Genomic DNA, 56,387 nt, shown 5'->3' on the forward strand with positions numbered 1-56,387 from the left:
AACTACCTGATTCAAGCAAGCTACGATGTCGTGGAATGAGTACGGGACGACGTTGGGGCCGGTATCTCCACCGAGACCATAGAAGAGAGCCGCAAAGTCGTTAAGTGACTTCTTCCCGTTCGACTTGTTGCGGAGAGTCACATCGACATCGAGCCATATCAAATTCCCTTCGCTATAGAAATCGAAGCCGCCCAGACGCCAGTTGTCGTAACTGGAATCCTCACTGCTCCAGAGCTGGTAGGCCATCGTGTCAACGTCGTCAAGATCCCTCCACCGCATACCTGGACGACGATCGTAGTAGGCAGCTCTCGATGCCAGAGCATCCAAATATTCTTCCTTGCTCGCGCTGCCTGTTCTTACGGTCATCACGTTGGAAAGATAATCCGTCAGCCCCTCGTATACCCACATTCCGCTCGTAATCACAGGAGTTTGAAAGTTGGGTGTGGCGAGTCCTTCGGGGCGCCGATATTTGCCATTCCAGCTATGGAGAAAATCGTGGATCGTGTAATTCGCGAAAAGCTTCTGTCTTTTCTCGTTACGGAAAAAATTGGCCCGACGACGATTGTCCAGGGATTGCAGGTGATCGATCGCAGCACCCGAGATGTTGTTCGAAAGCGTTATGAGAAAGCGATATTCGTCATAGTGATGGCTACGAAATAGTAGCCCGGTCTGGCGAATCGTCTGGCTCAATTCATCAATTCGCGCTTGAGGGACTTCGAGATCTTCCGGGTGATCCGCTACTATGTCGAGGTAGTGCTTGGGTGAAACTTCGGGGGCAAGTGCGATTTCTCGGAAGTAGCGTCCCGCAATCATCGGGGAATCTACCAGTTGTTCGAGCGATACGGGCTGAAAGTTTACGACCGAACTAGTCGGCTCCATTGCGCTCGCCAGAGTCTTAAGCGAGGTGGCCGTATGCCAACCGTTTGGCAAGACGACTGTCGGCGTGACGGTGAAATTGGTGACTTGCGTATCGCGTCCGCTGTAGGGGTAAAGGACGACAGTGTTCCAGTCCAACACCGCGAGGTTTGCATCTGAAGATGCGAGGGTGCCCCCACCCTTGTCCGATGTAATGAAGTCGAATCTGACTTCGATGGAGCGGACTCCATTCGGTATGGTCACATGGTAGAGATATAGGTCGAGGGGATCACGCTTCCAGGAGAGAGCCTCGCCCGCAGCTCCACTGCCATCAAAGGTTCTAATGAATAGGCCGACCTGCTGCGTGAGGGGAGCGGGCTCATGCTCGTTGCGTATCCATTCTGGAAAAGCGAGAGTCAATGGACCGTTTTGTACGGGAACAATTTCGGTCGCATGAAGCAACTTCCGAGGAGCGTCGCGCAGGTCCACAGAAAGACTTAGCGGCAATTGGGCCCACGACTGGCAGGCGATCACCACGAGCAATGATAGAAACAACGACCTAAGACGCACAAGAAACATGAAACTCCTCACGAGTGAATTGGTCTGCTGACAACATCGGTCAATCTACCTTCTTCCACAAGGTGTCACTGTCTTCATACCGCACGACAAAGCCGTTCACTTTACCTGCCGCGTCTCGCAGAAAGACCTTGCGCACGCGAGGAATACCCGGCGAAAACAGTATGTCGCGTGTCTCAGCCCTCAGTTCAGTTTCTGGGCCATCTGGACGCTTTGCGAGAATATGATCACCGTCTCGGCGAATCGTGTAGGTGACTGAATCTGAATGATAGGTGCCCGCAAGCTCGTCAATTTGGGCTTGTGAGAGCTGGATAGATGGCGGGTCGGAAGGTACATTTGTGATGTGGAGTACGCGTAGCTTCCAGGCGCCGTTCAAACGCTGCCATGTCTCTGTGAAGATGTACCGGACCTTGCTCTCGTCTGTATCTTCGTGGAGAACGACAGCCGTATCACCCGCGCGAGTCAGCGTGTAAGTCTGTATTTGTAGTGGCTTAGAGGTCATTGGCACTAACTGCCGAAGAAAGACGTCTAGGTATGTAACGCCACCTTCCTCGTCGAGATAAAAGAAATCAGGTGCCGCAAATGTCTGCCACGCTGCGCGATTCGCCGTATGAACTGCCTTGAGCAAAATCTCATCACTCTTACGCAGTTGTGTTGCCAGATGTTGGTCAGGTCCGATCGTCTGTGAGGCATGTGAGCTTGAGGGTACAAATGAAACAGTCGCGGACACAATGGCAAGCAGGGACGAGCGAAGCGAGGACATATTAAATACCTTTACACCAAATGAAACGCCCGAGCCGTTACACATGCTCACCACAGCTAAGAGCCAAGCGCTGTCTTGTAGGCTCCTTCGAGTCCATCGGTCATGCGTAACATCATCCTCAGGTGCGCGAGCAATGCCTGAGCCTGTATCTCGGCGGTTCGGGCTTCTGCTGGAGACATCGCCTGAATTCCCTCCCCATGCCCGACATAGGAAGAAAGCGACATCATCGACTCCATCGTGGACGTTTGGAGTTGCGCCAATCGTGCCTGCTCGAAATAGGCTGCAGCGAATCGCTCGACCGTGGCGTAGTCAACTGTTCCAATCGCCCCAGTCACTGAGGCTGTCTGCCAGTTGGCGTTCGTGAGAGATAGCACGGCTAAGCCGATCTTGACCTTCGAGCCGTCCACTGCGTGTCCGGCTTGTCTTTGTTCGAGAAGCACGACCGTGCCGGAGATGTTTTCTATCTCCGTCGGAATGGCGGCTCTCATTTCCTCCACTCCTTCATTGTTTTCTCGAAGCTCTTGTCGTATGCCCTCTTCGGCTGCGACGCGCATGTGTCTTTGGCGCGTCACCATCGCACCGCCGATGAGTCCTGCGATCAGAAGCGCCACAATCGCCACTAGGAATATTGGCGGCTTCAAGTTGTGCATTGTCGTCCCTTTCATGTCGTTTGACGTGCTGTTCAGCCGGAAATGATCGGAAGCTGGCAAGAGGAGGGTTTTAGCAGGACTGATGGTGCCGCTAGTGGTGTGCTTGGAAAAAGCAAAAGGTGCCGAGTGTGTTCTTCATATCGACCACCTATTTGCGCGCAAGCGGCGTCTCAACCCATACGAGGCAACGACGAACGCCAGGACCAGAATTGGATCAAATTTCTCAAAGATACTTCCACCACCATTTAGCTGTGAGTAGAACGCCAGCAAGAGATTGATCACGAGACCGGCATAAACCCACTCAGTCAATCGAGGTACATTGGGAATTAGAACGCCCACGCCACCAAGGATATGGGTAACGCCCAGCAGAGGGATGATATAGAGCGGATATCCGAGCTGCTGATGGGCATCCCTCCATTCGCCAGGATCGTGAATTAGATATAACCTTCCGAAATACAACCAGCTGAAGGCGACAAGGCCGGTTGTTACCATCGCGGCTATTCGAATTGCTCGACCTGCCTGCACAGATTTATCTTTTGTTTGTTCGGCTCTCATAGTGAAAGGATCCTCGTCTTCTGGTGGGATGTGTTGGCCTTTCGACAGCGCGGAACCGGACCATCAGGCTTCCGGTTCCGCCCGTTGACGTGGGTGCCGCAGTTTTCCAAGAAACCGGGCTGATTTAGTTTGCTCGGGCTTACGCCTTGGCGGCGTTCTGTGCAGTTGTGAACACATCGCGTGCGGACGTCTTACCTGCTACGTGCTCGCTACCCGTGACTCCAAGGTCCATCGATCCCGCGTTAACGCCCTCGTACAGTTCTTCGGCAGCCCCTGTGTGGCCCTTCGGAACGCCAAACTGCTGGAACGCATCCGCCCAGGCGGCACGTGGGAGCGCGAAGGCTTTTACGTCAAGTTTCAGGACTTCACCCAACTGTGCGGCCACCTCATCCGCACTTACCATCGAACCGAGTTCGATGACGCGCTGCCCTGACCACGCCGGCCCCGTGAGAAGCGTTGCCACCTCTGCGCCGATGTCGTCTGACGCAACCATGGTCGATTTCCGGTCAGTCGGATTGTAGAAGACCGGTAGTGTTCCGCCCTGGGCGGCCTGCAAGCCGAAAAGAAAGTTTTCGAAGAAGCCGCCTGCGCGCACGAATGCGACCGGAGAGGTCAGGTTGCGAAAACTCTGCTCCAAAAGTGCTAAGCCCGTGATCATCCCCAACCCGCTTTTTCTATCTGCGCCCATCGACGAGAGTGCTACCACCCGCGGGGGTACTGCGTTCGTCAGCGCCTCGACGTAGTTCGCTATCACGCCCTTTGCTTCTTTGAAATCAGGCGAGGGTGCCCATACAGCCGGCAGCATCACAAACGCGCCCGCAACACCTTTGAGCGCCGTCGCTATGGCTGTCCCATCGTTCCAGTCTCCCTCTACCAACTCCACGCCTTGGTCTGCCCACCTAGCCGCCTTTGCACGATCGCGCACAAGTGCTCGTACCTGTTTTCCTTGCTCCAGCAGATGACGCGCGGTGGCGCCGCCCACTTTTCCTGTAATGCCCATGACTAAATACATGATTATGTTCTCCTTGTTTGTTGTTGAAGCGATATGGGGCCGTATCTTGCAGCCCCGTTTTTGCGTCGCGGGGCATCTCTTAGGTTCAAACGTGAACTCAAGAGACATCCCGTGCTACGCGTGGTCTGCGACGAGAAATGTCTGGTTCTTTTCCATGGACATGGTCAACTTCTCGAAGTCGGCCTGGGTGAGTTGAGCAGGCAAGAAGTCTGCCCTGCCATCCGGATGTACCGCATCCTTCATCATTCGTTCATGGTGATACGTTGAGACACTCAGCACGCGACACGGACGCTCACTCTTATTGAAGAATGAGTGAGGCGCATTGGGTTGCACCATCAGACTCTCTCCGGCTTCACACGTATTCCACTCAGTGATACCTTGGTTGTTCCAATACGCGATCGACAGATCGCCTTCGAGCACGTAGAAAAACTCTGCAAATGGGTGCCTATGAAGTGGAATACCCATGCCCGGCACAACCGTCATCTCAAAAATGGAAAAGGTGTAGCCCGTGTTTTCTCCCAGTGCCCTCCACAGCAACTGCATTGGCCCGATGTCCAGCGTCGGACCGCCTGTTTTGTTGTTCTTAATAACGTTGTGATGAATGACTTCTTCAAGCGGTGTGGGGAAGTGTGGCATAAGGCAATCCTTTCGTAAACGAAGTTGGCGATCTGGGCTAGATACAGACCTGGTGAGTTGCGCAGCTGGGCACCCCGCTAGTCCCGTGAGTTTCCACAGTGATCTGGCGCATCCTTACAGGGACGATCGCATCGCCTCGATGAGAGAGGTAGTTGATCCTCGCCGAAGTCTTGCTATGTGGTCGTGACCGTCACGGCCCGTCGCACATATTGGTGACTCTCCAGTTGCTGCACCATAAAGGCTGCCAGATCGGCCCGCCCGATTTTGTGAGCCTTCTCGCCGCCCTCCGTGCTCAGCACCCTGGCAATGCCGGTCTTCACATGGTCGGTCAACATCGGCGGCCGCACGAGCGTCCAGTCCAGGTTGCTGCCTTCGATCTTGGCCTCCATGCCCGCCTTGTCTACCAGCAGACCCTTCAAAAACGTCCGCATCAGTACGTGCTCGTTGAAGAAGCCGGCGTTCTTGACGCTCTCTCCCGCACCCACCACTGAAATCTTCAGTAGCCGACGCACGCCATTGCGCCGCATCGCGTCCACAATATTGTGTGCGGCTTTCGTTTCCATCGTCGTCACTTTCCAAGGCGTCTTGCCGCCCAACGCGTCGATGACCGCATCCTGTCCGGCAACTGCAACGTCGACAGCAGCCGCGTCCAGCACGTCTCCCGCAACAACTCTGACGTTCTCCTTCTTGTACTGCGAAGTACCTCGCACGAAAGCCGTCACCTTATGCCCGGCCGCAAGCGCCTCATTTACCAGCGCCTCGCCGCTCTTGCCCGCTGCTCCAATCACTAGAACTTTCATCGCATTCTCCTTTTGCCGCGTATATGGCCGCCAATCCAAAGACGCGACCTAAGGATTAGAAGCGGATGATAACCGTTGGTTGCAAATTAATCACTGGTGGAAAAGCGCTGTAATTCACCCCCGCACACTCGTACACAGAACAACCGGAGATCATCCAGGAAACTCTCCGGGCCGCTTTTGTGGCGGAATTCTCACGCTTGTGCTTCAGTCTCTTGACCATCCGCCGAAAGCCAGTGTCACTTCCGAGTGTTCTGTCGGAACGACGACAGGATCGATCCAAGATGGCGGGCACTTGGGGGGGATGAGCTTCGAAAAGCTCGCTTCAATTCATCAGCAGACCAACATTCTTAGTCAAGACTCCGCTGGAATGGGAACTCACTTCAGATCAGTACCGGATTGCGACGGGAAGTGTGGTCGTTACGTTATGAACCGGAAAGACCGACGGATCGAACGGGGGAGGTCCCAGCTTTCCACGCGTACCATTCGATATGCCGTAGCCTTCCAACGGTATCCCAGGAAATCGTGTGTCGAACTTTCCGTTCTCGTTCTCATCGTGCCAAGTGCTCACCGCATATGTGCCGAACGGGATTGCGGTGAACACCGCACTTGCGGAGCAGTTGACGATGGGCACCTCTATGGCTCGCAAATGCTTTTCTGTCGTCCGTGGGGAATCCATCTTTCTTGTTCCAGAGCCTAATACAAACCTGTCCGTTAGCGTTTTTCAACCCAGTGACTTGAATGGTCAGTGTTGAGGTCTGTTGGGCGTGGAGTTGTTGCGGGGTCAAGCTGGCGGAAACCAACAGTGCAAGAGGAAGAATTGAAATTACGTGAGTTCGGTTGAGTCGCATCGATTATTCCCCCTTGTTGTTCGCTCTGCGATTTGGTTTGGCATTCATCGGCTCGTCCCTCCGTGTGAGTCCTTGACCAGAGTGTCTCGGGCGGTTTTGAACCGAAGCTGTCTCAGCTTCTTGCCACGTTATCCATCGGTTATATGAGAACCAGTGGTTAGAAGTCAACGATTGGACGAAAATTTCGCTCAAATGGAGTTAGGCTATTCAAATGACAACCACATCACCAAGTCGCAGGCTAGAGCGTAAGGAAAGACTTCGAGGCGAAATCCTTGCGGCTGCAGGCAGGATGTTTGCCGATCGCGGCTACGAGGCCGTGACGCTTCGGGAGATCGCTAAAGAGATCGGCTATACGCATGCCGTGATTTATCAGCATTTCCCCGACAAATGGCACATTCTTGCTGAGTTGAGCCGCGAGACGATCGAGCTGATGATTCAGAACTTCGACGCGACTGCCGCTAAACATCCCGCACCGAAGGAACGCCTTTTTGCAACGTCACGCGGCTTGATTCAATTCTGCATTGACCATCCACAGGAGTTCCGCAACGTCTGGTTCGGGCCTGAGAACAGAAACGGCGTCCGTGCTGGACAATATATCGACAACCTCGGTGCGCCGTTGTTCGCGCGCTTTGTGCAGCTCTTTTTCGATGTTGCCAAGAGTGAAAAATTGCCAAATAGGGATGACATCGTGATAGCCCACACTTGGTGGTTTACGATCTTTGGCCTCGCCACACTCTTTGTTATCCAGGGAGTTGTGCCTGGATTGTCTGACCAGACTCTCGTGACCGAGCAAACAATCGCAACGCTTTGGGCGGGCCTCCAGACTGTTCCGCGATTGCCGAAAAGTGCAATCTCTAAACGATCCAGCCGCTCCGGTGCAACAAAGCAATAACAGCTTCTGTCCACATAGGAGTCGTTGGAGGTATGCCCGCGGCCTATCAAGACGCATTCCCTTTACCAAAGCCGTACTCCTTCCTGGTCGCAAGAGAAAGCAGTAGGGGCCACTACACCAAACGTCAAAAATCGTACGCTAGTGCGCCGGGAGATCGGCAAGGAGTAGCAGGTGAGAGTCCTGTGCAGTGAAGGAATAGCAAACCACACTGGCCCCGAGTCATGCGTTGTGCATCGCGAGGTGCAGGGCGAAGCGTTGACAGGGGAGTCTGTAGGCCAGCCATTGAGCCGCGAAAGCTTTAAATTAGTTCAGGGTGCCGACGCCGTTAGCGTGGTGGAAGGCAATACGGACGGGCACGTTATTGCGAGTGCCTGGACGGCCCTGCGTGGTCTTAGACCCTGGCATGCAGAGACGCTCTTTGCTCGGGAACCGGGAGATCTCCAGCCCGACCGCTCCGGTTGTCTCGGAGTGGTCCGCATCGGGAAGACGAGGAGTCGAAGCCGATGACGCACGGGCCGGAGAAGTCAGACCTTTCCATAGTAGCGACGAAGCTGGCGAACAAGGCCGGACAACCGGTGGCGGAGTCAGTGGAGCGAAGGGAAAGGGCCGAGGGAAACACGGGAGAGCAACACATGCGCCGGACTCAGAGCCGGGAAAGTGTGTCCCAGGGGCTTGACCGTGTACGGAAAGCAGCGCAGCAAAAGAAGAAGGAACGGTTCACCGCTTTGCTCCACTATGTGACGATCGATCGACTGACGGATGCCTTTTCCAGCCTCAAGAGGGAAGCGGCTCCGGGAGTGGATGGAGTGACATGGCAGAGCTACAAGCAGAACCTGGAAGCGAACCTGACGGGATTACACGAGCGAGTGCATCAAGGCAAGTATCGGGCGCTCCCCTCACGGCGGCGATATATTCCGAAACCCGATGGGCGGCAACGCCCACTGGGGATCGCCGCACTGGAGGACAAGATCGTTCAACGCGCTGTGGTGCAAGTGCTCAACGCAATCTGCGAGGAAGACTTCCTGGGATTTTCGTACGGGTTCCGGCCCGGACGCGGACAGCACGATGCGCTGGATGCGTTGGCAGTCGGGATAACCTCGACGAAGGTGAACTGGATCGTGGACGCCGATATCGCTGGCTTCTTCGATGCGGTCAGCCACGAGTGGTTGATTCGTTTTGTGGAACACCGGGTTGGCGACAGCCGCATTCTCCGTCTGATTCGCAAGTGGCTGAAGGCGGGCGTCATGGAAGATGGAACCCTTGTGCCAACAGAGGCAGGCACTCCGCAAGGAGCTGTCATCTCGCCTCTGCTGGCCAACATCTATCTTCACTATGCGTTCGACCTCTGGGCCGATCACTGGCGTAAACACCATGCCAAGGGTCAGGTCATCGTTGTGCGGTACGCCGATGACATCGTCATGGGCTTCCAGCACGAACGGGACGCGAAGCGGTTCATGGAAGACATGCGGCAGCGGTTGGAGAAGTTTGCGCTCTCGTTGCATCCGGAGAAGACCCGGCTGATCGAATTCGGTCGCTTCGCGGCCAAAGATCGAGAAAGCTGTGGGCTTGGAAAGCCGGAGACGTTCGACTTCCTTGGATTTACTCACATCTGTAGCCGATCCCGCAGGGGCGCTTTCCAGCTTAAACGGCAGACGCGCCGGGATAGGATGCGCACAAGGTTGAGAGCGATCAAAGAGGAGTTGAGGCGACGCATGCACGAACCCATCCCGATTCAGGGAAAATGGCTTGGACAGGTCGTCCGTGGATACTTCGCGTATCACGCGGTGCCGACCAACAGCAGATGCCTCGGGGCCTTCCGGCACTATGTGGTTGATCTATGGCGACGCTCGCTTACACAGCGGGGCCAGCGGGATCGCACCACCTGGAACCGGATGGCTAAACTCGCGGCAGAGTTCTTGCCTCCACCACACATCCTTCATCCCTGGCCCAGCGTACGCTTCGCCGTCAAACACCCAAGGTGGGAGCCCGGTGCGTGAATCACGCCCGCCGGGATCTGTGCGGGGGGTGCGCAGAAATGCGCATCCCTACCGCGATAGAAATTTGGATCACTAGTTTGAGGTATAGTCGCCGGTCAGAGCTCCCCTTTTATTCGTCCACTCGACGTCGAATGCTTAGTGCCAGAGTCTCCCTATTAGTGCTGTATACGGGGCAAAGCGGCGGAGTGCTTGTTCGCAGCGCGGGAACCTGCGATGAGGATATCCACGAGACGTCGGGCACTGGGCTCCCAACCGGGGAGAGCAGTGGTGTGGAAGATGCCGATGAGGGCCCGAACGAAGTCATCGGGGTCTGAGTCCGAGCGGAGATCGCCGCTGGCTATGGCGCGTCTCACGGAGGATACGAAGGCGGTATGGATGAGCGAACGGGAGCCTTCGAGGAGGCGCGTGGCACCGCCGGCGACGGTATTCATGGCTGGGATGATAAGGCTCTTTGCGGCGACATGGTCGATGAAGAGAAGCATCCAGGCGCGGAGCGCTTCAAGCGGCGGCATAGAGGCGGCGAAGCGCTGTTCAGCTGACACAAGTTTTTCGACCTCACTGCGATAGACCTCTCCGATGAGATCATCGCGCGTTGGAAAGTGGCGATACAGGGTGGCGTTGCCGATGCCGGACTCGCGCGCGATTTCATCCAGGCTCGCGGTGGCGCCGTCGCGCGTGAAAACCTTCTTGGCTACCTCAAGAATGCGCTCGCGGTTGCGCTCCGCGTCGGCGCGGGGTTTGCGGGCAGGCGGAGATGGCGAGATCTTCTTTTTCAACATGCAAGAACGGACGAACAATTTAATGAAACCGGGGACAGTCCCCGGTTATCCTAAATATCCGGGGACTAACCCCGTTTTATAAGGCAGAGGTCAACATGTCAACTTTTGACGCGACCTCCGTAGGCTGGCCACCAACAACAGGAGAGACGACGATGCGTGTATTCGTAACGGGATCAACGGGATTCATTGGGACGGAACTGGTAAAGGAGCTTATTGCGGCGGGGCACGAAGTGCGTGGGCTTACCCGCAGCGACGCCGGCGAGGAGCAGTTGAAGGCCGTCGGCGCGGAGGTGCTTCGCGGAAATTTTACCGATCTCGACTGCCTACGCGCTGGCGCGACCGGAATGGACGCTGTGGTGAATCTGGCGTTCAACCACGACGACATGTCGAAGTTTGCGCAGAGTGCGCAGGACGAGATCAAGGCGATTGAAGCGATGGGATCGGTGCTCGAACCGGGCAAGCTGCTGGTGGTCACCTCTGGCATCGGAATCACTGCCGGCGCGCCGGGCCAGCCGCGCAAAGAGACTGATCCTCCAGCAGAATCGGCTGCAATGCCGCGTAGGCCGGAACAGGCTGCGCAGGCTGTTGCGGCAAAGGGTGTTCATGTGGCGATTGTGCGTCTGCCGCAGGTGCACGACACGCGCAAGCAGGGACTGGTGACGAGGGTGATTCAGATCGCACGCGAGAAGGGTGCCTCGGCCTACGTAGGCGACGGCGCAAACCGTTGGGCGGCAGCTCCGCTGCACGCTGTTGCACACCTGTACTATCTGGCAGTCGAGAACACGGGATCGGGCGTGACGACATATCACGCGGTACAGGAAGAAGGCGTGTCCCTGCGCGATATTGCCGAGACGATAGCGAGGGGCCTCAACGTGCCGGCCATTGCTATCCCCGCAGAAGAGGCGGGCGAACACTTTGGGCCGTTCTTTGGTCACGCAGCGACGATGGACATGCCGGCGTCTAGCGAGTGGACGCGCAATACGCTGGGCTGGGAGCCGACCGGGCCAGGGATGATCGAGGATTTAGCAAACGTGAAGTACTGACGATCTGCTGAACAATCGTAAGAGGCGCGGACGCGGGGCTCCGGGTGGCCCCGCGCCTCGTCATATCTGCCGCGGATCGATGTGAGTTGCACAAGCTTTGTTTCTTGCAGGTCGTCTGAGGTTTCCCGCCCCGGATTATGCGGGGAGCGTAAAGTCGAGGCTGCTCAGTGCCGCTTCGGCTGCCTGCTGGTCCTGCTCGGCGGTGCCACCGGAGACGCCGATCGCACCGATGACCCTACCGCTTTCGATCACGGGATAACCACCGCCAACCGCTACAAGACGCGGTCGATGTGCAAGCTGGGAAACAAGTGGGTTCGTCAGAATTGACGCCCATGTGTGGGTGGACAACCCAAAGGCTGCGGCAGTCCAGGCCTTGTCGATTGCAACGTCCGCTGCCAGGAACGGGCAGGCGTCGGTGCGCTCAAAGGCTTTGAGATTTCCAGCCGTATCCGTAACCGCAATCGCCACTTCAAATCCGATCTGCTGAGAGGCTGCGCGAGCTATCTTGATCAACTCGTTCGCTGCTTCGACCGTGATGGTGTGGGATTGGGTCGATCTCGTTACAATTTCAGTGCTCATAGTTTTCTCTTTCTTCACCAGATAATTTCCAGGGTGCTTAGCACAGACAAGACGAGCTTCCCAACGTGCTCCGCCGATTCGAGGTCCTGCAATGGAGCCGGTCCTCTTTGAAGTCGTAGACCTTCTCAATGACCGGGCTCCCCAGTTGACATGTCGTGGGAAAACACAATCGGAATTATCAGGGTTGAGCGTTTAGCTGTTGAAGCCCACCGTAGTGATTCAGAGAGGTGATAAGCCTGGAGTGGACGAAGCTGGATGTTGATACCCACTTATGATTACTCAGGTGAACCCCTTTGGCTGCGCCTATCGCATTCTCTCCGACTGATCACAATCAATCACAGACGAGGATTTGATGAATAAGTGATATCGGCGATCCTCCATCCACCGTCCGATTTCACGAGTACCCAAGTCTCACTTCCGCGATTCGTTTCCTTTCCATCAACCAGGAAGATGAAGTCGAAGTATACGGAGGCAACGGTTCCGTCAGTGTGAATCGTCATGTTTGTGTGGGTCGGATCGAAGCTTGCCTTCGAGGAGGATACCAACTTAGCAAAGTCTGTATAACTGCCAACGCGAACCCTTGTCGCATTCGGCGATTTGGCTTTGACACGCGCGTAGGCTTCGTCAGAAAGCACGTTGATCCAGGTGCTCCCCTGAGGAAGAAACAGGCTGGCGAGTCGCGCTCCATCGTGAGCGAGAACTGCTGCGTGATAAGCATCAAGTACGTGCTGCACATCCATGGTGTCCGATACGATGTTGCTTGTGGCAGCCGGAACTATCTGCGGGGACTGTGGGCTCTGGCCGCGAACAACAAAGGCTGAACTTAGCAGTACAAGGAATAGCTTGCCGATTCGTCGTTTCATTATCTCTCCTTCAACTAACCCTCATTGCGGGCGTCGCTACCCGCGTTATCACAACCAGGCCGCGAGGCGATTCAAGACTAAAGTGAACAGGAACAGAATTTAGGATTGTAGAACCGTGTGCAGCGTGCCACTCGCGAACATCCTGCGATGCGCCACGATCACTAGAACCTCCCTTGCATCCTCCTTTTGCCTCGCATTTTCGCCCATTGAGATGTGCGATATATCGATTAGAAGCTTATGCAAACCGTTGGTCGCAAATTATTCTATGGTTTATGATTGTGAACATATCGACCGCTTTGCCATTAGAGGGTGGCGCTTTGGACCGTATATGGCATATAAGATGTTGCCGATTTGATCCGCCCTTTGACGATGAACTCTGAAACAAGCGAATGCCCGATCATTCTTCAACTGGGCAAATGGAAGCTCCAGGACTTCTGAGCTCGCTTATACATACTCCTCTACCGGCTCGACGTTCGCAAAGAAAATCACCTCCGAATAGACGCCAAGATCTTCACAGTGCAACCGCTGCATATTTTGCGACCAATGGTTTGCATGAGCGTCTAATCGTCAGATTGCTCATTTGGATTGGCGGCCAAAGACGCGGCAACAGAAGCAAGGGAGAGTGCGATGAAAGTTCTGGTGACACGCCGCATGATACGGAGACTCCACGTGCGCGTCTGTGTTTGTCACCGCCGCCCTCTCGAAGAGACGATTTCAAAACAACGCTTAGCTCGGCATGACTCCGTTCCTTTGCCCAAGCACCGCATCATCGAGTCCAGGCGTGCCGACCAGTTTGTGCTTTGTGCCTATGTGTTGTTGTTCTTGTTAGCCTATGCCGTTCGCACAGCACACGCGGAAGACGTGAAAGACGCCGCCTCGCAAAACGGGGCGAGTCAATCTGCGCCAATTTCTCCCGAGGTCAGCAAGTACGTCGATATCGATGCATACAAAGGCTCCGTTCGCCTCATTCATGCAAGAGTTATTGACGGCACAGGGGCAGCACTTCGAGAGAATCAGACGATTGAAATCACAGATGGAAAGATCACAGCAGTGGGTCCAACCGCAAGTACCGACGTAGCGGATGGCAAGACCGTCTTTGACATGACAGGCCGCACTCTGATTCCCGGAATTGTAGGGATGCACGATCATCTCTTCTATGTAGCTCGGGCGGATGACAATGCCGAGCACCAGACGAACTTTCCCACTCTGTTGCCACAGATGACCTACACATCTCCACGTCTCTATCTGGCAAACGGCGTCACCACTCTCCGAACTACCGGCTCGGTTGAACCCTACGCTGAACTGAATCTCAAACGCGAGATCGAGGCAAACCACACGCCCGGTCCGCATATGGATGTCACTGGACCCTATCTTCAGGGAGCTCCCAATGTCTTCCTGCAGGTGCACACGCTGACCGGTCCAGAGGATGCTCGGGCGACGGTCGATTTCTGGGCGGCGCAAGGCGCGACGAGCTTCAAGGCCTACGACCATATCACGCGTGCCGAGTTGAAGGCGGCCATCGAAGCGGCCCATGCGAAAGGGCTCAAGATCACAGGACATCTTTGCTCGGTTACCTATCCAGAAGCCGCAGAGTTAGGCATTGACAATCTCGAGCACGGCTTCTTCGTCAATACCCAACTCGATCCCGGTAAAGAGCCAGACGTATGCCCCGCCACGTCTGGTGGCCCCACGCTGAAGGCGATGGACCCGGATGGGTCGGCGGCGAAAGCACTGATCGCCTTGTTGGTATCCAAGCACGTCGCCGTCACGAGTACGCTTCCTGTATTTGAAGAAGATGGAGACATGAATCCGCCTTTGCAGCAACGTGCTCTCGACGCGATGACACCTCAAGCAAGGGAAACCTACCTCTATGAAAGAAATGCCGATAGGACCAAGAGTCGGCATGGCTATCAGCGTTATCACGAAGTCGGCTTCAAGCGTGGACAGCAGTTGGAGCGTAGTTTCGTGGCAGCTGGCGGCCTGTTGCTCGCAGGTCCGGACCCCACCGGCGACGGACACATTCTGCCAGGGTTCGGGGATCAGCGCGAGATAGAACTCCTTGTGGACAGCGGATTCACACCTGTTGAAGCGATTAAGGTTGCCACACTCAACGGCGCCATTTATCTCGGCAAGGCGGACCATATCGGTTCCATCGCCGTTGGCAAGAACGCTGACCTCGTTGTGGTCAAGGGGGATCCAAGCAGCCATATCAACGAGATCGAGAATGTCGAGTTAGTCTTCCGCGATGGTCTTGGGTTCAATTCCGCAAAACTCTTGGAATCTGTAAGAGGACGTTTCGGGCTTTACTGAGTCGAACCGCAGGTATGTAAACCACTCTTGCTTACGGGGCTAAGCGTCTCGAGGTAAATTATGTGTCTCTTGTTGGCCATGTGCTCTATCCGATGGCCGTGTCACCATTCGTCGAGCGAACAAACCGGGACAACTAAAAGGCGGCGCACAGCACTTTGCTGCTCGCTGTATGCCAGAGCTCGGCGATTATCCGCCACTGCAGACCCCGTTTCAATGGGTCCACGAGTGGGCTCTTGAACGATAGTTAACCGAGTCGGAGAAACAATGCATAACCTCACAAGAAGAACGTTCACCAAGAGTGCCGTCGCCGCATCCGCTGCCTTTGCGCTTAATGGCTTTTCGCAGACCGTTCCCTCCCAGCGAAGAGTTGGCATCGCTCCCGTTGGCCTGGGAAGCTGCGCTGAGGTCTTCATGCGTTCAGTAGGCAAGTCTGACAATGCGAAGCTGACAGGTTTGGTCACCGGCCATCCAGTAGAAAAGGGTAAGAAGTTCGCAGCAATGTACGGTGTCGCTGACAGCTCCATCTACACCTACGAGACCTTCGACAATATTCGCAACAACCATGATATTGACGCTGTTTACGTGGCTTTACCGAATAGCATGCATTGCGAATACACCATCAGGGCAGCTGAAGCGGGCAAGCATGTTTTCTGTGAAAAGCCGATGGCTATCTCCTCCAATGAATGCAAACGTATGATTGATGCGTGTCGCCACGCTGGTGTTAAGTTAATGATCGGCTACCGTCTACATCATGAGCCCGTATTTCTGAAGTTGCATGAGATGGTGCGGTCTGGGGCCTTTGGAGACATTCTGCAGTTCCAAGCCGGCTTTTACGGGATGAAAAATAAACAGGAATGGCGGCTCAATCGTGCCCTCGCCGGTGGCGGATCCATGTTTGACCTTGGGGTTTATGCACTCAACACGATTCGTTGGTTCACCGGCGAAGAGCCGGTGGACTTCAGGACTCTGGTGGCGACGCGAGATAAGACTGGGAAGTTTAACTCGGTAGAGGAGACCGTCAATTGTCTTTTGAAGTTTCCATCCGGCATCCTTGCAGAATGCGGAAGTTCTTATGGACAGAGTGGTACAAACTATTTCCAGATCAACGGAACTACAGGACACGTTCGGGTAGAGCCCGCATTCACTTACGGGGACTCAATCCTCAAATACGAGGGGAAGACCGAGTCGGGCGATCTCGCTGGCAGCGGTGCTGTATACGATCCCGACCAGTTCGTCACTGAGGTCACACACTTTGCAAATTGCATTCTACAAAACACCGAGCCAGCGACCCCGGGCGAAGAAGGCATGAAGGATTTACTGTCCGTTGAGGAGATCTATAAAGCAGCCGGCAGTTCAATGGGTAACTGTCAGGTACAAGGTGCGTAGACTCCCTGGTTCTCAATGCTCGGATCATGGATGGATCAAGAGCGAACAAGCGCCAGGTGAAAGGTCGGGTAATCGCAGACCGCCTCTTGAGACCCGACTGAGGGATTGAAAGCTCACGTCCAGCCAACCTGCCTTTCCCATAACGATAACGAACGGTGGCTCGGCCATCAGAAAGTAGAGGTGCAACATGGGATATTTCTTGGCAACGATGCTCCTTCTTGCTTCTTTAGTCCCTGCGACGACGCCGGCAGAAAATCCGTGGAACGGTGCCTGGGTTCTCGATGCCAGCAGAAGCACTCCCGGAATCACGGATCAGGCTGCGGAGGGCTATCGCTTTACTCTGCAACCCGATGGACAAATCAAGTGGGAGATTCCATCTCTTGGCGAAGTGGTGACAGGCAAGACAGATGGCGTGCCGATGGAGATCCATAGGACCAAGCCGTCGCCTGGTCTAACGCTAAGTGTTACGGCGGAGGGTCCGGAGGTGCTCATCTACAGGGTCGCCCGCAGTGGCAAGCCCGTGGGGGAAGGTCGAATGACCTTGGTAGAGAACGGCAAGGCTTGGGTCGATATCTCATGGCCCGCAGGTCAGCCGCAATACGCGGGCGAAGTTGTGTACGTGAAGCAGTGAGGCTGGCCCGCTCCGAATATGTCTCCGAAGACTAGAGGGTTTGGCCCAATCGTTGCTCCAGAAGCGCTCGGTACGTTCTCGTCGCTACATCACGTTGGCGCGTCCATCACTTCACACGTTTCAACGTGATGAGGTGTGATCACCGCCTCTAAGCGGAACAAGGGCATTGGGCCGCCACGGAATCAGTACTTCAAGCCCCAACTCGCAAGAGGGCGAAGAGTGACTGCCAGAATCAACACCTGTGGCAGGTTGAGCATAATTATCGGCTGATCACATCCGGGTATGCCTTAGAACTAACCCTCGCTCAGCGCTCGGATTTCCAGATGCCTCAAAGCCAGTTCAGCGGTGCGCTTGAGCTGGGCTCTCGTGGAGCCGTTCGCGGCTTGAACTGCGAGACCACTGAGTAGTGATGAAAGATAGCGGGTGTAGTCGTCGACGTTCTCTTCTTTGGAGAACTCTCCGGCCCTTCTGGCCTTGAGAAGACGGCGCTTAAGGACGGCTTCATTCCGAAGCCGTATATCGAGCATCAGAGCCTTCGCAGGTTCAGTGTCTACGCCGCAGGACAATGAGCCAGTCAATGTGAAGCAGCTAGCCGGGTATTCCTTGCCACCCAGAAAATCCACCGTGTTGTAAAACACAGCCTGTATGAATGTTTCAAACGTCGGCTCTGCAAGCGCCCGCACCATGTACTGCCCCGGTACTTCGATGTAGCGTTTCGCCGCAAGCGCGAACAGTGCCTGCTTATCGCCGAACGCTGCATAGATACTGGACGGGTGAATGCCCATCGCGTGCGAGAGATCCGCCATGGATGTGCCTTCGTAACCCCGTTCCCAGAACAGACGCATCGCGACATCGAGGGCGGCTTCTTTATCGAAGGCAGCAGGTCTTCCGAGCTTGTTCGAGGTCCTCATGTCGTTTTAGACGCAGGATTTCTGAGTCCGATGCAGAGTCGCCCACATCTGTAACGATTGTACGACAATATTCTGTAACGATTGATCGAGAATGTTTCGCAATTCACACTTGCCGCAGTGAGTGCGGCAGTAACAAAGAGATCGGAGACGATATGGGTTCACTTGAGGGAAAGATCGCAATTGTGACGGGCGGAAACAGCGGAATCGGTCTAGCGACAGCAAAGCGGTTCGTGGAGGAAGGCGCGTATGTCTTCATCACGGCCCGGCGTCAGAGCGAACTGGATAAAGCAGTCGCGGAGATCGGTCGAAATGTCACCGCAATCGCTGGAGATCTTGCGAAGCTCCAGGACATAGGCAAAATCGCTGATACCGTGAAAGCCGAAAAGGGCGTGGTTGACATCATCGTCTCCAATGCCGGGTTCACCGAACGATCTGCGATCGAGGACATCACACCCGAGCACTTCGATAAGAGCTTCAACCTGATGGCACGCGCGCCGGTGTTCCTGGCGCAGAAACTATTGCCGTTAATGACTCGAAAAGGTTCCATCATCCTGGTCAGCTCCGCGATGCACCAGATGGGCTTCGCTGGTCACACCGCTTATGCCGCGGTTAAGGCAGCGAACCGATCGTATGCCCGTACCTGGGCTGCGGAGTTCAAGGAGCGCGGCATTCGCGCCAACACGCTTAGCCCTGGGCTAACCGACACTCCCATTCCTGGATAGCCAGGCCGAGGGGCTCGACCGTCAAGAAGTCATCAATGGCTATGTCAGCGCAATTCCGCTCGGCAGGGCAGCCGATGCTGTAGAGATTGCGAATGCAGCCGTCTTTCTCGGCTCTGATCAGAGTTCATACGTCACTGGTGCCGATCTGATGGTGGACGGCGGAATCGGGCAGGTTTAGTCCGGTTACCCAGAAATCTCCGTATGCAGGGCACGCTCCTGCATACGGAGCAAGACGAACAATTGTCGCTAGATAGATCCGGACCCCCGCTTTGACCGCATCGGTCCCAACACAGACACATAAGGAGGTCATTATGAAGAACTCTGAAGAAAAACACGCCACGCTACTCTCGCGTCGAAGGCTGCTCATCAATGGTGCGATTGCAACCGCAGGCTTGGGCGTCTTCGGAGAGGCGGGAGCGCAGGAAGCGACAGGCGGAACGCAGCCTGGGAAGGCATCCGGCTCCAGCATCACTCTCCAGATCTACAAAGGCTTCTCGCAAAACCGGCTCGATCTTTGGGATGCAGTGATCCATCCTGACGTCAAGTCCAACAGCCCTGCAGGACGCAATATTGACGGTATAGCCGCGCTCAAGCGATGGAACCAGTCGTTCATTGATGCTTTCCGCCCGCGGACCGATCTGGTCGACCATTTTGTCGCGGGGGATCGCGGCCTCGTCACGATCAACCTCCACTGGAAGCACGATCGTCCCTTCAACGGCCTCGCTTCGACTGGAAAGACAGGAACGTCGGTAGAGAATTTCATTCTACGGATCGAAAATGGCCTGGTCACACGATGGGACGTCGCTGACGGTTCGCTCGATCTTGCCATTTACCTCCACGACGAGGGATTGAAGATGCCCACGTTTGTCGAGCCGCCGGCGCTTATCAAAGGCGTAGCTCTGCCTTCCTAGAAGCTTACGGTCATCGCTACAGAGGTCTCAGGGCCGCTGTTCCGATAAGAGCGCTGCTCCGAAAGGCCGTTGTGGTGGCTTTGCTGTCGCAACGGCCTGCTCAAGGAGATGGACTCGTGCCGACAAGTCGGCGTGTGTTTGCCAACGCCGATCTCAACTCGCGAGAACAGGCGAACGCACTCATCCACCCGGGTTGTGACCGCAAATCAATCTGATTTGGATCAGTTGCCGAAAGATGCGCTTTTGTAGGAGACGGGGTCAGGACAACGTGATGCCTGGAAACAGCTTTGTCCCCTCATACTTCACGCCGCTTCGAAAGATCCCGTAAATGGCATGGAGCAACTTCCTCGCGACAGCAATGAGCGCCTGTAGACGGGCTTTGTTTCGAGCCAATAGGCTCTCGAAAAAGGCTTTTGCGTGGGGATCGCAACGAGATGCGACCAGGGCCGGCATGTAAAGCGCTCTTCTCAGGTGACGATTTCCCGCACGGCTGATGCGAGACGCCTTCCGCACCGAGCTTCCTGATATTTCATGCGCAGGATCAAGGCCGCTATGTGCGACCCATTCTCGCACCGTGAGGTCAGGCGGCAAGGTGGACAGTTCCGCGAGCAATTGCATGGCACTCACCTGTGCGATGCCTGGAATACTAATCAACAGCTCAAATCGCTTGCGGAGCAAATCGTCCTGTCGGACGAGTGTCATTGCTTCGCGTCGAAGTTTGTGGATACGAAGCTCCAGGGATGCCACGGCGCGCTGTAAATCTTGAACAATGCAGCCGGGTGTGGAAGTGGAGCCGTGTGCCGCGTGAAGACGGTTCTGATTCTGAGCACTCTGCACGGACAGACTCTCGACGTGACGGACAATTGAGCGCAGTTGCATTGAACCGGGACTAGGGGCGACCCAAGCGGTGAACGGCATCCGACGAGCGTATTCAGCTAACACCTCGGCGTCTGCCGCATCAGTTTTCGACCGTCGAATGGTTTGAGCAAATCGATTGGCGACCTTGGGATTCAAGACTGCGACTTCGATGCCTTCCGCTGCATCAAGTGCAAACGCGAGATCCAGGGAGTAAATTCCCGTTGCTTCCAACGACACTCGAACCGGTAATTTGGCCTTTCGCAGCCAGACGATAAGAGCTTTGTGCCCAACAGAAGTGTTAGGGAAGCTCCGTTGCTCGACTGGCTGATGCATGCGCTGAATTGCCACGGTGAGACTTTTGGCACTGACATCAATGCCACAGTACCTTGTTTCCTGGACCTGTATGGATCGCTTGCTCATGAACGGCCTCCGACGTTAAGGTTCGGCCTCGGCTCCCGTCCCTGGCCGGAGTCATGGACTCGCTCTTGTCGCCGACCTTGAACATGCAGGCTTTATGCCTCCGATTCTCCACGGCGTAATAAGAGAGGGACGGTGGCCGTTCTCTGCGACAGGCTCAGGATCGCTCCCGGCCTCAGGTGGGTACGGCCTTTCCGCCGAAGCGCAACTTCATCGTTACGCCCTGATTCGCAACATACAAGGTGGGTGACGGAAGACGGTGGCTGTATCGCCGGCAGCAGTCACGGAGGAAACATCCTCCCTCTACTTGGTCGATCCGCTCTCGCGCTTACTCTTACTCAGAGACTATCGAAGAGTGTCCCTTCTTTAGGGAGCGCCGCTTTGACAATGAGCGTTGAGACGCGGACGCTCTTGATGATTCAATACGCGACCTAGCAAGAGTCTGCGAAGATGTAATGCGTAGTGTTTTTAGATGCGGGCTTAGATTTTGTGGAGCGTGAATGGCACGATTGAGTGAGCAGGAGCAGCAGGAGGTAATCCGATACGTTGAAGCCGGGAAACCGCTGCCGGAGAAGTATCGGTTCCTCTTGTTTGACGATAAGCGCGAGTTGGAACTCGTCTGGAACGGGAAAACGAATGAAGTAACGAACGTCGTTCTGCCTTTTCAGGTGATCGAGCAGGTGGATGAACCTCGCGCTGAGAAGCCGGAAGACACAGCTGCACAGGGAGGTCTCTTCGATGCGCGAGGCCGCCAACTCAAAGGATGGACGAACAAGCTGATCTGGGGCGACAACAAGCTTATCCTCTCCTCGCTAAAGAACGGTCCACTGCGGGAGGAGATCGACAATCAGGGTGGCCTCAAATTGATCTACATTGATCCGCCGTTCGATGTCGGTGCTGATTTTTCGATGGACATCGAAGTCGGAGATGAGACATTCACGAAGAAGCCCGGCATCCTCGAAGAGATCGCATATAGAGATACCTGGGGTAAGGGATCTGACAGCTTTATTTCAATGCTCTACGAACGGCTCGAGATCATGCGTGATCTTCTGTCGGAGAACGGAAGCATTTATGTCCACATGGGCCCGAACATTAGTCATCTTGTCCGTGCTCTTGTCGATGAAGTATTTGGCTCGACTCGTCCATCAACAGAAATCTGCTGGAAACGTGTAACGGCACACGGAGACAGCAAGCGATGGGGTGTCATTCACGATGCCATCATTTGGAAGACGAAGGGTAGCTCTTTCATTTGGAATCCCGAGTATGAACCGTATTCGGACTCATACCTTGAGTCGAAATACACCAATCACACACCAGATGGTCGGGCTTATCGACTGGACAATATCACTAGCCCAAATCCACGTCCCAACATGATGTACGAATGGCGCGGCAATAAAGCCCCGAAGCTAGGCTGGCGTTACGAATACGAAACCATGGAGCGTCTCTTTGCAGAAGGCCGGATTGAGTTGCCCAAGAAGACTGATGGGCGCCCTCAATTGCGCCGCTTTTTAGATGAGATGCCAGGCGTGCCGGTTGGCACCGTATGGACCAGCGTTTCGCCAGTAAACTCTCAGGCCATAGAAGATACGCAGTATGCGACACAGAAACCGGAGAATCTTCTAAAGAGAATAATCACAGCTTCGTCAAACGAGGGTGATCTTATCGCTGATTTTTTCAGCGGCTCTGGCACGACGGCGGCGGTGGCGGAAAAGCTCGGACGAAAGTGGATAGCAACGGACCTGGGGAAGTTTGCGATTCATACAACGCGAAAACGCCTCATAGGTGTGCAGCGAGAGCGGAAAGCTGGAGGAGAAGACTACCGCGCCTTCGAGATTCTCAATCTTGGCAAATACGAACGTCAGCACTACGTTGGCGTCAATCCCAATCTCCGAGAAGCGGAGCAACAAGCGCAGCTCGCTCAGAAAGAAGCAGATTTTTTGGATCTCATTCTCAGAGCATATGGTGCAGAAAAGACAGACGGCTTTGCCACATTCCACGGGAAGAAGGCCGGTCGGCTAGTAAGCGTGGGACCGGTCAATCTTCCGGTGACACGGCTTTATGTAGAAGAAGTAATCGGCGAGTGCCGGCAAAAGCGGATCACGCGGGTGGACATTCTTGGCTTCGAGTTCGAGATGGGATTATTCCCGAATGTGCTGGACGAGGCTCGCGCAAAGGGTATTGATATAGCGCCCAAATACATTCCGGCAGAGGTTTTCGACAGGCGAGCGGTTGAGAAGAACCAGGTTCGCTTCTATGATGTGTCGTTCATAGAAGTAAAGCCTCACGTCACGAAAAACACCGTAGCTGTGGAGCTAACGGATTTCTCCGTTTTCTACTCGCAGGACTCGATCAAAGGGGCAGAGGAGCAGATCAAGGAGAATGGCAGCAAGATCGTTATCGATAGGGGGCAGATCGTCAAGGTGTCCAAGGACAAGGATGGCATCGTAACGCGGGAGGTTCTGACCAAGAAATGGTCTGATTGGATTGACTATTGGGCAGTGGATTTCGACTATGAGAGCAAGCGAGAGATCATCCGCAAACCGATCACGCGTGAGGTCCAAGTGTCGATCTCGGGCATGGAGCCTCCGCAGATGGGCCTCGAATCCTACGAAGAGGTCTGGACCGGCGATTACATCTTCGAAAACGAGTGGCAAGAGTTTCGGACTAAGAAGGATCGCGCGTTGAAGCTTGTTAGCGTTGCTCGCGAGTGTGCGCCTGGTAGGCGAAAGATCGCTGTGAAGGTAGTTGACATTTTCGGCAATGACACTATGACGATTGTGGAAGTTACGGTGGGGGGAAAGAAATAATGGCGCTCCATCCCAAATTTCCTGATTCTCCCTACGCCATTCTCGACCCGGCTGTACGTTGGTTCCCTGCCGACGAAGCTCTGCGGGATTCTAGTGCAGAAAAGCTGATGCCACCGCTGGTTCCATCACTTCGCAAGAAAGTGAAGGAGTGGCGCGAAAGCAGCTATGTTGGAGCGACTGCAACGAGCCAAAGTCTTCTCAAGTGGTGGTTCCTGACGGAGCATCTGTGGCCTCAGGCCGATGGAACAATGGCGGACTTCCAGTATTACTTTGCCCAGCGCGAGGCGCTGGAAACAATCATCTACCTGTATGACATGGTTGGTGTGCGCGATAAGCACGACATGATGCGTTTCGATGGGAGCGGTTCTGTTTCGGGTGGGATGTTCGATGAGACTTGGCGGCGTTTTGTAGTCAAGATGGCTACGGGTTCTGGGAAAACCAAAGTCCTGAGCTTGGCGTTGGCATGGAGCTTCTTTCACAAGTTGTACGAACCGGATTCGGAGTTGGCGCGGAACTTTCTGGTAATCGCGCCGAATATCATCGTGCTGGACCGTATTCGGAAGGACTTCGACGGACTGCGGATCTTCCTCAAAGACGATCCGGTGTTGCCAGACAACGGCGTGGACGGTCGAAACTGGCGTGATGACTTCCAACTCACCCTGCACGTTCAGGACGACGTGCGTGTGACACGGAAGACGGGGAACATCTTTCTGACAAATATCCATCGTGTGTATGCCAGCGACGACATTCCGGCCTCGGTTGAGGACGATGACACGATGGACTATTTCCTGGGTCAACGACCAACGGGAGCGACAACGGACTCGAAGGTTGATCTGAGTGTGATTGTCCGTGAGATTGATGAGCTGATGGTGTTGAACGATGAAGCGCATCACATCCACGACCCGAGAATGGCCTGGTTCAAGTCCATCGAAGACATACATAATCGGCTGTTACAGAAGGGAACTGCGCTTTCTCTACAGGTTGATGTAACAGCCACGCCGCGAGCGAACAATGGAGCGATTTTCGTCCAGACAATTGCAGACTATCCACTGGTAGAAGCTATCGCGCAAAACGTGGTGAAGCATCCGGTGTTGCCTGATGGGCCCAGCAGAGCAAAGCTGGTGGAGCGGCAGAGTGCGAAGTACACGGAGAAATACGCCGATTACCTAGACCTGGGCGTGATTGAGTGGCGCAAAGCCTATGCAGAGCACGAAAAGATGGGGAAGAAGGCCATCCTATTCGTGATGACTGACGACACCCGCAACTGCGACGATGTGGCGGCATACATGGAAGGGCACTATCCCGATCTGGGTAAGGTTCTGGTCATCCACACCAAAGCAAATGGCGAAATATCCGAATCCGTTTCAGGCAAGAACAAAGAGGAACTCGACAAGCTGCGCGAAGAAGCGAATACGATTGACAGCTTGAGCAACCCCTACAAAGCCATTGTCTCCGTCATGATGCTGAAAGAGGGTTGGGACGTTCGCAATGTGACGACGATTGTGGGGCTGCGCGCGTACTCTGCAAAGAGCAATATCTTGCCGGAGCAGACCCTCGGACGCGGCCTTCGGAAGATGTATCCGGGCGGCATTGAGGAATACGTGAGCGTTGTAGGCACGAATGCGTTCATGGATTTCGTGGAGTCGATCCAAGCCGAAGGCGTCGTCTTGGAGCGCAAGCCGATGGGCGAGGGCACACAAGCAAAGACTCCGCTCATGGTCGAGGTGGAAGAGGACAATGAACGCAAGGATGTGACCGCCCTGGATATCGAACTTCCGCGCCTGACGCCACGGGTCTACCGCGAATACAAGAACTTGAGCGACCTGAACGTGAGCTCGATGGGACACCAGAAATTGCTGTATCGCCAGTTCAGTGAGGATGAGCAGCGCGAGATTGTATTCAAGGACGTGACGACCGGCGCTGTGACCCATACAACAATTCTGGACACTGCGGGCATCGCGGACTATCGAAGCGTGATTGGCTATTTCGCTCAGACGGTGATGAAGGATCTTCGTCTAGTGAGTGGGTACGACGTTTTGTACGGCAAGATGAAGGCGTTTGTCCGAGACGAGCTGTTCGACCGGCCTGTTGAACTGGAGGACGCCAACACGTTACGGAACCTTTCGGAGCTGGCTTCAACGAGGACAATTCTTGAGGTCTTCAAGAAAGCCATCAATGCGTTGACGGTGCGTGAGCGAGGTGATGCCGAGATTCGCGACCGGATCAAGCTACGGGAGACACGGCCTTTTGTAGTGAAAGAACAGGCATACGTCGTTTCAAGAAAGAGCGTGTTCAATCGGACAGTCGGAGACAGCCGATTGGAGCTAGAGTTCGCGAGCTTCCTCGAAAACTGCGTCGACGTGGATTCGTATGCGAAGAACTATCTCGCCGTAGGTTTTAAGCTGGATTATGTGAAAGCAGATGGAGACATCTCAAACTACTACCCTGATTTCATCGTGCGAGGTGTGGGCGGGGAAGTCTGGCTTGTGGAAACCAAGGGAAGGGAAGACGCGAACGATCCTGGCAAATGGGAGCGCCTTAAGCAGTGGTGCGTGGACGCGAGCGCGCTTGACGGTGGGCAGCAGTATCGGGCGCTATTTGTTCGGGAAGAGGATTGGGAGCGATATCAGCCGAAGAGTTTTCACGATGCTGTCGCTGCGTTTCCGGCATAGCCGACCATGACTACATGCGACCTCAAACCAGCCCCCTTCTGCCCAGTAGACCTTTTGAGGGGTCGGGCAAAATGGCCAGCTTGCAATTATTGTCATTTATGGTGTAGTTTTATCACACGCCATGAGTGATTTAATCACAGTCGATCTGACAGCAGCCAGTAGCCCGGAAGAAGCTCTTCTAGTCTTCCGGCCCGCCCTCATCAAGATTCATGAAGTGCTCGAATCTCTGCCCCCTGACGTTCAACTGATTTTCGAGAATCATGAACTCAAGAACTCTGGATGGATTATTGCTCATCTGAATCGTTGCATGGCGTTCAGTCGCCTCAACGGATCAACGGTTGGGGACCGCAAGATCGTTATGAACTCGATCATGAACGACGGGCTTGGGTTCGCATGGGGCAAATATAACGTTCACGTCTTGAAAAACTCCAAGCTGCCTACATCAGCTAGCGCTCACGCATTTGAGCAGGGAAGCCTCGCAATCTGGAATGGCAGCTCTATCCCTCCTCTGGAACAGGTCGTTGTTTTCTGGCAACAGAATGGTAGGGGCGTAAGGCTTAGCCTGGGCGCGAAGAAGAAGATGAAGAAGTGGAACGGCGAATGCTATTGGATGATTGATGTTCCTCATCCCGCGGAATGGAATCTCCCCGTTTCTGAACGTGCAACCGACGAAGACGACTTGAACAACGTAGCACCTCGTGTGACCACGAAAAAGATTGCTGGATCTGAATGATGTTCTATGGACCGAGAATCCGCCAAGCAAGAGAACTCAGGGAATTCACGCAAGGGAAACTCGCAAAAGCAGTAGGTGTCTCACAAGCTCTGATCGCCTCGATCGAGACAGAGCTGCGTCTGCCCAGCGAGGCTCTTCTTGCAAAAATAGCCCAGGCTCTGACCCTTCCCATTGCTTACTTTAGCGAACCGCAGTCGCTAGAGATTCCTCCAAGCTCTTTGCTCTTTCGCGCCAGAGCGTCCATTAGCAACCGTGCTGTCACCGAAGCCTCTCGTGTGGCCGAGCACGTTCTCGCCCTCGCTACGAGTCTTGCGAAGCATGTCGATATCCCGGTGCATGTTCATCCTCTTCATTGCGACCCAACCGAAGCAGCGCGGCGAATTCGTGAACTCCTACGAGTTCCCCCGCTCGAACCGATTCCCGCTCTTATACGCTCTTTAGAACGTTTGGGAATTTGGGTCTTGGCGCTGCCGGTGCTCAAAGATCGCGATGCTTTTTGCATGTGGATTGAAATTGATGGAAGGTCAATACCGACAATTGCAGTCTGTATGGATCAACCTGGCGACCGGCTACGATTAAGTGTTGCGCATGAACTCGGTCACCTGCTCCTTCACAAGGACAAGCTAGGACGTATTCGATCAGACTTGGAGAAAGAAGCATTTGCTTTTGGGGCAGAGCTTCTGATGCCTGAAGCAGCGATGCGTAAGGAATTGCTTCCGCCTGTAACGCTGACGACGGTTTCGCAGTTGAAGCCTCGCTGGCTTGTGTCGATGCAGGCCCTCATACGCAGAGGACACGATCTCCGCATTGTGACTGAACGACAATACCACTATTTATTCCAAAGGCTTTCTGCGGCAGGATGGCGAAAAGAAGAACCAAACCCCATCGCCATCGAACGGCCAATGCTGATCCGCAAGATGGCTGAGGTCGCCTACGGGACGCCTCTGGACTATCGTTCGCTGGCGGCGGCCTGTCACATGCTCCCTCAAGAGGCCGAACGGCTCTTGAGCTTTTATGCTGCTCCTAAAGCCGCCACCTCTGGCGTTACGTCGAAAGTCGTTTCATTTCCACGTAAGCGTGTCAACGCTTAACAAGGATCGGCTGCCTTATACGTATAAACAGTCAGTAGCGAGCAGTGGAGATCAAGATATGAGGCGGCCACAGAATGAATGTTTGTATTTCAAGATTGCAAATCGAACATTTTCGAGGAATCAAGAGTTGTGAGATCAGCTTCGGTCAACACACTGTGTTGGTTGGTCCAAATAATAGTGGGAAAACCACGATCATCGAGGCGCTCGCTCTTCTCTTTGGTCGGGACAAGCTCATTCGGGCTCTTACAGAGCACGACTTCTACGGTGGTGACCCTCAACCCATTTCGCGTTTCAGACTCATTGCAACGCTGAGCGGATTCAAAGGAAATGATCCTGCTGAGCATAGCGACTGGTTTAGAAATGATCGAGGAATACCCAAATGGCAAGATCCGCAGACAGGGAAAGTGTATGCGCTGAGGAGCGATCCAGCATGGCAGCTTGTGTGCCAGATTGCATTTGCTGCCCGCTTTGACCGACCTTCTTTAGAAGTTGATACATGCCGATACTTCCACGATGGTGATGTCTTTGCTGACCCTTCCCTTTGCCAGCTCGTGCCCTCGCAATTGCTCAGAGACATCGGCTTTTTCTTGGTTCCTGCAAATCGCACCTGGGACCGCATGATTTCTTTCGGGTCAGAACTTTTTCGTCGAGTGCTCACCTCCGGCGACGGCCTGCCCGCTGAAGCGGTTCTCTTAGAGAGAGACAGGCTTCGACGACCGCAATCACCTCTCGAGGAAGATACAAACCTTACCCAGACGGTGTCGCAACTGAATGCCGAGTTGTCTGGGTTCTTCATCAGCGCCCCAGAGCTTCGTCTGAGAGTTACAAGCACTGATAGCGATGGCCTGTTGGATGCTGTGGTTCCGCACTATGCACATCGCAACTCTGATATTTGCTTGCCTGCTCGTCGGCAGGGAAGCGGACTAGTCTCACTCCAAAGCCTATTCTTGCTGCTTCAGTTCGGTCGTCGTCGCGCTAAGGAGGGGAAAGGGTTTTGGATGGCAATCGAGGAACCTGAACTGCACGTACCGCCGCCTCTTCAAAGGCGTCTAGTGCAACGCATCCAGTCACTTTCTACTCAGACATTTGTCTCCACGCATTCGCCTACTATTGGAGCCCTTTCCCATCCCAGCGCAGTTGTCATTTTGAAGAACTCAGCAGGTGTAATGACAAGCACTCCTCTGCAGGATGTCGCACTTACGCCGAATTCAACAAATGCCGTTCGCAAACTCTTCCAGTTGAACAGAGCAGACACGATTGCTGCTTTGATGCACGACGTCGTGCTAATCCCGGAGGGGAAAACAGATTGCGAGTGGCTGGCCTTGTTGCTCAGGGCCGTCGATACGCATCAAGGGTGGTCATCAAACGAAGATTGCACTTTTGGGGCATACGTCGGACTGATCCCCACTCAGGACGGAGCAGTTGTTACAAGCTACGAACATCTCCAGAGTTTGCATCCTGCCCTTGCCTGCATCGTGGACGGGGATATTGCAGGCAAAGACTACGTGAGCACCCTGCTCAAACTCCCCGTTCCGCCAAAACATGTGCTTCGATGGTGCGACGACTGGACGATTGAAAATGTCATCGGCTGGCTAATAGACGCAGATTCTGAAAAGGCCCTCAAGGGCCTTCATAGTGTGGGGATATCAGCTAGTTCTACTTCATCCCTGGTCCAAAACCTAAAGTCAAAGGACAGGACTAACGGTGGACTAAAGCAGGATTTCCTTGCATATGAGAACGTCGTCGATGTGATTGCGTCAACAGATGCATGCATCGTTCGAACTCGGGTTCTTCTGAACGCAATGACTTGTCTTCTGATCGGTCAGGAAACTGACCTGTTCGTCTTCGACAAGCCGCCGGCTTCTGACGTGAAGGTCTTCCAACCATGAACATTCTTGCCGTCGACGGAGTCGCTGGGTGCGGAAAAACACATTGGCTGATGAACAAGCTCGATGAGACACTAAAAACGTACCCCGCTCGCTCCTGGCCAAAAAGTTCTTGCACTGACTTTTATGCACGGCTCAAGACGACGCCTTACTGAGAGACTAAAGAGTATGCAGCAAGTGGGCCGTTCCTTTGACTGCCTAACTATTGACAGCTTCGCGAGACAGTTAAGTTATCGCTGGATCAGCCTTTCAAGAGCGCTGCTTCTACCAGACCCCGGAGAGTCAGATTTCGACCTCGTATGCGCGAATGCGGGATTTCTTCTAAAAAGGGAGGAGGTTGCGGCCTGGGTTTACCGAACGTTCCCGATCATAGTTATTGATGAGGCTCAGGATCTGACGGCATCTCGTCTTGAGATTCTGAAGTCTCTGGCCTTTCAAAGCATCCTCCTGCTTGCCGGGGACGAATTTCAGTGTCTTGACTCTGCGTTGAAGCCTAATCCCTACAGCGTTTGGATCAACTCGATATGTCAACCAGATACGCTGAATCAAGTGCGTCGTACTAAGCAGAAAGACCTCCTCGATGCAGCTCTCACCCTACGGCACGGCCGCTGCCTTAAAGTGCAAAGTAAAGGAAGTTCAAAGATTTTCTATGCGCCTACCGCGAAAGTAGGCGCTGTTTTTTTGTCGAATCAGATCGCATGGAACTTAAAGCACTCTATCGCGGTCCTGACACCATCCCTTAAAGGGGGATTTGCCACTGACATCGTGAATCTTGTTGCCGCCGGACCGTCCGGGAAAAAGCAAACCGGGCCTTATCACGTTTCTTGGGAGCGCAAGACTGACGAGGAAGCCGAAGACCTTTTGCGCTGGTTGCAGATACCTGCGAATGATGGACATACCGCTTTAGCGCACGCTGAGCTGAGGACTCGCATTGCTACCCTACCAATGAGTAGCGTCATACGCGAAGTAACACGGTGGATCGAGCATCAATGCCATACGTTGGGGCGATCGCACGCTTCCCATCAAGAGATTAGAGCCTCCGTGTTGCGCTGCTTAGAGCGTAGAAGCCAGATTGCCGCGCCTCACCATCGGCGATTCACTGCGATGACAATCCATCAAGCAAAGAATCGAGAATTCGACGGCGTGGTGATCGTGTGGCCCTATCAGGTTGCTGGAGACTTAGATCAGAAGCGCCGCCTTTTATATAACGGTGTCACGCGAGCTCGTCATTGGTGCGTGTCTCTTGTGCAAGGAAACACATCGCCCGCCAATTCTCCATTCGAATGAAATGTAATCCTTCCTCGACGTCTTCCGGGGAGCAACTCAAAATAAATCAATCTGTAACGTAACCAGAGCTGTCACTTGTTCCTCTATGCGATGATTGCGATACTGCACTTTTATCCAGGGATCTTCTAATTGGGCAAGCCATTTGTAATTCGCGATCCGGTACATGGTTATCTGCGTGTAGCAGCGCATGAGCGCATCGTCGTCGACCACCCAGTTACGCAGCGACTGCGCAGAATTACTCAGACAGGGCTGGCTGAGTTGGTGTTCCCCGAGGCCCGGACGTCACGCTTCGTCCACAGTCTGGGTGCGATGCATCTGGCTTCGCGGTTCGTGATCTCTGCTCTGGAAAACGCTGATGACGATGTCGCGAAGGAATTTTTCGAAGAACTGAAAAAAGCGGTTGGCTTCGGCATAACGGTCAAAACTCAAGATCTCCTTGCTTTGCTCGAGATGGATCACTTAAAGAGCACTGGAGGATTGCTCGCAGGAAAAGGGGCTTTCAGGAATCCCTTGCTGCGCGACAATGAAACATACGTCGGACTGCTCGGTTTAGCTGAGGCTGCGGTCCGTCTCGCAGCACTCTTCCATGACCTCGGTCATCTGCCATATAGCCACGATTTCGAGTTTGCTCTGAAGGCGTTTGTAGCGACCAGCGCAAGAAGTCCCGAAGCTGGTCAGCAGCCTAAGCTCTCTAAATTGACCACAGGAACTCCTCACGAGATCCTCGGCCATCGATTGGCCGACCTGGTGTTTCAGGGCTTGGCGGATCCGTCTTTGCCCGCTGGCGTGATAGCTGCCTTTCAGCTGGCAAAAGATATTCTCGACGAAGAGCCTGAATACGGTTTCCCTGATCCTCAAGTTGGAGCTTTGGGATGGCTTCATTCCCTCGTTGATGGACAAGTTGATGTTGACAGGGCGGACTACCTCCTGCGCGACGCTCGCGCCTTGGGTTTCGAGTTTGCGGGCTATAATCTGGACCAGCTGATAGACAATCTCGTCCTTGTCAAACATCCGTCATTAGGTTTTATTACGGCCATCGACGAAAAGGGAATTGTTGCACTTGAGAGTTTCTGCCTCTCTCGCGCGCGAAGCAACCAGGTGCTGACACGGCACCACAAGTCGGCGCAGATTGGGGCCGCTCTTCGATTGGCATCTGTGAACGCTTTGGGGACACCCGCTTCTCAATCGTTTCTGACGGAGCTGGAATCTATTCTTAACGAAACGTCCGATGGCGTGAAGGCCCGCGCTCTTCTAGAGGCCTTCTCGCGCCATGATGATCCGTGGTGGCTTGAGATCATGCGGGAGGCGAAGCCATCTGAAGGTCAGGAACTGCTGGTTTCTTCACGCGCTGTGATTTTGGAACGCCAAGCGAGTTTACTGAGTGTTTGGAAACGGAAGGGCGATCTGACTGATAAAGAGCGGAAAGAGATCAACGCTCTGGCTGCACGCGAAACCGACGATCTTGAAGCATTTGAACGCGCGACCCGGAAACTTCGAGAGCAGCAAAATATCCTCATCGCGATCCATCGTTTCAAGCCTTTTACGAAGACTGCCGATGGGTCCAGTGTTCTGATTGTTCGCACACGAAACGGTCTCCGCCCCGCGTCCGAAATGTCCTCACTTCTACGGTCATTAGATGCCGCGTGGGTGGATGACGTTCATATGCATGCATTTACATGCGAAAAGAATAAAACGACTGCTGCCGATGTGATCTCGGCTATGAAAAAAGCTCTGGGGGCAGCCAAGAAGGGTCCTGCATCCAAGGCGAAGAGGGCGTCTGCTTCGAAAGCTAAAAAGGCGGCAGCATTCAAAAAGAGAGGTGCGCGTTCATGAGAGATTTGGGTCATAATGGAGATGTGAACATGCTTACGACGACTTCCATTTTCGAAACACTGAGCACGAAGCGTTTTGATTCGTACAAGAGCCTATTGTCGAACGTCGCCTCATTTTGGGAGATGCATGCTGGTCGGCTCCCATCCGAGATCGGTCCGAGGGATGTTGTGGCGAAAGCCGTGTCATTGCACTTGCTCAAGAAAAATGCGGACGGGTCGATTGTGATCATATCGCCGAAGCGAATGAGGAAGTCTGGTCATGGTTCCGCAAGGAAGAGAACTTCCGCCGGACGAGTAGCTCTCTAGATCGGACTTGGTGCCTTTTTCTTTTCGAGTCTCGAAGTCAGGGACCTAGTCGCGCATATATAGCTCGCTGCGGCGCTCTGCTTACTCGAAGACGTTGCCCTACGCGAATGAGGAGTCTCTTTTCAAAGAGCGTTTGGCGGGGTGATTTGGATGTTGCTACACGGCACGAACATCAAAACCAAGGTACCGTAAAGCTTTGGCCATTCGACCGTTCATTGGAGGGCATTCCTCAGGCTTTACTGTGCCGTAAAGCTCCAGTGCGCAGAAATTCCCAAAGAGGCCGAGCTTGAACGTCGATTCATAGAGGACATCGTGTAGCCGTTGGATGAAATCTCCCTCGCCGTGGAGAAAATAAGTGGTCGTCCGCTTAGCTTTTCCAAGATTGTCACCGTTTGCTCTCCAGAAAGCTGCCGGCAAGTTCGCTCTGCCGCCCTTCACAAATCTTAGCTGTTCGCTAAAGGCATGGAGGGAGAGAAGCCCTTCGGTGAACTGCTCTTTGGTGGCGTCCGCAATCGCGTTCTTCGAGGAAAAGACACTATTCACCTTGTGTAGCCAGTCAATGTAATCTACGGGATCTTGTCCTGATCGGTTTCGGTCCATTCCTTGCCGAGCTGGAGGATCTTCGTGCGCCTTTCTTCCTCGGATCGGAGTGGCGCTTGCTCCCAAGAGTCGAGTCCAGGAGCATAGGTCAACCTCACCCAGTTCAGGAAGCGGTTGGTTTCGTTAGCGGTTCCCACATCCTCCAGTTCCTTGCGACGGAATTGATTTGCTTCGAGGAGACGGGTGACCTCAGTGAACGACGGACGGTATTGCTCGTAGACCTCACGACGCAGTTGTTCAAGAAAAATGCTTTGCGTGGTCTTCTTGAGGCTGTTTACGTTGCTGTTGATCGGTTCAGCCCGTCCAACAGCATTTTCAATCCGGGGATCCAGGTGGGGAACCTTCGGCATTAGCTTACGAACCAAGGTGAATTTGCTTAGCGTTTCCGTGGTTAGAACGTGAGCAGAATCCCAAAGCTCGCTGTAGAGCGCACGGAGCTCGTCCAGCTCATCGGTATCGTCGATATACATGGTGGCTTCTCGGTTCGATTGAAGCCCTCCATCGGTGAGGTTGGATGATCCCACTAGAGCCTCCTGGTCGAAAAGGTAGACCTTGGCGTGAAACCTATGAGTGAAGTATCGGACGGCGCAGTTGGGAAGCTCGTGCAGGGAAGCAAGCGCCTCCGGGGTCGTGGTGGAATTCAGGCCGACAAGAAGGTAGACAGTCTTGCCTTTCTTCGCAGCTTGCACAAGTTCTTGGGTTTGGGTAACGTACGGAGCTGCAATCCATAGTCGTGTTGAGTCTTGGACCATTTGCCCATACGGGTTGATAACGAAGTCCTTCAGCGGGCCGTTCGAAAAGAGACGAGACATAGAAACACCATCCGCTCACCTTCCAGTGCACGGACGGTATTGTCAGAGGTCAATGTGCTTTCTTTGCCAGACTCCCGCGATGCACCAGGTTGTTCGATAGTATGAGTTTTAGGCTCAATCATCAGGTTCTCTATGAAGAGACAGATCTGCTCTTACGATATGGTCGCTGTTCCTTCGAGCTCCTACACGGTCACGGATGGGGAAGGAGAGATGTACCTGTGCAACTCGCGATGTCTTTGTATCTGGGCTGTGATGCTCGTGACGAAACATAATTTGCCGGAAAGCGAGCGAGACCGCTCATTTGTGGTCACTAGTCCCGTTGGCAAAAAGCGCAGCTTTGACAAACTGACGGATCTTGCTCAATGGGCCGCTGCCAACGCATTGGGCAAACCTGAAAGTGAGTGGTTGATGAACGGGCGCGATGTTGAATAAGTGGATTTGGTAGGAGTATAGAAGCCGCGACAAGGGTTTATCTTTATCTAACTAGAGCAAGTGGAGATTGTGCATGATTCATCCAGGACTCGCGGCTTTAGAAAAGTGGGAGCCCATCGAATACGCAGCCGGCTATCGGGCACGTTTAGCTTCGATACCGGATTCAGAGATCGCACATCACTGTTGGCGTTGTGGCTGGGAAGACGCCGATACGGAAGCTCTTGAATTGGATCGGCACAAACGCGTCTTGGCCGATGGCGGGGAAGACGATTACGCTGAGACATGGGGCCTGCTGTTCGATGCCGGCGGCGATGCGCGTGCGAATGGAGTTCCGTTCGATGACGGCCGTACACAACCCTGGAAAGAAGGCTGGATCTCCGCGGACATCAATGTTGGGCTGGCGGGCATTGAAGACTAACTCTTCGAAGACCGGAGTACAACGGGCGCTCCATTGCCGATGCGGACGCGAGAAAATCCTCGCGCTCGGTCTTTGTGCAACCTGCTACACCTTGAAACGGCAGGACGACGAATATTTTGGTGGGTTGCGAGAGCAGGTCCTAGAGCGAGATGGCTATTGCTGCCGGGTTTGCGGAACTTCGGGGCGACGCAAACGCTCCATCGTTGTTCATCATCGCGTACCAGGAAAATCCTTACTCCATCTTATGATTTCGCTTTGCCCTGGGTGTCATGCGAAAGTGGGTCGCACAAGAGTCGTTCTTTCACAGATGCCCCCGCTTCTGCTCGAATTGTGGCGCGAACAACACCCGCTCGGCCATGAACAAACCGCATTAGACTTCAAGGCCAGTTTCCCCGCAGTTAAGAGCGTGCCTCTGTTCAGAGAAACCTCTCCACCGGAAGCCATCCCGACGAAGCCTTTCACTATGGCTCTGGAAAACGATCTCATCGAAGCTGATGATAATCAGCATATGGTCGGGAGGCTTTAAGCGAAGTGGCGGAATCCGCGCGTTCAATGGCATCTGGTCTTCGGGTAATGCACGAAGCAAATGGATTCCTGTGCACCGAAAGAATCGCCGTCACAAAAGTCGACAGCTGAGGCACTCGAAAGAGTGTCGTTTCATTCAGATTTTCCACCTTGGCAATAGATCGTACAAACCGAGCCCGTCCGGAAATCACACTGTTTGGGTGCTCTACAGTAGAAGTCTTTCACGTCTCCGAAGTAAGCCATCGATATGCCAAAGCACGCCCAAACCTCTTCGAACTGCCGGTACGTCAGCGTATCGGCGAGCATGCCATACTCCGCATGAGCGAGACCTCCGGGTTCGAAAACCAATGAATCACTAAACGCTTGAATCACCTCTGGGCTGAGTGTATTCAGGGGATTGTTGGGAGTTTCCAGCAGAGCTTTCCATTCTTTCACGCTCCGGACAATACCGACATTGCTGGGATCGTCCACAAATAGCTTGTAATCATCCCCATTGCTTGGCAATTTTGTCATTGCACGCCTCTATTCGGGAGTTCGTGAAGTGTAACAGACCTGGTCTACGACAGTTTTGTGGGCCAGTGATTTTGACATCGAGACCTTTTGGGCATTTGGGAGGAGAAGACCTCGGACATCTCTTGGCTTTTATAAAGCTGAAAACCTCACGAGCTGTCCTGATCGTTGGCGATTCTTGGGCTTATATATGTTGGCTAAAGAAACTACGAAGATAACTCAAGTTCTTGTGCTGTTAACGGACCTGCTCGGCGCCCACCAGACCGTTTCTCTGGCTTTGCCAGATCCAGATGCTGAGACCTACGATGGATAATACGGCTGCCAAGCACTGGCTCGTGTCGAGGGGTATGCGGGTAAAAAAGGACGCATTCAGGTCGCCCCGGAGATATCCGAGAAGGCATCGATCAATCCCACAAATGAGTAGGAACACAGCTATGACTTGTCCGCTAAACCTTCGGTTAGAGGTTAAATGCAGTAGCAGGAAGAAGGTGAACGTCTGAACCAGCGCATCAATGATTTGCGTTGGGACTAACGGTATTCCTAAAGGAGTTCCTGATAGCTGCTTCGCTAGGGGGTTGGAGAAGGTAATGCCCCAGCGATATTGGGTAGGCTTGCCGTAGCAACATCCTGCGGCGAGGCAACCGAGGCGGGCGATGGCGAGCCCTAATGAAAGACCTGGCGCAAACAGATCGAGAACCGGAAGGAGTTGTAAATTGTTGCTCTTGACGTACCAAAGCGTTGCGATGAAGCTTGCAAGAATCCCTCCCAAAAGGGAGCCACCGGCTCGGAGATCATTTGACGAGATCGCTGATCCGTGCCCAAAACTAATCAAGATCGCTAGTGCCCTTGATCCAATTGCACCTGCAAAGGCTGCCGACAACGCGAGATGAAAATAAGCTTGACGGTTTAGGAGACCTCGATGATTCAGAAGACCGGATACTGTGATCGCCGAAGCCGTGGCAATCCACAGAAAGACGCCGTATGTATAGAGAGTCCACGGTCCAACTTCGAACAGTTTAGGGAACATGTGCGCTCATCCAAGAAGATACTCAACAGCTCAACGTGGCAACCCGCAGGCCGGGCCGGTCGCTCCATTAACAGTCTTTCGTAAAGTAAATTTCAGAGAAACCGTTAACGCCCGTTCTGTGACAATGCTATAGTCCCCTTCGACAGGAAAATTTGGATGGGTCCAGGGAGGATTGGTACCTACCGCAGTTGTTTGAATCACATACTTATAATCGAAAACCTTACTTGTCGCGCCTAGCGGATTATCTGCAATGAGTTGCAAACTCTCCACTGTTCCGCCCCCCACACCATCGAACACAAGGTTGTACTGAAAGCGCTCTCCAGGCTGGACGCCAGCCGTATCGCTGATCCAAACCTCAAGGGTGGCGGGCTGCAGCGGATGATTTAGAAACGTAAAAATCTCGTCGACACAATTAGTCTGATTTGAGTGGTAGGAGAGCTTGCCGTCAAAGTGCACTGAATATCGCTTTGCAATTGTGTTGTACACCATCGTGAACGTAGGATCATAGACCGCGTCGGAGACAGGAGGTGTAGGGGCCGGTGGAGGCCCGCAGGCCGGCGCAACCAGCAGAATAAGGGATAATAGTGCCATCATCATGTAGGAGCGAGTGGAGGCAAGGAAGTGAGCCACGTTACTTCACCTCGAGATTTAGCTTTGGTCGCGCTGGACCTGTGTCTACTTGGCACAATGTCGCTCCGCTGAAAGTTGAATTTATGCAGCGCACCTTGCCGTCGAAAATTGGCTCGCCTTTGTAATTTAGAACGAGTTTCGGCTCCTTACCGAGATCGAAATGAAACTCTGAGAAGCCACCGCCCACCACGGTTATCCCGGCCATGTCGGCCGGCATTTCAAGGTGAATGAACCATCCATCAACCGTGCCTTCGGCAATCGATTCTGTGTGCGCTGTTCGGATGAACCGATCCCTCAAATGCGAGTGGGGAATCCTGGTGAAATGAATATTATCGTCACAAGAACCAGGTGGCTTGACTGTGACAACGTCCTTTAAACCAGTGATCTTTAGCATGAAGGTTGTCGGCAAGTCGTACTCTGCTCCTCGTTCATGCAAGGTCCCTTGTTCGCGTATGGCTGGAGCGACGACCCCAAAGAAATCTGGCACATCCAGTTGCTGCCACTTCTCATTACTCTTGTTGATTCGACATGTTGGACCCTTTGGCTCACACGATCCCAGATCACAGGTCGCGTCCCCGCTAAGCGAAACAACCAAATCTGGACCGTGGGACACGCTCATCGTCAATGTACCGTCGAAGTGGCCCGCAGAATGCGGGGTAAAGCTCAACGGGACGATCGCGGTCGCGTTGTACCCAACCTCAAAGGGCGCTGTAGCGGTAGTAGAGAACTCTTTTAGGGAAAAGCTGAAGGCAGTAACGTGTATCTTTCTGTCGTCATGATCTGTGCGAATCAACTTTAGCTGCGATACGGACGTCTGCGGGGCACCAGGGCTGCCGTATGAGACCGATGGGAACGTCACCGGCGAGGGTTGGTCGATCTTCTGCCCGCGAAGGTAAGGGCCGCCCATACATACGCACAAATAGACTGCGAAGACTATAAGACGTCTCAAGTGTTCTCCTCTCGCCGTGATAGGCAGAATGGACAGTAGGAGCTGTGATGAGTGCGGGGGCCGTTTCACACGGAATATACGATGCTCTGCTTCATTTAGCCAGAACAAATGGGGCTCTATGCAAAATATTCAGGGTCTAAGGCTAGAATTTGCACGCCGACGCTTCTAGGGGAAACTGATTTGGGTTCCCGCCAGTGGCTCAAAGGCAATCGGATAAACTTTCGCAATCGCAAATTCGCTAATTCCAGCACTATACATAAGCTGCATTATCGGACGTAAGTGCTTTGCTATCAATAGTATAGCATTTGTGGATGTATTTCGCCTTTTCTTCGCTTATCGTTAGGCATGGGCGGCGAGCGCAGTTCTACAACTCGGATGCGGCTGGCAGGAAAGATCTGCTGCTTTTGCGGGCGCTATCTTGACGCTACGCTCTGGCAACCACCTGGCGAACGAGCCTGCGATTCCTGCGCAGCCCAACGCGCACCGGCTCCTAAGCTTCGCCGTATCCATATGTCCTTCGTTCTTCGCGACCGATGGCATTGCACGTTCATGGAAGAGGACCTCCGCACTAAGGCCGCGCCCCCGCGTACCTTCACAAATCCCGACAACATGGTCGAGATGATTCGCCGCGGCAACGGGTTCCGCGACCTCGCTTCAAAGCAGGCCGTCGAACACGCCATCATGGCTGGGCGTGGCAATGTCGATCTCCTGCTGACGCCGGAACAGTATGCACGGCTGGCGAGGTAGAAAATGGTCGATTCTGCGATCAATTGGCTGTTTGTCGATCTCAACTCCTATTTCGCCTCGATCGAGCAGGAACTTTGCCCCGAACTGCGTGGCCAGCCCATCGCCATCGTGCCCATTCGTATTGAAGCTCAGACGGGCTGTTGTATCGCCGTCAGCTACCAGGCCAAGGCTTATGGCGTCAAAACCGGCTTCAGTGTTGCGGACGCCAAGCTACTCTGCCCACACATCATCCTGGTCGAGGCTCGCCCGCGCCTATACGTCGAATACCACCACCGCATTGCCGCCGCGATTGAGCGCTGTATACCCATCCAGCAGGTCATGTCCTGCGACGAATTCGCCTGCCAGCTCCTCGGCCGCGAGCGCACGTTGTTACGCGCCACCGCGATAGCTTACGAGATCAAGCGTGAGCTCCGCGCGGTCGGCATCACGCTGCGTTGTTCCGTTGGCCTCGCACCCAACCGCCTACTCGCCAAGATCGCCGGGGACATGCAGAAACCGGACGGCCTTATGATCTTCGAGCGGCGCTACCTGCCACAGGCGCTCTACAGCCTCGAACTGGCCGACATTCCCGGCATCGGCGAGCGCATGGAGCAACGCATTCTTGCCGAAGGCATAACCACCATGCGCCAACTCTGCGCCCTCACACGCGAGCGGATGCACACGATATGGGGAGGCGTCTTAGGAGACCGATTGTGGCTCTGGCTGCGTGGTGAGGATTTTCTTGAACCTCCAGCACGTCCACTACAAACTCTTAGCCGTCAGCACATCTTGCCTCCAGACTGCCGAACCCCGGATAAGGCCCGCGCCGTGGCGCTCAAACTACTACACTCCACGGCTCGCAAGATGCGCCGCAATGATCTGTGGGCCGGCGGCCTCTCCTTGCAGGTTGGCTTTTATGATCATGTCGCATTCTCCTGCAATGTACGCATCGAGCTATGCGACGATCCATACACGCTCCAGGAGCACCTAATTGCCGTATGGCCGCGCGTTCCCGCCTACACGCCCTCAGACCTATCTGTAGCTCTTACCCATCTTGATCTAGCTCCGTCTCCGGACCTCTTCGGCATTGATCCGTTTAACGAGCCGAATGCGAAACAGCGTGTAGTCACAGCCCTCGATACCATCAACGCCCGCTATGGCCTTAATACTGTGTATCTCGGCTCCATTCATCAGGTCCGCAAGGAAGCACCGACCCGTATTCCTTTCGGCCCACCGCCGCCGCTGGAGGAGTTCGACGACACCGCCGATAAATTGCGCACGCCGAGGGGTCCACGCGGTATCCGAGCATCAGATCTCCCCAGAGTGCAGCCGAAAACGTCAACGTCTGGTGGGTCAATTTGAATGCCTTCTGCCTGTAGCGGAACACCAATGAATTTCTCAATGAGTGACTCGGCCTGTTGGCAACAGTTGAGCCAAGGGGCACTTGTCCGGAAAGGCGACTATCCGGACATTCGACTTCGTAGTCATCGGAAACTGTTTGGGCGCTCGACGTAGGCAGACAATACGACTCGGCGATACTTCTCAGGCTGAATTCGCCAGATTCATTCCATTTTTACAATCAATGGCCTATTGTGTATGCATCCACGCGCATAGACGAATTTAACATCGAAGCGGCGGAACACAGGATGGCAAAATATGACACTGATATCGAAATGGATTGCGACATCACTGGCGGTGTTGGCTTCACTAACCCATCGCCCTGGTTACTGGCTGCAACTATTCGGAAGATGGCAAACCGGAGGAGGTTAAGTACCAGACGACGGACGTACAACCGTTCTTCGCATCGGGAAGTACTTTCATCGCGCCGCTAATCAATCGGTGGGGCGCCGACTATGAGAAAACCCACAAGGTTCATGTTAACTATCATCCAATCGGAAGCGGTGGTGGAATCAAGAACCTACGGGAAGGAGTAGGAGCATTCGCAGCGAGTGACGCTCCACTCAGCGACGGTGACCTCAAAGGGATGCCCGAAATTGTGCAGATTCCCGTTACTGCAGGTCCCGTTTGTGTCATCTATAACGTTCCGGGGTTAGGCTCCCAGCTGAAACTCAGCGGGAAGACCCTTGCAGGGATCTTTGCCGGTAACATCATCAGCTGGGAGGACCCGGCAATTGCCAGAGAGAATCCAGGAATCAAGCTGCCCCACGCCGCGATAGTCGTTGTCCATCGTTCTGATGGAAGTGGTACAACAGCGATCTTCACCAACTATCTCAGCAAAGTCAGCCCCGAATGGCTCAGCAAGTTCGGCAACGGACTCTCCGTGCAGTGGCAGTCGGGCATTGGGGGGGATGGAAGCAGCGTGGTCATCAACACAGTCAAACATACCCCGGGAACGATCGGCTACACCGAGCTCAGCTATGCGAAGCAAGAGAGCGTAGCGGTCGCTGCAATCCAAAACAGGGCTGGCGAGTATGTTACGCCCAGCCCGAAAAGTGCCTTTCTCGCGGTAAACGCCTTCACGAGCGAACTCGCGAACGACCTGCGAACACCAATCGTCGATCCACCCGCAACCGCCAAGGGAGCTTATCCGATAAGCGGATTGTCGTTCATTCTGATCCCGAAAGACAATACGCATGGGAGAGGGGAACAACAAGCGTTGCGAGATTTCCTCGGATATTCGCTTTCGACAGGGCAGGATGTGGCCGAACAACTCTCCTACACGAAGCTTCCGCCGCAAGTGCAGCAGCAGGGTGAAGCGCTACTGACTCAGTTGACGGAAAGCGGCAAGCCAACGAAGTGATTACCGGCGCTAAGTGCGACATTCCGCTATGCTCGTAGTCAGGCGACCGATGGATAATCCAGCTTCATACTTCAAGGGTCTGGCTGACGAGAACCGTCTCCGCATTCTCAACCTCCTCTTTCAAGGGGAGCTTTGCGGATGCGACGTTCAACACGTCCTCGGGGCTTCCCAGTCCAACGTCTCTCGGCACCTAAGCTATCTCAAGAACGCGGGGCTCGTTACGGATCGCCGAGTCGCGAATCGGGTGTATTACCGACTGGTGGGAAATGAAGATCCCGGGATGGACGGTCTTTTCAAGTTCCTTGAGTCCATCTTTGGAGACAACCCCCTGCTCGAAAAAGATCGCAAGAAGCTGGTGTCTGCAATCAAGAATGGGGCGTGTTCGGTCAGTGAGTCCAAGGCCAAGACTGGTTCTGCCAAGTCAAAGGTAAAGGCGCAAAGTGCCCACTGATCGGGAAGGCTACTCGCCCCCGTCGACAACAGCGCCAAGTTGAATCGGATTTCCCCTCGGCAGTTTGAGCGAGATTATAGCTGCAAAAAAAATCATCACTGCTGAACCCCAAAGACACCCACTGAACCCCGCCCGTTGGAAGATGAGCCCGGAGAGCAAAGTGCCAACCAGTCTGCCGCCAGCGTTCGCCATGTAGTAAAAGCCCACATTGAGCGCAACGCTGTCTTCGTCCGTGTATGCCAGCACCAGATAGGAATGGACGGCGGAATTGATCGCGAATACCACGGCAAAAACTGCAAGGCCCACCATGAGGGAGGCGCTCGGATTCAGGCCGGCTCGAAGCGCGGCAAGCAAACCCAGAGGCACAGCCAACAGGATGAAGGCCCAGTGTTGCGCTGCCGGCCCATCGACCTTCTCCCGCCCAAGGGTACGGAGAATGTCCGGCACAAAGGCCTGAATGATGCCGTAACCGATGAACCAAAGGGCTACGAAGCCTCCCACCCCGGTAAACGTCCAACCCAGCTGCGAAAGAAATACAGGCAGTCCGACGACGAACCAGACATCACGAGCTCCGAACAGAAAAAGTCTTGCTGCAGAAAGACAGTTGATGGCTGCGCTCTTCGAGAACAGAGCTGTAAATTTCACTTTCTTTTTGGAACGCCCAATCTCGGACGGCAAGGAGAAGACCGTGCCGAGCAGGACGAGGAGCAGGCCCACTGCCATCGCCACCAACGCTCCAACGAAGCCAAGGGTTGAAAGGAGAACACCGCCGACGAAGAATCCGGCACCTTTGAGAGCGTTCTTCGACCCCGTCAGACGGGAAACCCATTTGAAGAGCGTCCCATCGGCACCGTCTGGGACAACAACTTTGATCGCGCTCTTGGCGCTCATCTTAGTCAAGTCCTTGGCGATCCCGGAGAGCGCCTGCGCGGCCATGACATATACGACTGATAAGCCATGAGCCCATCCCGGCTGTAAGAGGGCAAGCATTAGCAATGCCACAATCTGAAGGATGAGGCCACCGTATAGGGTCGTCTTCAGACCGGACCGTGAAGCAATCCATCCCCCCAGCAGATTTGTAACAATACCGAAGAACTCATAAAAGAGAAATAGAAACGCAATTGCGATGCCGCTATATCCAAGCCTGTAAAAGTGCAGGACGACGAGCATCCGAAGTGCGCCGTCCGTGAGCGTAAAGCCCCAGTAAGCGCCCGTGACGAGGGCGTAGCTGCGAATGCTGTTCACGATCTCAATTCCTTCATGCCGAAACCGGGAGCGATGCGGCTATCTTTGCGGCAAGCTCTACCATCCGGTTCGCATATCCCCATTCGTTGTCGTACCACGCCAAAATCTTGACCTGGGTGCCGTCGACCACCATCGTTGAAAGCGCATCGATAATCGAAGAACGTGGGTCATTCAGAAAGTCAACGGAGACCAGTGGCCTCGCCTCGTACCCGAGGATACCGGCAAGCTCACCTTCTGCCGCAGTCTTCAATAGGGCGTTCACTTCCTCAACCGTCGTGGGCCGTTCTACCTCGAAGACGCAGTCGGTAAGCGACGCGTTGAGAAGCGGAACACGCACAGCCAAGCCATTCAACTTCCCCTTCAATTCCGGGTAGATGAGCGTGATCGCGGTAGCCGAGCCGGTTGTGGTCGGCACGAGAGACATCAACGCCGAGCGTGCGCGGCGAAGATCCTTGTGCGGCGCGTCCACCATTGCCTGCGTGTTCGTTACATCGTGGATGGTCGTGATAATACCGTGGCGTACCCCGAGACTCTCATGGATCACCTTTACCACTGGCGCGAGGCAGTTGGTGGTGCACGAGGCCGCGGTGACAATGTCGTGGACCTTCGGGTCGTAGAGATGGTCATTGACTCCCATCACGAGATTGAGAACGTCCTGCTTTACCGGCGCCGCTACGACCACTTTTTTGACGCCGCGATCGAAATACGGCATCAGACTTTCGCGGGTGAGCATCTTTCCGCTACATTCGAGGACCACGTCCACCTCAGAGTCCTCCCAGGGAACGTCCCCGGGCTTTGGAGCGTCCGTGAAGGCGATCCTTTGGCCCTCGATAGAAAAACTGTTGTCTGCCGGTTCGATCTGCTTTTGCCATCTTCCGTGCACGCTATCGAACTCCACCAGATAGGCAGCGGTGTTCGGACCGCCTTTGATCTCGTTGACGTGGACGAACGAAAGATCGTCGCGTCCCCACGCGGCGCGAAGCGCCAGTCTTCCAATCCGTCCAAACCCATTGATTCCGACGCGTTTCATGTTGCTCCTCACCGTTTCGCTGTAGCGTCTGACTCCACTACGTTCTCTTCTAGGGTATTGCACCAGTGATGACCAGCCATCTGGACGGGGTCCCACGGACTGCTCAGTGGAGGCGTGTAGCTGAGGTCAAGATCGGATAGTTCTTCAACTTGCATCTCATGGAACAATGCAGTTGCAAAAATATCGAGGCGCTTCGATATCTCTGCCCCCCAATGACCAAGCATTTGGGCTCCGAGAAGCCTGCCAGTAACGATGTCGCCAGTCACCCGGATGGTTACGGGGGAAGCCCCGGGGTAGTATGCCTTGTGGTCGTTCATTTTGCTTTCCGCAGTAAACGGATCGAATGCCTCCCTCAAGGCTTCATCGTGTCGCAGTCCCGTGCGAGCTATCACGAGATCAAAAATCTTAACGACTTGCGTTCCAAGCGAGCCGGCAAACACGCGATCTCCCCCTACGGCGTTTTCTCCCGCAGTCCGGCCCTGCTTATGGGCGGTCGTACCTAATGGGAGATAGGTGTAGCGATTGAGGAGACGGTGCCACGTCTCGCCACAGTCACCTGCGACGTAGATATTGGGAACTTCGCTTTCCATCTTTCGATTTGTGAGAAGCGCCCCTTTGCTCCCTGCTTTCAATCCGGCTTCAACACCGAGAGTGGAATTCGGCTTCACACCAACGGCGATCAGCACCATCTCGCACTCTTCCTCGAAGTCGTTGCTTCCGGAGACACGGAAGTGGTCGCCGATCCGCTCGATTCGATGCACTTCCACGTCAACAGCAACTCTGACTCCGTGCCGTTGCAATTCAGCCCCGACTATTTCCCCGAATTCCCGGTCAACCGTGGCGAGCACGGTTGGGGTGCGGCTTGCGATAGTCACTTCGATTCCCCGATGGGTGAGGGCGTCCGCCATCTCCAGTCCAATGTATCCGGCTCCGACAATCACGGCACGGCGTGGCTTATTTGTTTCAAGATAAGTGTGAACGGCGAAGCTGTCCCTCATCGTGTGGAGCGGAAATACACCGAAAAGCTCCAAACCCTCGACGCGAGGGCGCACTGGACCGGCTCCGGTTCCGATGAGCAACTTGTCATAAGGGAAGGAGCAATTCCCCGCAGCATCGGAATAAACATCTACCGTCCGCCCTGATGGGTTAATTCGAATAGCCCGATGCCCTCGACGGACCGTTATGCCATCGAACTCTGTTCGATGAGCCAAACTATGCCAGTCCGGCGTTTCTCCGCTGAGATAGAACGGCAACCCACAGATGCTGTAATTCGGGAAGTCGTCTGCCAGCAACACCGTTACTTCTGCATTGGGATTGACCTCGCGAGCGCGAAGAGCCGCACTGATCCCGGCATCGCTGCCGCCAATGATGAGTAACTGCATGGGGAGGTCCTCAGTTCTTTCCGATGTTGTCGATTTCCTTCTGGAGCGCAAATTTGCCGAGGGTATCGATCGGCAAGCAGAGGAATAGGCTAATCCGTCGGTCCAGCGTGGAGAATGCCTGCGAGTACGCGCGATCAACCTCTTCTGGGGTGCCTTTCACCGCGGCCGGGTCGGGGATACCCCAATGCGCGGTCATCGGTTGACCAGGCCACAGCGGGCAGACTTCGCTGGCAGCACTGTCGCACACCGTAAATACAAAATGCAGAGGGGGTGAATCGGGTCCCGAAAACTCGTCCCAAGATTTGCTGCGAAGGTCTGCAGCACTCAATCCGGCTCTTTCAATTTGATGGATGGCTTCTGGGCGCACAAATCCTGCAGGATGGCTGCCAGCACTGAAGACAGTGAAGTACGCTCCGCCCTTGCGGCGCATGATTGCTTCGGCCATGATTGACCGGGCAGAGTTGCCGGTGCAGAGAAACAATACGTTGTAATGCGGCATGGAATCGTCCTTTGATCGTTCGGAGGGTTAGGCGCTTACGTTCGGCTTGATGGCGTAGACCTTTGATCTGACCGATTCAACAACTGTCTTGCCATGAATGCGTCCGGAAAAACCTGCAGCCATGCCGACTATATCCATTGCGCTTACATTCGTCAATGCGTATAAGTAAGTAATGGCGGGAAAATCATCTTCGTTTGACATGGAGCGCTTCTTCCAGGCGCTGGGGGACAAGACCCGGCTGCGGCTGCTCAACTTGATGGGCGATCAGGAGATTTGTGTCTGCTACTTTGTTGAGATTTTGGAGCAGGGTCAGCCAAAGATATCTCGGCATCTTGCCTATCTTCGACGTGCCGGGATCGTTGAAGCCCGGCGCGACGGAAAATGGATGCACTATCGGATCGTGATGCCCCCGAACATCGGGGCATCTCATGTACTACGCCAGACACTAGACTGGTTGAAAGAAGAGCGTTCCATGCAATCGGATCGCTCGCGCTTCTCCAAAGTTTGCTGCACCCCAGAGAAGTTCTCCTCACTGCAAGGCGCGCCGCATCCGTTACCCGTCACACTTGAGGGCCGATAGCCATGTCTAACGCTCCCCGCACACAGGGTCAGGTTTGTGCTCCAGCCGCACGTAAGAAGCTGACATTCCTCGATCGGTTCTTGACGCTTTGGATCTTCCTTGCAATGGCGATTGGAGTGGCGTTGGGCCACTTTATCCCCGATTCCGCAGCTTTCGTCAACCGTTTCCAGACGGGAACAACCAATATCCCGATTGCCATCGGACTCATCATCATGATGTTCCCGCCTTTGGCGAAGGTACGGTACGAAAAATTGGGAGAGGTCTTTCGCAATAAGCGGGTGCTTGGCCTGTCTCTGGTGCAGAACTGGCTCATCGGGCCAGTGCTGATGTTTTTGCTCGCCATTGCCTTCCTTCGTGGCGAGCCCGCCTATATGCGGGGCCTCATCCTGATTGGCATCGCACGGTGCATTGCGATGGTTTTGGTGTGGAACGAACTGGCCGAGGGAGATACGGACTACGTGGCCGGTCTCGTCGCCCTCAACAGCGTCTTTCAGGTGCTTTTCTACAGCCTTTATGCCTGGGCTTTCCTCACAGTGCTTCCGAAGTGGCTAGGTCTCGAAGGAAGTATCGTCCAGATTGGAATCGGTCAGATTGCGAAGAGCGTCGGCCTTTACCTCGGCGTTCCCTTCGTTGCCGGCTTTCTCACGCGCCTCGTTCTCATCCGAGTCAAAGGCGAGGAATGGTACCGCACACGTTTTATTCCTCGGATCAGCCCGCTCACGCTCATCGCCCTGCTCTTTACTATCCTCGTCATGTTCTCGCTCAAAGGCGATCTCATAGTGCGGCTCCCGCTCGATGTCGTAAAGATCGCCGTCCCGCTGGTCATCTACTTCATCATCATGTTCCTTGTGAGTTTTTGGATGGGGAAAAAGCTAGGGGCAAACTATGCCCAGTCAGCAACACTGTCCTTCACTGCAGCCGGTAATAACTTTGAACTGGCGATCGCAGTCGCCGTTGCCGTCTTCGGATTGAGTTCTGGAGAGGCGTTCGTTGGGGTCGTGGGTCCGTTGATCGAGGTTCCGGCACTGATCGGGCTAGTCAATGTGGCGTTCTGGATGAGGCGGCGATTTTTTAGCTCAGAGTTGGAAGGATTTCAAGTGTATTCCGTTGAGGATGCCCCGTAGGCTAATCGACCTTTATGTCGCCAGGTGACCACCTCGTCGATTGTTAAAAGCACGTTTGCCATTACCAATTTGGAGTACGGGGTGCCCAGACTTGGGCCACCCCGCACTTCTGGGTGGCGTCTCACGTCAAGCTTTCCCAGCGACCGCTTCGGTCGTGCAGCATCCAGGCGCGCAACAAGATGCCGTAGGCTTCGTAGCCCGAATGAACGCGCTTAGGAATTTGCCTTCGACCTGAGGTGCAATCTCATCGACGGCTATACCGGCCTCCGTGAGAAAGACGCGAGCATCTTCGATGTCATACACGCGGGTCGGCTCGAGCTCCGGAGACTCGAATCCAGCGGCTAGTAGCTTTGCCTTGTAGTCTGACTCCTCCAACGCTCCGGCAATGCAGCCCACCCAAAGCAACATGCTCTTGCGTACAGCGTCGGGCACCTCGCCGCGCACGACAACGTCAGATACGGCGAAGCGACCCCCGGGACGAAGCACGCGAAAGGCTTCTTTAAGCACACGCGATTTGTCTGCCGAGAGGTTGATCACGCAATTGGAGATGATGACATCGACAGAGTTATCCGGAAGAGGGATGTTCTCGATCTCGCCCTTAAGGAACTCTACATTCGTGGCACCGGCCTGGCGTTGATTCTCACGCGCAAGGGCCAGCATGTCATCTGTCATATCGAGGCCGTAGGCCTTGCCCGTTGGGCCTACACGCTTCGCTGACAAGAGCACGTCAATACCACCGCCCGAGCCTAAATCAAGCACGATCTCACCCGGTTTCAGTTCGGTCAGCGCCGTGGGATTTCCGCATCCCAGAGACGCAAGCAGCGCCTTTTCTGGCAGGCCGTCTTTCTCAGAATCGCCGTACAGGTTTTTGGTAATTGGATCGCAGCAGCGCATTGCAGGATCGCAGCACGCGGTCGCGCCGGAGTCTGTAACGCTTCTGGCGATAGCACCGTATTTATTGCTAATCTCGGTTTGATTTGACATTGTTAGGCGTCCTCGTATGCGCCCAAACGAATATATGATGCAAAGGACATATCTGTCAAGGCGTATACTATCCCAATGGCACGAACCGCTAAATTCGATCTAGTCACCCTGTTCGCAGCACTCGCAGACCCGACACGTTTGAGACTACTCAATCTCATGGACGGGCGAGAGGTCTGCGTTTGCTATTTTGTCGAGATTTTGAAGCAAGGACAGCCAAAGATATCCCGTCATCTTGCGTATCTCCGCCGCGCAGGAATTGTAGAGGCACGACGTGATGGCAAATGGATGCATTATCGAATTGAGCGGCCGAACGATCCTAAAGCCGCTTCAATTCTTGACGCCGCGTTGCAGTCACTAAAGACAGATAAAGAAATGCAGTCTGACCTTGCGAGGTTGGACAGGGCGTGTTGTGAGCCTCAGCGATTTATCACGCTTCAGGGAGCTCCGATACCTGCGCAAGTCTGATTAGTCGGCTCAAGTTCGGCTTAGAACTATAGCGGGCCGACGGATCACCCGGTAGTCAATTGTCCGAATAGCCGTTTTTCGGCAAAGTGATTGCTGCCAATCGACTCGTTACGGCCTTTCGATGAGCGCTAAATCGCCAAGGTACTCATCGAGGATCGCGGGCGTGTCATGGTTCGTCACCGATTGTTATTTCAAAATGATCCACCGCTCAACGTCCACCTAAGTTTCCCTGACGACCTTTTTAGCCTCTTTGTCATCGCGAAGCGCAACGAATTTGGTGTGTCTCAGATGGTCGGCACCGGTCCACTCCAGAAATCCTATTTGAGCTACGGCCTCGGGCTTCAGCCACAATGTCGAATGCAGGACTATGCCGCATGGCTGCTGCCAGAGTTGCCCTTACTGCATTGAGCGCGACTTTGTTCGGCATAATTAGTCTGAGTTTTCCTGCACGGAAACACCGATTGCCATTCCACTGGAGAGGGCAAATCAGCTATCAGAGGACCGAGTTCAGGCGCCCATCACGGCCCGAATAGTGGTGAGACTGGAAAGTCTTGTGTCCGCGCTGTTCGCTGAGTGCGTTGGCGATCGATCTCACAGAGATTCAGACACGCACATCGTCTCTAACTCTGAGGCTCGATCATCCTGGAGTTACGCTGCTTTATGGTAATCACTCGTCAAACTCCGTCAGATTGACCGCTTTGGGGTTGGGATATTTCTCCAGTGACTTCTGGTATTGCCCGATCAAGCGCAAGTACTGGTTGATCACCCAGCCGTGCGTGGCGAGGATATTTACTTCCTCGCGCGGGTCCGCCTCGATGTTGAAAATCGCGGGAAAGCCATTCCCTTCTTCACGGAAACCGCCAAGACCCTGCATATTCATGTTGGAACTCACGAACTGCTTGGGATAGAGCCGGAACTCGTGCCAGCGCACCGCCACGAGCTCTTCGCCTATGAACGTGAGCAAGCTATCGCGGTTGGAGTTAGGCTGCTTACCCATGAAGAACCCGCTCTGGTCCACACCGTCGATGGGCCGGTCGTCTGGGACCTTCGCGCCGATGATCTTCGCCAGCGTCGGGAAGAAGTCGTGGATGGAAACCATCTCATTGCGCGCGCGGGGCGCGATCTTCCCCGGCCACCTGACCATGCACGGCACGCGCAGCGACCCCTCCAGAGCACTGCCCAGTTCGCCCCGGAACGGGAGGTTTGAACCGCCGCGGAACTCGGCCGGCGCCCCCGTCGGGGTGGAACCATTGTCCGAAAGCCAGATCACGATGGTGTTGTCCTCGATGCCGGCGGCCTTAATGGCGTCCAACACCTGGCCGGTGCGGTAGTCGAGTTCCATCACCGCATCGCCATAAGGACCGATGCGCGACTTTCCGGTGAACTCGGGAGGGACGACAGAGGGGTAGTGGGTGTGTGTAAAGCCGACGTAGAGGAGGAACGGCTCCTTCTCCTTAGCCTGGCGGGTGATGTAATCCACGGAGGCCTTGGCAATGTCGCCCTCGACCTGCCGACGGTATTCCGGGGTGTAAGGCCGGGCCTTCGTCAGTTTGCCCGTCGCATCGGATTCCCAGATGCCGGGCTCCACCGCAGCTATGGCCGATTCTGGCAATCCGGCGCGCGTCATCAGGCCGCGATATAGGGTGCCGTCGGTTGTCTCGATCACGCCTACGTGATACTCGTCGAAGCCCTGGCGCGTCGGCCAGCTAACCTCGCTCGCTCCTAGATGCCACTTGCCGACCATGCCGGTGTGGTAGCCCTCGCTCTTGAACAGTTTGGCCAAAGTCACTTCGTTCGATTGGAGGGTATTGGGCGTGCCACCGAGGATGATGGTGCCAAGACCCGCGCGCTGCGAATAGCGGCCGGTCAACAGCGCCGCGCGGGCCGGCGTGCATGCGGGTTCCACCAAGAACTGCGTGAGTCGCAAACCCTCACTCGCGAACTGGTCGATGCGTGGCGTCGGCATGCCCCGGACTTCCCCCGCGCCGTAGGCACCCAGGTCGTTGTAGCCAACGTTGTCGGCCAGCATGATGACGATGTTGGGCTTGGTTTGGACATTCTTTGCGATCGCCTTCATATCACTCCTTTAAGTTTCCTTTGTACTTGTCCAACTAACCCTGAGATCAGCTGTCAAGCGCACTTTCAAGGACGGACAGCCTGCCTTGGATATCTAAAGCAAAAACTAGCTCGGCTCGCAGCGGGAAAAACTCATTCGTCTAACATCGATGGATTCTGAGCGCCTCTTAAATTCTTAGAGAACGCTTCAGGAATAGCCACTAGCAAAACTGTCAGTCTGCACGGAAATCCTCTGGACTTCGTGGGAGCGCTCCCGAGTTACAGTCAGGCAGGAAACCGAGTGTCAAGTGGCGACAACAGACCAATGCGCTCATCGAGGAGCCATTGGTTCGTGTTCGGGGTGGTTTGTCGGCGACACGGAAGTAATCCACGCGCGTCTATTCGCCAAGGTTGATCTGGCCGACGTCACATCCGAGCCGGCGGCCCAGCTCACTTGCGATACAGTCAGACTCCTCTCCAGCGATCATTCATGAGGAGGAGAAGACATGGTAGAGACATTCTTTACACGTTCATGCACCATCCATGCGTTACGGCAGGGCCCATTGGCAGGGCACATCGATCTGCTCGCCGATCACTTGGCAGCCGACGGCTTTTCTCACGTCCACAGCCGAATCCAGCTCCGGCTCGTCGGGCATTTCAACCGTTGGCTGGAGCGGAAGGGCATCAGTGCAGAGCAACTCGATGAAAAGCTCATCGAGCGCTATTGCCGCTGGCTCAGGCGTCGGAAGCACGTACGGGCTGAAGATGTGTGCTCATTGGTCCGGCTACTCGAGCTCTTGCGCGAGCAGCGCATCACGCCGCGTTGCACGACCAAAGCCGTTCCGACGGCGCGGGAGACACTGCTTGAGAAGTACCGATGTTACCTGCTCGACGAGCGAGGACTTGCCCAGGGGTCAGTCCGCAATATGCTGCTGTTCGTGGGCCGTTTTCTGGTGGAGAAGTATCCGCGGGACCATTTCGATTTTGCAGCGCTGAAGCCGGAGCACATCACAACCTTCGTTCGAAGGCAGGCGACGGAACTTGGTTCGGTACAGGCCAAAAACGTGGTTACAGCCCTCCGTGGCTTTTTCAGATACCTCCGGCATCGCGGCGAGATCGATACGGATCTCGCTGGCTGCGTTCCTCGCGTCCCAGATTATTCGTTCTCAACGGTGCCGAAATTCCTGCCAGCTGACAGCGTGGAGAAAATCCTGCGGCGCACCGACCAGAGCACTCCGCGAGGACGCCGAGATTATGCAATCTTAATGCTCCTCGCCAGGCTGGGGCTCCGCACCTGCGAGGTCGTCCGCTTAGAACTTGAAGATATCGAGTGGGAATCTGGCCAAATCACAATCCGGGGGAAGGGTGGACGGTGGTCCAAGTTGCCGCTGCCGTCCGATGTTGGCGAAGCCCTTGCCGTCTATCTGCAGCATGATCGGCCACGCTGCTCAACACGACGATTATTCGTCACTCAACGCGCTCCGATCACGGGCATATCCACGGGCTGCGCAATCGTGAAGACGGTAACGCGTGCTCTGAAAAAAGCTGGCATCGTTTCTGAACGGAAAGGCGGCTACCTGTTCCGCCATACGCTGGCGACTGAGATGCTCGGACGGGGAGCATCTTTGCAGGAAATCGGTGAAGTGTTGCGTCACCGCAAGGCAGATACAACACGGATCTACGCCAAGGTGGACTTTCGCGCGTTGCGAAACCTCGCTCAACCGTGGCCAGGAGGTGCACGATGAGAGATCTGAGAAGAAATCTGCGGGAATACATCGACCTCCGCCACGCTCTTGGATTTAGACTGCGCAAACACGAACGGCGGCTGAGCGAATTTATCACTTTTCTCGAAGCAAGGCGCACCGACCATGTCACGACCAAACTAGCGATCGCCTGGGCAATGGAGTCTTCGAAAGGCCATAAACACAGCTGCTTTGAAAGGCTGAGCTTCATTCGATCCTTTGCCACATACGTGAGCTCGATGGATGCTCAAACGGAAATTCCACCAACAGGCACAATGCGCCGGCCGGCCATCGCTCTCCGGCCGTACATCTATACGCGGGAAGAGATCGGCCGGCTGATGGCAGCGGCACGCAAGCTGTTTTCACCGCACAAACTCCGCTGTCACACGTATTACCATCTGATCGGATTACTCGCCACAACCGGCATGCGCAGCGGCGAAGCGGTACGGCTCGCAAACAGCGACGTGGACTTGGCCGAAGGATTGATAACGATCCGTGAAAGCAAGTTCGGCAAGTCGCGCGTTGTTCCGCTTCATTCCACGACGGTAAAATCACTGGTCGCGTATAAGGCTCGTAGGGATGCATTTCTCAATAAAGTCGAGGCGCCTAGGTTCTTTATTAGCGAGAGTCGCGGGCCAATCAGCAGTCCCCATGAAAGCTTCCGCGAGATCCGTCGGGTGGCGGGACTGGAGAAAACCCGCAATGGAATTCCTCCCAGGATGCATGATCTACGTCACACGTTCGCTGTCCAGACGCTACTCGCCTGGTACCGCAACGGTGCAGATGTCGAGCGTAATCTGCCGATTCTTTCAACCTTCCTCGGGCACAGCCACATTGCAAACACCTACTGGTACCTAACGTCCACGCCAGAGTTGCTGGGCGCCGCTTGTGAGCGGCTCGAAACACGATGGGGGAGGTCACAATGAGTTCGGCGAATTTCGCGGCATTGCTTGAGACATTCTTCACAGACAGGCTGATTGCTCAACGGCGAGTCAGTCCTCACACAGTGGCATCGTATCGGGACACCTTCCGCCTGCTGCTGCAATTTGCTCAGAAGGAGTTGGGGAAGTCGCCATCCAAACTCGCAATGACGGATCTGAATACGAAGCTCATTGGCGCGTTCCTTGACAACCTAGAGAAAGCTCGAGCCAACAGCTCGCGCAGCCGAAATCTTCGGCTCACCGCGATCAGGTCCTTCTTTCGCTATACGGCGATGGAGTGCCCAGAGCACTCGGCAGGAATCCAGCGCGTACTCGCGATCCCACCAAAACGGCAATCCAGCCGATTGGTGGATTTCTTGACGAGACCTGAGATTGAGGCTCTCGTGGCCGCGCCGGATCAAACGACTTGGCTTGGTAGACGAGATCGCGGCTTGTTGCTGTTCGCCATTCAGACAGGACTTCGGGTCTCGGAACTCATCGGACTCCGACAGGGTGACATCTACTTGGGTCGCGGTGCCCACGTCCGTTGCGAAGGTAAAGGGCGAAAGCAGCGCTGCACTCCGCTTACTCGGACGACGGTACAGGCTCTCAGGGCATGGGTGCGCGAACAGGGGATGGACGAAACCAAATTCCTTTTCCCCAGCACTCTCGGTGGGCAATTGAGCCATGACAGCGTTCAATACTTGGTTGCAAAGTACGCCACATCTGCGGCGATATCCTGCCCGACGCTGCGAAAGAAGCGGGTGAGCCCTCACGTGTTGCGCCACACCACCGCGATGGAACTATTGCAGGCGGGTGTGGATCGCTCGGTGATCGCCCTCTGGCTGGGACATGAGTCAGTTGAAACGACGCAAATCTATCTTGACGCGAATCTTGCGTTGAAGGAAGACG

The 56,387-nt window shown here is 54.6% G+C and carries 57 protein-coding genes and 1 pseudogene (2 of these 58 cut by a window edge); 30 read left to right on the forward strand and 28 right to left on the reverse strand.

Going from position 1 to position 56,387, the window contains the following annotated elements:
• The 9 genes and pseudogenes from RBB75_RS20700 to RBB75_RS20740 form a co-directional block, all read right to left on the reverse strand.
• On the reverse strand, nt 1–1,434 hold the 5' portion of the coding sequence (locus tag RBB75_RS20700) for a M61 family peptidase (RefSeq protein WP_353070480.1). The gene continues 441 nt to the left of window position 1, outside the view; the window shows 1,434 of its 1,875 coding nt (coding positions 1–1,434); its start codon is at nt 1,432–1,434; its stop codon lies beyond the left edge, outside the window.
• A gap of 40 nt (nt 1,435–1,474) precedes the next feature.
• Nucleotides 1,475–2,194: a nuclear transport factor 2 family protein gene (locus RBB75_RS20705; protein ID WP_353070481.1), complete on the reverse strand. Its 720-nt coding sequence runs from the start codon at nt 2,192–2,194 to the stop codon at nt 1,475–1,477.
• Between the two features lie 56 nt (nt 2,195–2,250).
• Nucleotides 2,251–2,844 (reverse strand): hypothetical protein, encoded by a 594-nt coding sequence (locus tag RBB75_RS20710; RefSeq protein WP_353070482.1) that lies wholly within the window; start codon nt 2,842–2,844, stop codon nt 2,251–2,253.
• A gap of 135 nt (nt 2,845–2,979) precedes the next feature.
• Nucleotides 2,980–3,399, reverse strand: coding sequence for a DoxX family protein (locus RBB75_RS20715; protein WP_353070484.1), 420 nt, complete (start codon nt 3,397–3,399; stop codon nt 2,980–2,982).
• Between the two features lie 139 nt (nt 3,400–3,538).
• Nucleotides 3,539–4,411 (reverse strand): NmrA family NAD(P)-binding protein, encoded by an 873-nt coding sequence (locus tag RBB75_RS20720; protein WP_353070485.1) that lies wholly within the window; start codon nt 4,409–4,411, stop codon nt 3,539–3,541.
• 114 nt (nt 4,412–4,525) lie between these two features.
• Nucleotides 4,526–5,047 carry a cupin domain-containing protein gene (locus RBB75_RS20725; RefSeq protein ID WP_353070486.1) on the reverse strand — a complete coding sequence of 174 codons (522 nt, stop codon included), beginning with the start codon at nt 5,045–5,047 and terminating at the stop codon, nt 4,526–4,528.
• A 173-nt stretch (nt 5,048–5,220) separates the two neighbouring features.
• Nucleotides 5,221–5,847: an NAD(P)-dependent oxidoreductase gene (locus tag RBB75_RS20730; protein WP_353070487.1), complete on the reverse strand. Its 627-nt coding sequence runs from the start codon at nt 5,845–5,847 to the stop codon at nt 5,221–5,223.
• A 385-nt stretch (nt 5,848–6,232) separates the two neighbouring features.
• Nucleotides 6,233–6,523 carry a DUF2141 domain-containing protein gene (locus RBB75_RS20735; RefSeq protein WP_353070488.1) on the reverse strand — a complete coding sequence of 97 codons (291 nt, stop codon included), beginning with the start codon at nt 6,521–6,523 and terminating at the stop codon, nt 6,233–6,235.
• A gap of 7 nt (nt 6,524–6,530) precedes the next feature.
• Nucleotides 6,531–6,695 (reverse strand): annotated as a pseudogene (locus RBB75_RS20740) (hypothetical protein); the annotation flags it as partial.
• A gap of 211 nt (nt 6,696–6,906) precedes the next feature.
• Between RBB75_RS20740 and RBB75_RS20745 the strand changes: the two are divergent.
• A complete protein-coding gene (locus tag RBB75_RS20745) occupies nt 6,907–7,587 on the forward strand; it encodes a TetR/AcrR family transcriptional regulator (protein WP_353070489.1) in 681 nt (226 codons plus the stop codon).
• 503 nt (nt 7,588–8,090) lie between these two features.
• Complete coding sequence (gene ltrA, locus RBB75_RS20750) at nt 8,091–9,584, forward strand: group II intron reverse transcriptase/maturase (RefSeq protein WP_353070490.1); 1,494 nt, start codon at nt 8,091–8,093, stop codon at nt 9,582–9,584.
• A 155-nt stretch (nt 9,585–9,739) separates the two neighbouring features.
• Here ltrA and RBB75_RS20755 read toward each other — a convergent pair whose 3' ends face one another.
• Complete coding sequence (locus RBB75_RS20755) at nt 9,740–10,363, reverse strand: TetR/AcrR family transcriptional regulator (protein WP_353070491.1); 624 nt, start codon at nt 10,361–10,363, stop codon at nt 9,740–9,742.
• Nucleotides 10,364–10,515: 152 nt separating this feature from the next.
• Between RBB75_RS20755 and RBB75_RS20760 the strand changes: the two genes are divergently transcribed.
• Nucleotides 10,516–11,406 carry an SDR family oxidoreductase gene (locus RBB75_RS20760; protein ID WP_353070537.1) on the forward strand — a complete coding sequence of 297 codons (891 nt, stop codon included), beginning with the start codon at nt 10,516–10,518 and terminating at the stop codon, nt 11,404–11,406.
• A 135-nt stretch (nt 11,407–11,541) separates the two neighbouring features.
• On the opposite strand, the gene RBB75_RS20765 is transcribed toward RBB75_RS20760, so the two are convergent.
• The gene (locus tag RBB75_RS20765) at nt 11,542–11,985 is read right to left on the reverse strand and encodes a GlcG/HbpS family heme-binding protein (protein ID WP_353070492.1); all 444 of its coding nucleotides are present in this window, start codon (nt 11,983–11,985) and stop codon (nt 11,542–11,544) included.
• 335 nt (nt 11,986–12,320) lie between these two features.
• A complete protein-coding gene (locus RBB75_RS20770) occupies nt 12,321–12,848 on the reverse strand; it encodes a YybH family protein (protein WP_353070493.1) in 528 nt (175 codons plus the stop codon).
• Between the two features lie 627 nt (nt 12,849–13,475).
• Here RBB75_RS20770 and RBB75_RS20775 point away from each other — a divergent pair.
• From RBB75_RS20775 to RBB75_RS20785, 3 genes are all read left to right on the forward strand, one after another.
• Nucleotides 13,476–15,158 carry an amidohydrolase family protein gene (locus RBB75_RS20775; protein WP_353070494.1) on the forward strand — a complete coding sequence of 561 codons (1,683 nt, stop codon included), beginning with the start codon at nt 13,476–13,478 and terminating at the stop codon, nt 15,156–15,158.
• Between the two features lie 264 nt (nt 15,159–15,422).
• Entirely contained in the window at nt 15,423–16,544 is a 1,122-nt protein-coding gene (locus tag RBB75_RS20780; RefSeq protein WP_353070495.1) for a Gfo/Idh/MocA family protein, read from the forward strand.
• 187 nt (nt 16,545–16,731) lie between these two features.
• The gene (locus tag RBB75_RS20785; protein ID WP_353070496.1) at nt 16,732–17,175 is read left to right on the forward strand and encodes a hypothetical protein; all 444 of its coding nucleotides are present in this window, start codon (nt 16,732–16,734) and stop codon (nt 17,173–17,175) included.
• 293 nt (nt 17,176–17,468) lie between these two features.
• Here the strand turns inward: RBB75_RS20785 and RBB75_RS20790 are convergent, their stop codons facing one another.
• Nucleotides 17,469–18,086, reverse strand: a complete 618-nt coding sequence (locus RBB75_RS20790) for a TetR/AcrR family transcriptional regulator (protein ID WP_353070497.1) — start codon at nt 18,084–18,086, stop codon at nt 17,469–17,471.
• Nucleotides 18,087–18,238: 152 nt separating this feature from the next.
• Here RBB75_RS20790 and RBB75_RS20795 point away from each other — a divergent pair, with 152 nt between their 5' ends.
• The 3 genes from RBB75_RS20795 (at nt 18,239) to RBB75_RS20805 (ending at nt 19,719) form a co-directional block, all read left to right on the forward strand.
• Nucleotides 18,239–18,808, forward strand: a complete 570-nt coding sequence (locus RBB75_RS20795; protein WP_353070498.1) for an SDR family NAD(P)-dependent oxidoreductase — start codon at nt 18,239–18,241, stop codon at nt 18,806–18,808.
• A gap of 52 nt (nt 18,809–18,860) precedes the next feature.
• Nucleotides 18,861–18,986 (forward strand): SDR family oxidoreductase, encoded by a 126-nt coding sequence (locus tag RBB75_RS20800; RefSeq protein WP_353070538.1) that lies wholly within the window; start codon nt 18,861–18,863, stop codon nt 18,984–18,986.
• A 133-nt stretch (nt 18,987–19,119) separates the two neighbouring features.
• Nucleotides 19,120–19,719, forward strand: coding sequence for a nuclear transport factor 2 family protein (locus tag RBB75_RS20805; protein WP_353070499.1), 600 nt, complete (start codon nt 19,120–19,122; stop codon nt 19,717–19,719).
• Nucleotides 19,720–19,977: 258 nt separating this feature from the next.
• Here RBB75_RS20805 and RBB75_RS20810 read toward each other — a convergent pair whose 3' ends face one another.
• The gene (locus RBB75_RS20810) at nt 19,978–20,997 is read right to left on the reverse strand and encodes an IS110 family transposase (protein ID WP_353070500.1); all 1,020 of its coding nucleotides are present in this window, start codon (nt 20,995–20,997) and stop codon (nt 19,978–19,980) included.
• Between the two features lie 497 nt (nt 20,998–21,494).
• Between RBB75_RS20810 and RBB75_RS20815 the strand changes: the two genes are divergently transcribed.
• The 8 genes from RBB75_RS20815 (at nt 21,495) to RBB75_RS20850 (ending at nt 33,303) form a co-directional block, all read left to right on the forward strand.
• Nucleotides 21,495–23,801, forward strand: a complete 2,307-nt coding sequence (locus tag RBB75_RS20815) for a site-specific DNA-methyltransferase (RefSeq protein WP_353070501.1) — start codon at nt 21,495–21,497, stop codon at nt 23,799–23,801.
• Complete coding sequence (locus tag RBB75_RS20820) at nt 23,801–26,473, forward strand: DEAD/DEAH box helicase (RefSeq protein WP_353070502.1); 2,673 nt, start codon at nt 23,801–23,803, stop codon at nt 26,471–26,473. The genes RBB75_RS20815 and RBB75_RS20820 overlap by 1 nt, the downstream gene beginning before the upstream one ends.
• A 121-nt stretch (nt 26,474–26,594) precedes the next feature.
• Complete coding sequence (locus RBB75_RS20825; protein ID WP_353070503.1) at nt 26,595–27,206, forward strand: hypothetical protein; 612 nt, start codon at nt 26,595–26,597, stop codon at nt 27,204–27,206.
• A complete protein-coding gene (locus RBB75_RS20830; protein ID WP_353070504.1) occupies nt 27,203–28,297 on the forward strand; it encodes a helix-turn-helix domain-containing protein in 1,095 nt (364 codons plus the stop codon). The genes RBB75_RS20825 and RBB75_RS20830 overlap by 4 nt, the downstream gene beginning before the upstream one ends.
• Nucleotides 28,298–28,371: 74 nt before the next feature.
• Nucleotides 28,372–30,186, forward strand: coding sequence for an ATP-dependent nuclease (locus tag RBB75_RS20835; RefSeq protein WP_353070505.1), 1,815 nt, complete (start codon nt 28,372–28,374; stop codon nt 30,184–30,186).
• Nucleotides 30,183–30,338: a hypothetical protein gene (locus RBB75_RS20840; protein ID WP_353070506.1), complete on the forward strand. Its 156-nt coding sequence runs from the start codon at nt 30,183–30,185 to the stop codon at nt 30,336–30,338. The genes RBB75_RS20835 and RBB75_RS20840 overlap by 4 nt, the downstream gene beginning before the upstream one ends.
• A gap of 13 nt (nt 30,339–30,351) precedes the next feature.
• On the forward strand, nt 30,352–31,470 hold the full coding sequence (locus RBB75_RS20845; protein WP_353070507.1) for an ATP-dependent helicase: 1,119 nt from the start codon (nt 30,352–30,354) through the stop codon (nt 31,468–31,470).
• A gap of 129 nt (nt 31,471–31,599) precedes the next feature.
• Nucleotides 31,600–33,303 (forward strand): hypothetical protein, encoded by a 1,704-nt coding sequence (locus RBB75_RS20850; protein ID WP_353070508.1) that lies wholly within the window; start codon nt 31,600–31,602, stop codon nt 33,301–33,303.
• Nucleotides 33,304–33,764: 461 nt separating this feature from the next.
• Here the strand turns inward: RBB75_RS20850 and RBB75_RS20855 are convergent, their stop codons facing one another.
• Nucleotides 33,765–34,151, reverse strand: a complete 387-nt coding sequence (locus RBB75_RS20855; protein WP_353070509.1) for a hypothetical protein — start codon at nt 34,149–34,151, stop codon at nt 33,765–33,767.
• Nucleotides 34,152–34,174: 23 nt separating this feature from the next.
• On the reverse strand, nt 34,175–35,020 hold the full coding sequence (locus tag RBB75_RS20860) for a phospholipase D family protein (protein ID WP_353070510.1): 846 nt from the start codon (nt 35,018–35,020) through the stop codon (nt 34,175–34,177).
• Nucleotides 35,021–35,152: 132 nt separating this feature from the next.
• Between RBB75_RS20860 and RBB75_RS20865 the strand changes: the two genes are divergently transcribed.
• The 3 genes from RBB75_RS20865 (at nt 35,153) to RBB75_RS20875 (ending at nt 36,396) form a co-directional block, all read left to right on the forward strand.
• Nucleotides 35,153–35,452: a hypothetical protein gene (locus tag RBB75_RS20865; RefSeq protein ID WP_353070511.1), complete on the forward strand. Its 300-nt coding sequence runs from the start codon at nt 35,153–35,155 to the stop codon at nt 35,450–35,452.
• A 73-nt stretch (nt 35,453–35,525) separates the two neighbouring features.
• Nucleotides 35,526–35,870 carry a hypothetical protein gene (locus RBB75_RS20870; protein ID WP_353070512.1) on the forward strand — a complete coding sequence of 115 codons (345 nt, stop codon included), beginning with the start codon at nt 35,526–35,528 and terminating at the stop codon, nt 35,868–35,870.
• Between the two features lie 307 nt (nt 35,871–36,177).
• Entirely contained in the window at nt 36,178–36,396 is a 219-nt protein-coding gene (locus RBB75_RS20875; RefSeq protein WP_353070513.1) for a hypothetical protein, read from the forward strand.
• A gap of 131 nt (nt 36,397–36,527) precedes the next feature.
• Here RBB75_RS20875 and RBB75_RS20880 read toward each other — a convergent pair whose 3' ends face one another.
• The 4 genes from RBB75_RS20880 to RBB75_RS20895 all read right to left on the reverse strand — a co-directional run bounded on the left by RBB75_RS20880 (nt 36,528) and on the right by RBB75_RS20895 (nt 39,355).
• A complete protein-coding gene (locus RBB75_RS20880; RefSeq protein WP_353070514.1) occupies nt 36,528–36,908 on the reverse strand; it encodes a hypothetical protein in 381 nt (126 codons plus the stop codon).
• A 232-nt stretch (nt 36,909–37,140) separates the two neighbouring features.
• On the reverse strand, nt 37,141–37,932 hold the full coding sequence (locus RBB75_RS20885; RefSeq protein ID WP_353070515.1) for a prolipoprotein diacylglyceryl transferase: 792 nt from the start codon (nt 37,930–37,932) through the stop codon (nt 37,141–37,143).
• Between the two features lie 30 nt (nt 37,933–37,962).
• Nucleotides 37,963–38,562, reverse strand: a complete 600-nt coding sequence (locus RBB75_RS20890; protein ID WP_353070516.1) for a hypothetical protein — start codon at nt 38,560–38,562, stop codon at nt 37,963–37,965.
• Between the two features lies 1 nt (nt 38,563).
• Entirely contained in the window at nt 38,564–39,355 is a 792-nt protein-coding gene (locus RBB75_RS20895; protein WP_353070517.1) for a hypothetical protein, read from the reverse strand.
• A gap of 705 nt (nt 39,356–40,060) precedes the next feature.
• Between RBB75_RS20895 and RBB75_RS20900 the strand changes: the two genes are divergently transcribed.
• From RBB75_RS20900 to RBB75_RS20915, 4 genes are all read left to right on the forward strand, one after another.
• Nucleotides 40,061–40,258 carry a hypothetical protein gene (locus RBB75_RS20900; protein WP_353070518.1) on the forward strand — a complete coding sequence of 66 codons (198 nt, stop codon included), beginning with the start codon at nt 40,061–40,063 and terminating at the stop codon, nt 40,256–40,258.
• Nucleotides 40,259–40,261: 3 nt separating this feature from the next.
• Nucleotides 40,262–41,599, forward strand: coding sequence for a DNA polymerase Y family protein (locus RBB75_RS20905; protein ID WP_353070519.1), 1,338 nt, complete (start codon nt 40,262–40,264; stop codon nt 41,597–41,599).
• Between the two features lie 358 nt (nt 41,600–41,957).
• Complete coding sequence (gene pstS / locus RBB75_RS20910) at nt 41,958–42,998, forward strand: phosphate ABC transporter substrate-binding protein PstS (protein ID WP_353070539.1); 1,041 nt, start codon at nt 41,958–41,960, stop codon at nt 42,996–42,998.
• A gap of 49 nt (nt 42,999–43,047) precedes the next feature.
• Nucleotides 43,048–43,449: an ArsR/SmtB family transcription factor gene (locus tag RBB75_RS20915; RefSeq protein WP_353070520.1), complete on the forward strand. Its 402-nt coding sequence runs from the start codon at nt 43,048–43,050 to the stop codon at nt 43,447–43,449.
• Nucleotides 43,450–43,458: 9 nt separating this feature from the next.
• Here the strand turns inward: RBB75_RS20915 and arsJ are convergent, their stop codons facing one another.
• The 5 genes from arsJ to RBB75_RS20940 are packed head-to-tail and all read right to left on the reverse strand — an operon-like array spanning nt 43,459 to nt 47,806.
• Nucleotides 43,459–44,694: an organoarsenical effux MFS transporter ArsJ gene (gene arsJ / locus RBB75_RS20920; RefSeq protein ID WP_353070521.1), complete on the reverse strand. Its 1,236-nt coding sequence runs from the start codon at nt 44,692–44,694 to the stop codon at nt 43,459–43,461.
• 13 nt (nt 44,695–44,707) lie between these two features.
• On the reverse strand, nt 44,708–45,724 hold the full coding sequence (locus RBB75_RS20925; protein WP_353070523.1) for an ArsJ-associated glyceraldehyde-3-phosphate dehydrogenase: 1,017 nt from the start codon (nt 45,722–45,724) through the stop codon (nt 44,708–44,710).
• An 8-nt stretch (nt 45,725–45,732) separates the two neighbouring features.
• Entirely contained in the window at nt 45,733–47,106 is a 1,374-nt protein-coding gene (locus RBB75_RS20930; RefSeq protein ID WP_353070524.1) for an FAD-dependent oxidoreductase, read from the reverse strand.
• 10 nt (nt 47,107–47,116) lie between these two features.
• The gene (locus tag RBB75_RS20935; protein WP_353070525.1) at nt 47,117–47,605 is read right to left on the reverse strand and encodes an arsenate reductase ArsC; all 489 of its coding nucleotides are present in this window, start codon (nt 47,603–47,605) and stop codon (nt 47,117–47,119) included.
• 27 nt (nt 47,606–47,632) lie between these two features.
• Nucleotides 47,633–47,806 carry a hypothetical protein gene (locus RBB75_RS20940; protein ID WP_353070526.1) on the reverse strand — a complete coding sequence of 58 codons (174 nt, stop codon included), beginning with the start codon at nt 47,804–47,806 and terminating at the stop codon, nt 47,633–47,635.
• Here RBB75_RS20940 and RBB75_RS20945 point away from each other — a divergent pair.
• Both RBB75_RS20945 and arsB read left to right on the forward strand, forming a co-directional pair.
• A complete protein-coding gene (locus RBB75_RS20945) occupies nt 47,805–48,185 on the forward strand; it encodes an ArsR/SmtB family transcription factor (protein WP_353070527.1) in 381 nt (126 codons plus the stop codon). The genes RBB75_RS20940 and RBB75_RS20945 overlap by 2 nt on opposite strands.
• Before the next feature lie 2 nt (nt 48,186–48,187).
• Nucleotides 48,188–49,309 carry an ACR3 family arsenite efflux transporter gene (arsB, locus tag RBB75_RS20950; protein ID WP_353070528.1) on the forward strand — a complete coding sequence of 374 codons (1,122 nt, stop codon included), beginning with the start codon at nt 48,188–48,190 and terminating at the stop codon, nt 49,307–49,309.
• 126 nt (nt 49,310–49,435) lie between these two features.
• Here arsB and RBB75_RS20955 read toward each other — a convergent pair whose 3' ends face one another.
• Entirely contained in the window at nt 49,436–50,293 is an 858-nt protein-coding gene (locus tag RBB75_RS20955) for an arsenite methyltransferase (RefSeq protein ID WP_353070529.1), read from the reverse strand.
• 75 nt (nt 50,294–50,368) lie between these two features.
• Between RBB75_RS20955 and RBB75_RS20960 the strand changes: the two genes are divergently transcribed.
• Nucleotides 50,369–50,758, forward strand: a complete 390-nt coding sequence (locus RBB75_RS20960) for an ArsR/SmtB family transcription factor (RefSeq protein WP_353070530.1) — start codon at nt 50,369–50,371, stop codon at nt 50,756–50,758.
• A gap of 219 nt (nt 50,759–50,977) precedes the next feature.
• On the opposite strand, the gene RBB75_RS20965 is transcribed toward RBB75_RS20960, so the two are convergent.
• Nucleotides 50,978–51,109 (reverse strand): hypothetical protein, encoded by a 132-nt coding sequence (locus tag RBB75_RS20965; RefSeq protein WP_353070531.1) that lies wholly within the window; start codon nt 51,107–51,109, stop codon nt 50,978–50,980.
• A gap of 316 nt (nt 51,110–51,425) precedes the next feature.
• A complete protein-coding gene (locus RBB75_RS20970; RefSeq protein WP_353070532.1) occupies nt 51,426–52,835 on the reverse strand; it encodes an arylsulfatase in 1,410 nt (469 codons plus the stop codon).
• Nucleotides 52,836–53,319: 484 nt separating this feature from the next.
• Here RBB75_RS20970 and RBB75_RS20975 point away from each other — a divergent pair, with 484 nt between their 5' ends.
• The 3 genes in view from RBB75_RS20975 to RBB75_RS20985 are tightly spaced (each overlapping or abutting the next) and all read left to right on the forward strand, a layout consistent with a single transcriptional unit that may run on beyond the window.
• Nucleotides 53,320–54,558 carry a site-specific integrase gene (locus tag RBB75_RS20975; RefSeq protein WP_353070533.1) on the forward strand — a complete coding sequence of 413 codons (1,239 nt, stop codon included), beginning with the start codon at nt 53,320–53,322 and terminating at the stop codon, nt 54,556–54,558.
• Entirely contained in the window at nt 54,555–55,481 is a 927-nt protein-coding gene (locus RBB75_RS20980; RefSeq protein WP_353070534.1) for a tyrosine-type recombinase/integrase, read from the forward strand. Before RBB75_RS20975 ends, RBB75_RS20980 begins: the two co-directional genes overlap by 4 nt.
• Nucleotides 55,478–56,387 carry the 5' portion of a site-specific integrase gene (locus tag RBB75_RS20985; protein WP_353070535.1) on the forward strand. 86 nt of this gene lie beyond the right edge of the window, so only the first 910 of its 996 coding nucleotides appear in the window; it begins with the start codon at nt 55,478–55,480; the stop codon falls past the right edge of the window. The genes RBB75_RS20980 and RBB75_RS20985 overlap by 4 nt, the downstream gene beginning before the upstream one ends.

It is taken from the genome of Tunturibacter empetritectus, from assembly GCF_040358985.1.
Lineage (GTDB): Bacteria > Acidobacteriota > Terriglobia > Terriglobales > Acidobacteriaceae > Edaphobacter > Edaphobacter empetritectus.

Coding starts and splice junctions, on each gene's coding strand:
- RBB75_RS20955 (WP_353070529.1), bottom strand. CDS start 50,293: ATGTCAAATCAAACCGAGATTAGCAATAAATACGGTGCTATCGCCAGA.
- RBB75_RS20745 (WP_353070489.1), top strand. CDS start 6,907: ATGACAACCACATCACCAAGTCGCAGGCTAGAGCGTAAGGAAAGACTT.
- RBB75_RS20815 (WP_353070501.1), top strand. CDS start 21,495: ATGGCACGATTGAGTGAGCAGGAGCAGCAGGAGGTAATCCGATACGTT.
- RBB75_RS20735 (WP_353070488.1), bottom strand. CDS start 6,523: ATGGATTCCCCACGGACGACAGAAAAGCATTTGCGAGCCATAGAGGTG.
- RBB75_RS20830 (WP_353070504.1), top strand. CDS start 27,203: ATGATGTTCTATGGACCGAGAATCCGCCAAGCAAGAGAACTCAGGGAA.
- RBB75_RS20900 (WP_353070518.1), top strand. CDS start 40,061: ATGGAAGAGGACCTCCGCACTAAGGCCGCGCCCCCGCGTACCTTCACA.
- RBB75_RS20945 (WP_353070527.1), top strand. CDS start 47,805: ATGGAGCGCTTCTTCCAGGCGCTGGGGGACAAGACCCGGCTGCGGCTG.
- RBB75_RS20730 (WP_353070487.1), bottom strand. CDS start 5,847: ATGAAAGTTCTAGTGATTGGAGCAGCGGGCAAGAGCGGCGAGGCGCTG.
- RBB75_RS20865 (WP_353070511.1), top strand. CDS start 35,153: ATGAAGAGACAGATCTGCTCTTACGATATGGTCGCTGTTCCTTCGAGC.
- RBB75_RS20960 (WP_353070530.1), top strand. CDS start 50,369: ATGGCACGAACCGCTAAATTCGATCTAGTCACCCTGTTCGCAGCACTC.
- RBB75_RS20765 (WP_353070492.1), bottom strand. CDS start 11,985: ATGAGCACTGAAATTGTAACGAGATCGACCCAATCCCACACCATCACG.
- RBB75_RS20725 (WP_353070486.1), bottom strand. CDS start 5,047: ATGCCACACTTCCCCACACCGCTTGAAGAAGTCATTCATCACAACGTT.
- RBB75_RS20905 (WP_353070519.1), top strand. CDS start 40,262: ATGGTCGATTCTGCGATCAATTGGCTGTTTGTCGATCTCAACTCCTAT.
- RBB75_RS20845 (WP_353070507.1), top strand. CDS start 30,352: ATGCAGCAAGTGGGCCGTTCCTTTGACTGCCTAACTATTGACAGCTTC.
- RBB75_RS20975 (WP_353070533.1), top strand. CDS start 53,320: ATGGTAGAGACATTCTTTACACGTTCATGCACCATCCATGCGTTACGG.
- RBB75_RS20760 (WP_353070537.1), top strand. CDS start 10,516: ATGCGTGTATTCGTAACGGGATCAACGGGATTCATTGGGACGGAACTG.
- arsB (WP_353070528.1), top strand. CDS start 48,188: ATGTCTAACGCTCCCCGCACACAGGGTCAGGTTTGTGCTCCAGCCGCA.
- RBB75_RS20710 (WP_353070482.1), bottom strand. CDS start 2,844: ATGCACAACTTGAAGCCGCCAATATTCCTAGTGGCGATTGTGGCGCTT.
- RBB75_RS20790 (WP_353070497.1), bottom strand. CDS start 18,086: ATGAGGACCTCGAACAAGCTCGGAAGACCTGCTGCCTTCGATAAAGAA.
- RBB75_RS20885 (WP_353070515.1), bottom strand. CDS start 37,932: ATGTTCCCTAAACTGTTCGAAGTTGGACCGTGGACTCTCTATACATAC.
- RBB75_RS20715 (WP_353070484.1), bottom strand. CDS start 3,399: ATGAGAGCCGAACAAACAAAAGATAAATCTGTGCAGGCAGGTCGAGCA.
- RBB75_RS20880 (WP_353070514.1), bottom strand. CDS start 36,908: ATGACAAAATTGCCAAGCAATGGGGATGATTACAAGCTATTTGTGGAC.
- RBB75_RS20925 (WP_353070523.1), bottom strand. CDS start 45,724: ATGAAACGCGTCGGAATCAATGGGTTTGGACGGATTGGAAGACTGGCG.
- RBB75_RS20825 (WP_353070503.1), top strand. CDS start 26,595: ATGAGTGATTTAATCACAGTCGATCTGACAGCAGCCAGTAGCCCGGAA.
- RBB75_RS20970 (WP_353070532.1), bottom strand. CDS start 52,835: ATGAAGGCGATCGCAAAGAATGTCCAAACCAAGCCCAACATCGTCATC.
- RBB75_RS20775 (WP_353070494.1), top strand. CDS start 13,476: ATGAAAGTTCTGGTGACACGCCGCATGATACGGAGACTCCACGTGCGC.
- RBB75_RS20810 (WP_353070500.1), bottom strand. CDS start 20,997: ATGAGCAAGCGATCCATACAGGTCCAGGAAACAAGGTACTGTGGCATT.
- RBB75_RS20805 (WP_353070499.1), top strand. CDS start 19,120: ATGAAGAACTCTGAAGAAAAACACGCCACGCTACTCTCGCGTCGAAGG.
- RBB75_RS20875 (WP_353070513.1), top strand. CDS start 36,178: ATGCCCCCGCTTCTGCTCGAATTGTGGCGCGAACAACACCCGCTCGGC.
- RBB75_RS20795 (WP_353070498.1), top strand. CDS start 18,239: ATGGGTTCACTTGAGGGAAAGATCGCAATTGTGACGGGCGGAAACAGC.
- RBB75_RS20785 (WP_353070496.1), top strand. CDS start 16,732: ATGGGATATTTCTTGGCAACGATGCTCCTTCTTGCTTCTTTAGTCCCT.
- RBB75_RS20705 (WP_353070481.1), bottom strand. CDS start 2,194: ATGTCCTCGCTTCGCTCGTCCCTGCTTGCCATTGTGTCCGCGACTGTT.
- RBB75_RS20840 (WP_353070506.1), top strand. CDS start 30,183: ATGAACATTCTTGCCGTCGACGGAGTCGCTGGGTGCGGAAAAACACAT.
- RBB75_RS20870 (WP_353070512.1), top strand. CDS start 35,526: ATGATTCATCCAGGACTCGCGGCTTTAGAAAAGTGGGAGCCCATCGAA.
- RBB75_RS20940 (WP_353070526.1), bottom strand. CDS start 47,806: ATGTCAAACGAAGATGATTTTCCCGCCATTACTTACTTATACGCATTG.
- RBB75_RS20780 (WP_353070495.1), top strand. CDS start 15,423: ATGCATAACCTCACAAGAAGAACGTTCACCAAGAGTGCCGTCGCCGCA.
- RBB75_RS20860 (WP_353070510.1), bottom strand. CDS start 35,020: ATGTCTCGTCTCTTTTCGAACGGCCCGCTGAAGGACTTCGTTATCAAC.
- RBB75_RS20835 (WP_353070505.1), top strand. CDS start 28,372: ATGAATGTTTGTATTTCAAGATTGCAAATCGAACATTTTCGAGGAATC.
- ltrA (WP_353070490.1), top strand. CDS start 8,091: ATGACGCACGGGCCGGAGAAGTCAGACCTTTCCATAGTAGCGACGAAG.
- RBB75_RS20820 (WP_353070502.1), top strand. CDS start 23,801: ATGGCGCTCCATCCCAAATTTCCTGATTCTCCCTACGCCATTCTCGAC.
- RBB75_RS20755 (WP_353070491.1), bottom strand. CDS start 10,363: ATGTTGAAAAAGAAGATCTCGCCATCTCCGCCTGCCCGCAAACCCCGC.
- RBB75_RS20930 (WP_353070524.1), bottom strand. CDS start 47,106: ATGCAGTTACTCATCATTGGCGGCAGCGATGCCGGGATCAGTGCGGCT.
- RBB75_RS20770 (WP_353070493.1), bottom strand. CDS start 12,848: ATGAAACGACGAATCGGCAAGCTATTCCTTGTACTGCTAAGTTCAGCC.
- RBB75_RS20935 (WP_353070525.1), bottom strand. CDS start 47,605: ATGCCGCATTACAACGTATTGTTTCTCTGCACCGGCAACTCTGCCCGG.
- RBB75_RS20720 (WP_353070485.1), bottom strand. CDS start 4,411: ATGTATTTAGTCATGGGCATTACAGGAAAAGTGGGCGGCGCCACCGCG.
- RBB75_RS20980 (WP_353070534.1), top strand. CDS start 54,555: ATGAGAGATCTGAGAAGAAATCTGCGGGAATACATCGACCTCCGCCAC.
- RBB75_RS20915 (WP_353070520.1), top strand. CDS start 43,048: ATGGATAATCCAGCTTCATACTTCAAGGGTCTGGCTGACGAGAACCGT.